The following is a 57,193-nucleotide window of genomic DNA, read 5'->3' as shown; positions in this document are numbered from 1 at the left end:
TTCGCGGAGTCGGTTGCCTCGCCGCCGTACATCAGCTCGAGCGACGCGGAGATCGGATTGGTGAACTCCGCCATCAATTCTCGCCCTCGATCCCACAGCGCAGGTTCCGCCTGGGATTCGACGAACATGATGCGTCCACGGCGCGGATCCCTGAATACGTAGGTGGTGAAGGCCTTCACCACGTGACGGATCAGGGCCGACGGTTCGGAAGGCGCCGCCTCGAGAGCGTCCAGAATAGTGTCGCGCGCCCCGAGAACGACCTCGTCGAGCACGGCGACCAGCAGTTCGTCACGATTGGCGAAGCTCTCGTAGAAGTACCGTTCGGTGAGCGCAGCCTCGCGGCAGGTCGCACGCATGGTCGCGGCGGCCGCACCCTCGGTGCCCATGATCTGCAGCCCGGCTTCGATCAGCTGTGCCCGGCGCGCGGCGCGGCGATCTTCTGGTTCCTGCCCACGCCACCTGCGCGGGCCGGTGCGCCGAGCCTCGGTATCCGTCATGTCCCCATGTTCTCACTGACCGGCAGTGCTCTCGACCTCAGGTTATCGCGGCGACCTCGGCAAGCGAACTGACATCGCACGATGTCAATCAATTCAATTCTGACATCAATCGCTGTTGACATCACTTGATGTCAGACTTACTCTTCGTTCAGTTGTTCACGCACCAATCAGGAGGCGTCACACATGGTCGACATCGACCCAACCTCGGGGCCATCGGCCGGTGACGAGGAAACTCGAACTCGCCGAACACGAGTCGTCGTCATCGGAGCCGGTTTCGGCGGCATCGGAACGGCTGTCCGCTTGAAGCAGTCCGGGATCGACGACTTCGTCGTTCTGGAACGTGCTGCGGAGCCCGGGGGGACCTGGCAGGTCAATACCTACCCCGGTGCACAGTGCGACATCCCGTCGATTCTGTACTCGTTCTCGTTTGCGCCCAATCCGAACTGGACGCGGCTGTATCCGCTACAGCCCGAGATCTACGACTATCTCCGGGATTGCGTCCGCCGCTTCGGACTGGCCGGTCATTTCCACTGCAACCAGGACGTGACAGAAGCTTCGTGGGACGAGCAAGCCCAGATCTGGCGGGTACACACTGCGGAAACCGTCTGGGAGGCACAGTTCCTGGTCGCGGCCACCGGCCCGTTCAGTGCCCCCGCCACACCCGACCTTCCCGGGCTCGAATCGTTTCGTGGTCAGATGTTCCACACCGCGGACTGGAACCACGACCACGACCTTCGCGGTGAGCGGATAGCCGTGGTCGGCACCGGCGCCTCTGCGGTGCAGATCATCCCCAGACTGCAACCGCTCGCGGACACGTTGACCGTGTTCCAACGGACACCGACGTGGATCCTGCCGCATCCGGATCAGCCGATGACCGGCTGGCCAAGCGCTCTCTTCGAGCGGCTGCCGCTCACCCAACGACTGGCACGCAAGGGACTCGACCTGCTTCAAGAAGCCCTGGTACCCGGATTCGTGTACAAGCCGTCACTTCTCAAAGGGCTGGCCGCACTCGGCCGAGCACACCTTCGCCGGCAGGTGCGGGACCCGGAGCTTCGCGCAAAGCTGCTCCCCCACTACGCATTCGGATGCAAGCGTCCGACGTTCTCGAACACCTACTATCCCGCGCTGGCGTCACCCAATGTGGAGGTGGTGACGGACGGAATCGTCGAGGTGCAGGAGCGCGGAGTTCTCACCGCGGACGGCGCCTTCCGGGAAGTCGACACCATAGTCATGGGAACCGGCTTTCGGATGGGAGACAACCCGTCTTTCGACATCATCCGAGGCCAGGACGGCCGCAGCCTCGCGCAGACGTGGAACGGCAGTGCCGAGGCCTTCCTCGGCACCGCTATCAGCGGTTTTCCGAACTTCTTCATGATCCTCGGCCCCAATTCCGTGGTCTACACCTCGCAGGTCGTCACGATCGAAGCCCAGGTCGAGTACATCGTGAGCTGCATTCTTCAAATGGACGAGCACGGCATCGGCAGCATCGACGTCCGCGCAGACGTGCAACGCGAGTTCGTACGCGCGACAGACCGCCGACTCGCCACCAGCGTGTGGAACGCCGGGGGGTGCAGTAGTTACTACCTCGTCGACGGCGGCCGCAACTACACCTTCTATCCCGGATTCAACCGATCATTCCGCGCCAGGACCAAACGAGCCGACCTCGCTCACTACGCGCAGGTACAACCCGTCTCGTCCGCAGCACTCACCACTGCTCGAGAAACCGTGAGGAGCCGATAATGCTCGGCATCAACGCCTTCCGAGGCACACCCGTCGTCGCACCGTCCGGCGCTCGCCGCTACACCGACGAAGCACATGCGATCGCCGCGCGGGACGTCGAATTCGACTGGGACGGCGTACCACTGCATTACGTGCCGAACGAACCGATGGTCACCCACGTCATCAACTTCATGCATCTCGTGTTACCCGAGGGAGAGCGGGCCATGTCCGCAACGCTCGCCGAAGCACTCCCGCTCATCGAGGACACCCGCCTGCACGAAGAGGTGGTGGGATTCGTCGGCCAGGAAGCAACACACGCGTCGTCGCACAAAGGTGCACGCGAGCATCTTGCGGACCTCGGCATGGACATGAAACCGATGTCACGCCGGATGGACTGGCTCGTGGACAAGATATTGGGCGACAAAGGATTGACCGGAAAAGCCAAGCACGCCTGGCTCTGTGAACGTCTCGGCTTGTTTGCCGCCATGGAGCACTACACGGCAGTGGTCGGGGAATGGCTGCTCACCGATCCCGCCCTCGAAGATGCCGGCATGCACCCGATGATGCTCGACATGGTGAAGTGGCACGGCGCCGAGGAAGTCGAACACCGCAACGTAGCCTTCGACGCCTACATGTACGTGGACGGCAGCTACGCCAGACGCGTTCGCACGGCGCTGCTGGCCAGCTTCACATTGTTCGTGCTGTTCATCGCCTCGATGAACTACCTGTTCCGACAGGACCCGTCCACGACGAAGGGCCGACTGTGGCCTCTCCAACTGATAAGCGCCACCCGTCGTGGCCTGGTACCCAACATGAAATTCCTGATCACCGAGATTCCTCCGTATCTGCGGCCGAGCTTCCATCCTTCCCAGATCGGGGACATGGACGTCGCCATGCGTTACCTCGCTCGCTCGCCTGCTGCCAATCGTTCTTCCGAAGCGAGCGCAGGATGAACAAGACGACTGCCGACAGTTCCCACGACGCACCCGACTTCACACCGACCCGGTCGTTGAGGTTTGCCGCGCAAGCCACCGGCGCTTACCGCCGAATCTTTGCAGCAAGTCCAGCAGCGCACATACTTTCGCGCCCCAGCCCGGTCCGCTACAGCGGGTTCGACATGACTCTGGACGTGAAGTCCGTCCGGTCAGAGTGCGACGACGTCCTGAGTGTCACCTTGACCCCGAGGGAAGGAATCACCCTTCCGTCGTGGATTCCCGGCGCCCACCTCGACATCTTTCTCCCCTCGGGAAGGCAACGACAGTATTCGCTGTGCGGCGACCCCGACGACTTGTCCTCGTATCGGATCGCCGTCCGGAGGATCGACGAGGGTGGGGGCGGCTCGCGCGAGATACACGAGTCGCTGAAACCCGGCATGGTTGTGGACGTCCGAGGGCCACGCAATGCATTTCCGTTTGTCGCTGCTCCGTCGTACCTCTTTGTTGCGGGCGGAATCGGGATCACTCCGCTACTTCCCATGGTGCAACGTTGTCACCGCCGCGGAATCCCTTGGCGTTTGGATTATCTCGGACGAACTCGGACGGCCATGCCATTTCTCGACGAGATCGAGGAATACTCCAGCGGCCGGGTAACCATCCGACCGGACGACGAGTTGGGCCCGACGGATATCGAAACACTGGTCGCTGCTGCGGATCCCGGTGCCGCGGTGTACACGTGCGGACCGGCGCCGCTGATGAACATGGTGCGCGCGGCGACCTTCGCCGGCAATCCGACCGGATCGGTGCACAGCGAGAGGTTCTCCCCACTCCCGGTAGTCGACGGCAAGGAGTTCACGGTGCATCTGGCGCGCACCGGTCTCACCGTCGATGTGGGCGAGTCCGAAAGTGCTTTGGCTGCGATACGACGTGCACTTCCCGGAGTCGCGTATTCCTGCCAACAGGGCTTCTGCGGTACGTGCAAGGTTCGGGTGCTCTCGGGGAGCGTCGATCATCGAGACACCTTGCTCACCGAATCCGAACGTACAGATTCGATGTTGACCTGTCGATCACGTTCCACCGGTGCATCTTTGGTGGTGGACCTGTGAGGGGAAAATTCTCTCTTGCGGCAGCCGACGCAGACTTCATCCGATCCGCGCCGCTGGTGATCACTCACCGGATCGAATCCGAAGCGACGTGCGAAAGCCTGTGGCAGACGTTGACCTCGGACGGAGCGCTCACGTCGTGGGCGCGCGGGATCACCGGAGCCGACTGGACCTCGGCCAGACCATTCGGCATCGGGACTACGCGAACCGTGCGCGCCGGCGCTTTTGCTGCACTGAACGAGAGATTCTTCCGCTGGGACGAGGGGCACCGAATGACGTTCTACGTGGAGTCGGCGTCACTGCCGGGGTTCAAACGCTTCGCCGAAGATCTGGTGCTGGAACCGACTTCGACTGGCAGCCGCCTCACCTGGACATTCGCTGTACAACCGCAGCCGTGGTTCGCCCCGATTCTGTCTCTGTCCCGACCGATCCTCGAACGCGTCACTCGCAGCTGGGCCGACGGCGCCGTCCACCACACACTTCAAGGAACTCCACGATGACGGTGACCGAGATCGACACGACCACACAGGCGTCCGACGACACGGTGACACAGGCAGTGCGCGACGCCCGAACTGCTTCCGAATGGTGGGCAGAACTGACATTCGAACAACGCGCTCGTCGACTGGATCGGTGGCGAGGAATCATCGCTCGTCGAGCATCCGAACTCGCCGACGTCGTGCACCGGGACATGGGCAAGCCGCACCCCGACGCGATGCTCGAAATCGCCATGGCACTCGAACATCTCGCGTGGGCGTCGAAGAATGCCCGAAAGGTATTGGGCAGGCGCAGCGTCCGCTCAAGTTTGTTGACGGTCAATCAGGCCGCCTCGGTGGAGTATCGACCTCTCGGGGTGGTCGGTGTGATCGGTCCGTGGAACTATCCGGTCTTCACCCCACTCGGTTCGCTCTCGTTCTCGCTGGCTGCAGGCAACGCCGTGGTCTACAAGCCGAGTGAGTTCGCGCCGGCAGTCGGGCAATGGTTGGTCCGAGCGTTTGCCGAGGTCGTCCCTGAACATCCTGTGCTGCAAGTTGTCACAGGCGACGGTTCGGTCGGCGCGGCACTGTGCCTGGCCGGTGTCGACAAGATCGGGTTCACCGGATCGACCGCGACGGGCAAGAAAGTCATGGCAGCGTGCGCCGGGACCCTCACACCGGTGTTGATGGAATGTGGCGGTAAGGACGCGCTCATCCTTGATGCCGACGGAAATGTTGGTGCCGCCGCGGATGCTGCGGTGTGGGGCGCCTTGTCCAACTCCGGTCAAACCTGTCTGGGCGTCGAGCGTGTATACGTGCACGAACAGGTATACGACGAGTTCATCGACAAGACAATCACTTTGGCTGCCCGAGTTCATGCCGGTCCGGGTGCCGAAGACAAGATCGGTCCGATCACCATGCCCGCGCAAGTGGCTGTAATCCGGCGCCACATCGACGACGCGATGTCGCGGGGTGGACGTGTCGTTCTCGGAGGGCTCGGCTCGATCTCCGGCCAGTACGTGCAACCGACCATCATGGTCGACGTCCCCGAAGACAGCCTCGCCGTCACGGAGGAAACTTTCGGCCCGACGATGACGATCACCAAGGTCGCCTCGATGGACGAGGCGGTGGAGTTGGTCAATGCGTCGCCATACGCATTGGGAGCAAGCGTGTTCGGCAAGGATGGAGCGGCTGTTGCCGATCGGCTCCGATCCGGAGGAGCGTCGGTGAACTCTTACGTGATGTATGCCGCGGTTCCCAACCTGCCACTGGGTGGGGTCGGAGCATCTGGTTTCGGACGCGTTCACGGCCCAGATGGTCTGAAGGAGTTCACCTATGCCCGGTCGATGACCAGGCAACGATTCCGTTCGCCCCTACCACTGACGACGTTTCGACGGACCGCCCGAATCGACTGGCTGGTCAAGGTTCTCATCCGCGCTCTACACGGAAGGCACTGAAGCAATGACGGGACGCATGTCCGCAATTGCGGGAACAGTCCGCGATCTGGGCATTCCACTGCCCGGACGCCGAATCGACTACGACGTTGCCGGAAAGGTCGTGCTGATCACCGGCGGAGGCGACGGTATCGGTTCCGCGCTGGCGCGCACTCTCCACCGGCGTGGGGCCACCGTGGCGCTGGTCGACGTCAACGAAAGTTCATTGGCAACGGCCGAGCGCTCATTCGAGTCACAGCGAGTCGTGACGGTGACGGCCGATGTCCGAGATCGGGACGGCATGACAGCAGCCGTGCAAACGATCATCGAGCAGCTGGGCAGAATCGACGTCGTGGTTGCCAACGCCGGAATCACCCCTCCCCCGGCAACATTGCGCCAGATCGATCCCGACGCCTTCGATCGTGTGCTCGACGTCAATCTCACCGGCGTCTTCAACACCGTGCATCCGACCATCGACGAGGTGATCCGCAACAGTGGGCACATCGTCGTCGTGTCATCGGCGGCGTCGTTCGCCCCCGGTTTGGGCGGCGCTTCGTACATGATCAGTAAGGCTGGGGTCGAAGCGCTCGGCCGGGCGCTGCGTCTCGAGGTTGCCGGCTACGGCGCCACTGCCGGCATCGCGTACTTCGGGATGGTGGATACACAACTTGCACGCGCCACACTCGACGACGACGAGATCGGGCGCAAACTCGACGCTCGACTACCCGGTCCCCTCCGTCATCGAATCTCCCCGGACCGTGCCGCCACGGTGATCGCAGACGCGATCGCGCGCCGCGCCGCGCGGACCCTTGCCCCCGCTGCCTGGGAACCCTGGGCGTGGGGACGCGGATTCATCAATGTCCTGGCCGACGGCTATCTGGCCAGGGACAAACAGGCACACGACCTGATCCGCGAACTCGAAGACAGAACCACCGCTGCGGCCCCGACGAATGTATCAGCCCTGACAAAGGCATCCAGGAGATCATCATGACCACGTTGTGTGCAGCCTTCCAGCGAGTGTCGGCGGTAGCGCCCGACGCGGTGGCCCTGCGAGACATCGGCGATGCGCGAACACTGACGTGGCGCGAGTACGCCGAACAGGTCCGCGAGGTTGCCGCGGGATTGGCCGGAATCGGCGTGGGACAAGGCGATACGGTTGCCTTGATGATGAGTAACCGCATCGAGTTCTATCCGATCGACGTCGGTGCCCAACATCTCGGCGCGACGTCCTTCTCCATCTACAACACGTCGGCACCCGAAGCCATCCGTTACATCCTCGCCAATTCCGGTGCACGGGTTCTCGTCTGCGAAGACCGGTACGTGGATACGGTCCGCCGCTCGGGCGCCACACTCGAGACGATCGTCGTCGTCGACGCGCAATCGCATGTCCACCAGCCCGGCACCGTGACCCTGGAGCAGATGAAGAATTCTGCCGCATCGGATTTCGATTTCGAGGGCACCTGGCGTGCGGTGAAACCGAACGACGTCGCCACGTTGATCTACACCTCCGGCACGACCGGCAACCCCAAGGGCGTCGAGACGACTCATGCATGCCTGTTGTTCGAAACCAACGCCGTAAGCGCTGTACTCCCCGTCGAATTCGGTGACCGCATCACCTCGTACATGCCATCGGCGCACATCGCCGATCGGCTCACCTGCCTGTACATGCAAATGGTGTTCGGCACCCAGATCACTGTCGTGCCGGATCCGAGCCAGGTAGCGGCCGCGCTTCCGGACTGTCGCCCCACGATCTGGGGCAGCGTCCCCCGTGTGTGGGAAAAGCTGAAAGTTGCAGTCGAATCGGCTGTCGCCAACGAACCGGACGACGCGCGGCGAGCGGCGTTGCAGTGGGCACTCGACGTCGGTCGCACTCGTCTCGCACACTTACGAGCCGGTGAAACAGTCCCCGCCGAACTGGAAGCGGACTACGCCCGAGCCGATACGATGGTCCTGTCCGCTCTGCGTGCGAAACTCGGCTTTGCCGAACTGAAGTGGGCCATCTCTGGCGCCGCACCGATTCCGCCGGACACGTTGGCATTCTTTGCAGCCCTGGGAGTTCCGATCTCGGAGATCTGGGGAATGTCCGAGCTGACATGCATCGCGAGCACCGCGCCGGCCGAGCCGACCAAGCTCGGAACGGTCGGAAAGTTACTCCCAGGCATGGAAATGCGCATCGAGGCGGACGGCGAGCTACTGGTTCGAGGCCCGTTGGTCATGAAGGGGTACCGCGGCGAACCGGCAAAAACGGCCGAAGCGATCAGTGCAGACGGGTGGCTCTCGACCGGAGATGTCGTCACCGCCGACGCGGACGGCTACCTCACGGTGATCGATCGCAAGAAGGAGCTGATCATCAACGCGTCGGGAAAGAACATGTCACCGGCCGCCATCGAGACGGCAGTGAAGACGTCGTCGTCGTTGATCGGTGAGGTCGTGACGATCGGAGACGGCCGAAAGTTCAACACAGCGTTGATCACACTCAGCGCCGACGCCGCGGTCGGAGCGGCACGCTCACTGGGACTTGCGGCCGAGGCCGCGGTACTCGCCAAGGACGCTCGGATCGTCGACGTCGTTGCAACTGCTGTCTCCGAGGGAAACTCGCGTCTGTCGAGGGCCGAGCAGATCAAGCGGTTTCACGTACTCACCACGTTCTGGGAGCCAGGCGGCGACGAGCTGACACCGACGATGAAGCTCAGGCGCAAGCCGATAGCCGAGAAGTACGCATCCGAAATTGCAGCCCTCTATGCGGATTCGGTCGTAGAGGACGTCTACGAGCCTGCGCCCTGCGCATAGATCAGCGTCTCGGTGGCCTTGACCACAAACGTAGCGGCCGATCCCGGAACCAGATCGAGTTCGGCCGCTGCGCTCGCCGTGATGTCGGCAGACAAGCCCGGCTGGCCGGCTTCGTCCTCGGCTCGCACTCGGACGACATCGCCTCGGTTTTCGATCTCCGCGATCGTGACCGCAAACGCGTTTCGTGGGCTGCCGTGCGGCGGATCCAGGTAGACCGACACTGCTCGCGGCTCGAAGACCGCCACGGCGGCACTGCCGGCCGGTAGGTCGGTCTCCGTCTGGCCCGCGATATCCACCCCGACCGGACTTCTGAGCACTCCGTCTCCGGCCATCGTGCCGCTGCGCAAGTTGATCCCGGCGATGCGTGCTGCGAATGCACTACGCGGGCGGGTCAGAACTGTTCGTACGTCACCACGTTCGACGACCCGGCCACCGTCCATGACGACAACCGTGTCGGCCAGCGCAAGTGCGTCCAGAGCGTCGTGCGTGACCAGTACGGCAGTGCGATCGCCGGTCCTGAGCACTCGGCGCAGTAACGACCGCAGCGCGGGGGCGGAGGCGACATCGAGCGCGGACATCGGTTCGTCGAGCAGAAGCAGTTCGGGTTCAGCAGCCAATGCCCTCGCCACTGCAATCCGTTGCGCTTGGCCGCCGGAGAGCTGTGAAGGCCTGCGGTCAGCCAAATCGCCGGCGTCGACTGCCTCCAGCCAATGGCGCGCGGACTCGGCGGAATCGCGACGCGACCGCCCTGCACTGCGCGGCGCGAACGCCACGTTCGCAGCCGCACTGAGATGGGGAAAGAGAAGTGCCTCTTGCGCGAGTAGGGCAGTGCCGCGCCGATGGGGTGCCAACACGACTCCCCTACGGGTATCGGTGAGAACGCGGGAATTGAGTTCGATCAATCCGCGCCGCGGATGATGCAGTCCGGCAACCGCCGCCAGTACCGTCGACTTGCCGGCGCCGTTCGGCCCGAGGATGGCGGTCACCTCGCCCGCCGCGACGTCGAACGTCGCAACGACGTCGCGCTCCGGAATCTCGATGTCGACGTGGAGGCCACTCACAACGAACCCGCCGATCCGCGTCCACGCACCGCAACCACGATGACCACCGCGACTACGACCAACACCAGCGAAAGCGCTACCGCTGCATCCGGATCGGTCTCGCGCTGGAGATAGATTTCCAGCGGCAGGGTACGCGTCACCCCTTGCAGACTCCCCGCGAAGGTCAGCGTCGCACCGAATTCCCCCAGCGCGCGAGCGAAAGCCAGAACTGCCCCTGACACCAGACCGGGAAGCACCAGAGGCAGAGTCACCCGGCGAAGCACGGTGGTCGGGCGGGCTCCGAGCGTCGAGGCAACGGCCTCGTATCTTGTACCCGCAGTGCGTAGTGCACCTTCGAGGCTGACGACGAGGAACGGTAGCGCAACAAACGTCTGCGCCAGGACCACCGCGGTTGTCGAGAATGCTATCTGGATGCCGAGCACTTCCAACTGCTCACCGATCAACCCTTTGCGCCCGAACGTGTACAGCAACGCGATACCGCCCACCACGGGCGGCAGAACCAGCGGGAGCAGAATCAACGATCGAAGAACGGACAGTCCCCGAAAATGACTGCGCGCCAATACCGCGGCCATCGGTACCCCGAACAGGATGCACAGCAGCGTGCTCATTGCCGCTGTCTTCAAACTCAGTTTCAACGCGGCAACCGACGATTCGGAAGTCACGAGTTCCCAGAACTGCGACCACTGCACGGTAGCCAGCATCGCCGCCAAGGGCGCGATGACAAACGCTCCGCCGATCAGCGCCGGAAGGTAAATCCATACCGGCAACCCGAGCGGAGCCCGGACTGCCGGTCTTAGGTGTGTCACGGGGCAGCGAATCCCGCGTCACTCAGAACTGCCAGGCCCTTGGGCCCCTTCACGAGATCGACGAATTTGGTTGCCGTTCCCGAATTCTTCGAATCCTTCAGCACCGCAATCTGGTACAGGTTGACCACCGTGGTGGCTTCCGGGAACGCGACCGTCTGCACCTTGTCACCCGCGGACTTCGCGTCGGTGACGTAGACGATGCCGGCATCGGCCTGCCCGGACGTCACCTTGTTGAGAACGTCCGTCACCGACGATTCCTCACTGACGGGCGAGAGGGTCTCACCTGTGGCCGTCTCGACCTTCTTCGTAGCCGCGCCGCACGGGACCTGCGGAGCGCAGATCACCAGTTGTGTCCCCTCCTTTTCCAGATCTGCGAAGGACGCGATGCCCTTCGGATTGCCAGGCGGTACAACGATCGTCAAGGTATTGCTCGCGAAATCCGAGGGCGACCCCGCGACGACACCGGCATCGGTGGCCTTGGTCATGTTGGCGGCGTCAGCCGAGGCGAACACGTCAGCCGGTGCGCCCTGGGTGATCTGGGCGACGAGATCCGAGGACCCGGCAAAGCTGAATGTGACCGATGAACCGGGGTTCTCGGACTCGAACTCCTTGCCGAGTTCGGTGAAGCTGTTCTTGAGTGACGCCGCCGCGAAGACGGTGATGCTTCCCGTGGCACTGTCACTGGAAGTGGTCGTGGTCGGAGCGGCCGACGACGTCTCCGACGACGAATTGTCGGAGGAACTACAACCGGTCACCAGGGCAAGCGAAAAGGCACCTGCTGCAACAAGTCCGACTACACGCTTCACGAATTTCCTCCAGTATGTTCAGAACTACGGCGTTTCCACGATGACCGTGGTGGCCTTCACGATTGCGACTCCGATACTCCCGACCTCGAGTCCGAGCTCCCGAACCGCGTCGGTACTCATCAACGAGACGACAGTGAAGGGCCCACACTGCATTTCGACCTGGGCCATCACCTTGTCGGTGACGACCTTGGTGACGAGGCCGGCGAACCGGTTGCGGGCCGAACTCGCACCCGTGAGCGGATCGGCCGGTGCGGGTCCGGCGTTGGACCGGGCGAAGCCCGCCAACTCGGCACCGTCGATGACCTTGCGGCCGGAGTCGTCCGTCGTCGCGGTGAGAAGCCCACCGTCGACCCACCGTCGAACGGTGTCGTCACTGACACCGAGCAGACCGGCAGCTTCGCGGATTCGAATGTTGGGCACCAGGTGATCGTAGGTCGCAAGTGCGGACCTAACAAGCCGAAATACTCCGCAGATGCGTGAACTAGTCAATCATGATCACGTATCTGCGGAGCATTGTCGATAGTTGCCGTAGACGAGTCAGCGCATCATTCTTCGGTCCAGGGCACGCGGCAGGAGTCGGTGCTGAACCCTTGCTCGGTGATCCCCAACGCCGAATACATCCGGGCGCGCATGTTTTCGAGCCCGATCTGATAGGTCAGTTCCACGACGCCCGCTCGCCCGAACCTGCGCTCGAGATCCGCGACCTGCTCGTCCGTCACCCCGTTCTCCCCGTGCGGGTCACCGGTCATGGCATCGGCGTAGGCGATCGCGGCCCGCTCGTCCTCGCTGTACTTCGGTGAATCCCGGTAATTCGCGATCCCTTTCAGCTTGTCGATGTCCAAACCGTCCAGGCGCGAGAGCATCGTCCCGAAGTCGACACACCACGAGCAGCCGACAGTCCAGGCGACGCGATAGACGGCCAGTTCACGAATGTTCGACGGCAGCACCTTCGACGCCTTCTGCACGGCCATCTCGTGACGGGCAGCCGCGACGAACAATTTCCGATGGTTGGCCAGGACGGCAAAGGGCTCGGGGACTTCGTCGTACTGCCTGGCGGCGAATTTGTATGCCACTTTGATCAACGGACTGGCTTCTGACGGTGTCACTGCTGGAATGCGAGTCATGGCAAGCCTCCGTATGTTCTGGGGCACCGGATTCGATGCTCTCTACAGAGTTGGACGATGGCGGCGATTCAAACGTGACAAGCACCGCGTCCGAGCGGATGTGAGGATGCGGTGTCAGCCGACTAAGCTGCAAAGATGCCTTCGACGCCCCGCAACCGCACCGTCTCGCGTCTGCAGCCGTTCGCATCCACGATCTTCGCCGAGATGACAGCGTTGGCCGCACTTCACGACGCGGTCAACCTCGGTCAGGGCTTTCCGGATACCGACGGTCCTGCGGCCATGCTCGAAGTAGCGCGCCGAGCCATCGCCGAAGGCGTCAATCAATACCCGCCCGGTCCGGGCATGCCCGTCTTGCGCCAAGCCATCGCGGAGGATCGGCGCATCCGCTACGGACTCGTCAGTGATCCCGACTCCGAAGTTCTGGTCACCGTCGGCGCCACCGAGGCGATCAGTGCTGCAATTCTCGGACTGGTCGAACCCGGCGAAGAAGTAGTGCTGATCGAGCCGTACTACGACTCCTACGCTGCATCCGTCGCATTGGCAGGCGCTGTGCGTCGGACTGTTCCGCTGGTCGCCGCGGGAGACGGATTCGCGGTCGATCTCGATGCATTGCGCGGCGCGATCACCGCCAAGACGAAGATGCTGATCGTCAACAGTCCTCACAACCCCACCGGCACCGTATTCACCGATCACGAACTTCGAGCGATCGCCGAACTCGCGTGCGAACGCGACCTGATCGTGTTGAGTGACGAGGTCTACGAGCACTTGGTCTTCGACGGCCTCACCCACACACCGATGGCGTCGCTCCCGGGCATGCGTGAGCGCACCGTCACTGTGTCCAGTGCCGCAAAGACTTTCAATGTCACCGGCTGGAAGACCGGCTGGGCGATCGGCCCCCGAGAACTCATCGACGGAGTCCGTGCCGCCAAGCAGTTCATGTCATTTGTTGCCGGTGCACCATTTCAACCGGCCGTTGCCTACGCGCTGACCAACGAACAGCCGTGGGTCGTCGAACTTCGACAGAGCTTGGAGGGCAAACGGAACGTACTCGGAAAAGCTCTGACCGAGGCCGGTTTCACGGTGCATTCCGGCGGCGGCACGTACTTCCTCCTTGCCGACATCAGACCGTTGGGTGAAACCGACGCGGGAGATTTCTGTCGCGCACTGCCCGAGCGTATCGGCGTCGCGGCCGTACCGGTCGACGTGTTCGCGGACAACCGCGACGATTGGAAGCACCTGGTGCGCTTCGCCTTCTGCAAGCAGGACCACATTCTTTCCGAAGCTGCACGCCGTCTCCACCTGCTCCAAGGAGCAGCGCACCCATGACAGCGCGGACCATCCCGACCGCATTCGTCCACCGCTACCTCGCGTTCTCGCCGGACAACGACGTCGATTTGTCTGGTGCACTGCGAGCTGCTGGGATCGACCTGGAGACATTGTCGGACGCTCGCGCGCGGCTGACCCCAACTCAGGTCACCACCTTCATTCAAACCACCTGGCAGATCACCGACGACGAATTGTTCGGCCTCGGATCCGCCCCGGTCCCCCGTGGCACTTTCCGATTGATCTGCCTGACGTTGATCCATTGCCCTGACCTCGGATCAGCGTTCGCTCGAATGTCCGACGTGATCCGTGCGCTACCGGCTCTGGCCCCACTGGCGATCGAAAAGGGCGAGGAAAGCACGCGGGTGAGCTTCGCAGTCCGAGCTCGCGAAGGCGTCGCCGAACCTGATGTCGCAGAACGTGTCACAACCGATTTTGTCCTGATCTTGCTGCACCGATTTTCCGCGTGGTTGATCGGAAAGCGCGTCCGACTTCGGGCAGTCGAATTTCCGTACTCGGCACCGGATGCGCGGTTGGCGCAGGACTACGACTACATCTTCGGAGCGCCGGTCACCTTCGGCGCGCAGCGAGCGGCACTGGAGTTCGACAACTCGGCCATGCGCGCACCGATCATCCAAACCGAGGAGACGTTGGAGGAGTACCTCCGAGAATCTCCGATTCAGCTCATGTCCGAACGCGACTACGACAGCACTGCGTCGGCGCAGGTGCGACGGGTCCTGGAACTCGGAGTGAAGGGGCGAACCTCCACGGCCGAGGAGATCGCCGAGATGCTCTCGATCAGCGTTCCCCATCTGCGTCGACTGCTGCGGCGTGACGGAACATCACTGAATCAACTACGCGAGGAAGTGCTCCGCGACGTAGCCATCGCTGGTTTGCGGCGCGGAGAATCCGTCGAAGTACTCTCAGCGCGATTGGGGTTCTCCGAGCCCAGCGCGTTCCGTCGGGCCTTCAAACGATGGACCGGCGACACTCCGAGTTCGTACCGCTAGCTGACGCAGAACTCGTTTCCTTCGGGATCGGTCATCGTGATCCACACGCTCGGCCCCTGCGCTCCCCGGTGCAGGATCGTCGCCCCCACCGTCTCGAGGTGCGCTGCGACATCCTCGCGCTTGTCGCCCACTCGTATGTCGAAATGGAGCCGGTTCTTCACCGTCTTCGATTCCGGAACCAGTTGGAACAGAACGCGGGGACGTTCGGGATGCTCCGGATCGCTGATGGCTGCACCTTCGCGCCAGACGAGAACTCCCTCGAAGGTCGTGGTGTCAGATTCCTTGGCGTGACCAGCAGCGACGAGGCCCCTGATGAAGTCTTCGTCGCTGGGCTCCGCTGCCCACCCGAGTGCTGCGGCCCACCACTTCGCCTGTTCGTGCGGGTGTGCCGAATCTACTGTGACTTGAAATTCGTATCCCATGTTCCGACGTTAACGCCGACCACCGACACCTAGTGAAGGTTCAGCCGAGCCCGGGCATCAGTCGACACTCTTGATGGTCTTCATGGTGATCAGCGATGTCACCCGCGAGACAGCCGGAAGCCCGCTGAGCTTGGTGACCATGAAGTTCTCGTACGTCGCGAGATCTTTCACCGCGACCCGAATGAAGTAGTCGGGAATTCCGAACAACCGCCGACATTCGATCACTTCGTCGAAGGCGGCGACCTGGGATTCGAAGTCCTCGATGGTCGCCTGGTCGTTGACTCCGATCTCGGCGGTGACAATCACCTGAAATCCTCGGCCAAGCGCTTCCTGACTGACGATCGCGCGGTACCCGGTGATGATTCCGTCGGCTTCGAGCTTTTTCACGCGGCGCAGGCAAGGGGACGGTGTCAGACCCACCAGATCCGCCAATTCCGTGTTCGTCAGACTCGAGTCCTGACGGAGGTGAAACAAAATTGCGTCATCCATGGCATCCATCGCACTATTATTGCGCACTGTTCAATATGTGGGCATTCTGAGCAATCGATCACCTCGATCTTTGTTATAGATTTGCGTCGTGATCGAACCAGCATCGTCGACGGCCGCGCCTGCCGTCGAACTCTCGCCGCGAACCCCGGCGTGGCGGCACGCCTTCCAACTGTCGCTGCCGGTCGGATTCGGCCTGCTCCCACTCGGGATAGCCCTGGGCGTTCTTGTGGTCCAACAGGGCCTCAACCCTTGGTGGGCAGTCGCTTTCACCTCGCTGATCTACGCCGGATCGCTGGAGTTTCTCGCCGTCGGAATGGTCGCGGCCATGACACCACTGCCGTACGTCGCGCTGACCGCACTGCTGGTCAACTTTCGACATGTGTTCTACGCCTTGAGTTTTCCGCTGGAAAAGATTCGCAACCCCTTCGCCCGCTTCTACAGCATGTTCGCGCTGACCGACGAGGCCTATGCGATGTCGGTAACTGCCGATCCCAAGGCACTCACCGGACGCGTCATCGTCTACTCCCAGCTGTACCTCCACGGCTACTGGATCGGTGGCGCGATCCTGGGCGCGACGGCAGGACAGTGGATTCCGGACTCGATAGTCGGTCTCGACTTCGCTCTGACCGCACTGTTCGTCGTCCTCTCGATCGAGGCAATTCGCGCACAAAACGGATTCGCGGTGCCGGTCGCTGCGGTCACCTGCGCTCTGGTCGCCCGGCTCGCAGCCCCGGATCACATGCTGCCAATTGCAATGGGCGCCTTCGTGCTCTTCCTGATCGGCCGCTTTGTCTACGACTCACGAAAGGCGAAGATCGATGCCTGACACCTCGTACATCTTTGCGGCGGTCGCAGTCATGGCCGTGGTCACCTTCGCGCTGCGCGCAATCCCCTTCGCCGCGCTCATGCCGCTGCGCTCCTCCGCCCTGGTCGGCTACCTCGGCATCTACATGCCGGCCGGCGTCATGCTGATCCTCGTGATGTATTCACTCAAAGGGGTGTCGATCACCGCCCCGTCCCACGGCCTCCCCGAACTGATTGCAGTGTGTGCCACAATCGCCACGCACCTGTGGCGAAAGAATGCCGTCCTGAGCATCGTTGTCGGAACGACGATCTACGTCGCGCTGGTCAATACCGTGTTTGCCTGAGCGTTTCCCATCCGGGAGCAAAGCAGTTTTACTCCCGGATGGGTGATTTGTAACCTCCAGGCGCTTATCTGAACAGTTGAACACTTATACGATTTCAGTAGGGTGGCCGCCGGCCGCGACTGAAAGATCGGTGAGGTTCGATGTCCACGACAATGACCACGACGGGCACCCGAATCGCCGGCGCTTGGCACAGTCTGGATCGAGGCCAGCGTCGAAGCATCATCGGAATGACCGTCACCGTCGTTGCACTCAACGTCGTCGGGTGGGCAGTTCTGCTCGGTCTGGTTGTCCCCGGCCACTACACGATCGAAGGCAGTGTCTTCGGCATCGGACTCGGTGTCACGGCGTACACGCTCGGCATGCGCCATGCTTTCGACGCCGATCACATCGCCGCCATCGACAACACCACTCGGAAGTTGGTGGCGGACGGCAAGAAACCGATGTCCGTCGGTTTCTGGTTTTCACTCGGGCACTCCACCATCGTCTTTGTTCTCGTCGCACTTCTGGCGTTGGGTGTGCGGCAACTTGCCACCAGCCTTTCCGACGACAACTCCGATCTGGAGAGGTGGACCGGCTTGTTCGGCACCACCATTTCCGGAACGTTCCTGATCTTGATCGGCCTCCTGAATCTTTTCTCTCTCATCGGGGTTCATCGGGTGTACACGAAGTACAAGGCCGGAACCTTCGACGAGGAGCAACTCGAGAAGGAACTCGACAGCCGCGGCGCCCTCAACAAGATCCTGGGCCCGGTGATGAAGATGGTTCGCAAGCCCTGGCACATGTACCCGGTCGGCCTACTGTTCGGACTGGGATTCGACACCGTCACCGAAGTGGGGCTGTTGGTGATCGCCGGCGGCGCGGCAGCGACAGGGCTCCCGTGGTATTCGATCCTCGTTCTACCGATACTCTTCTGCGCCGGGATGTCTCTGTTCGACTCGATCGACGGATCGTTCATGAACTTCGCTTACGGTTGGGCATTTGCCCAGCCGGTACGAAAGATCTACTACAACATGGTGATCACCGGACTCTCGGTGGCAGTGGCACTGCTGATCGGGACCCAGGAAATCATCTCGATCTTCACCGACAAACTCGACATTCACGACGGGATTCTCGGCGCCATCGGGAACTTGGATCTCGGCGCGATGGGCTTCATCATCGTCGGACTCTTCGTTGCCACCTGGATGATCGCCCTCCTCGTGTGGCGGTACGGCCGCATCGAAGAACGGTGGCAGGCACAATCCGTTGCCGCCGCACCTCGATCGACCGCTGAATAGTTTGGCAATCCGAGTCTTCTACGCACATTCAGTGCGTTTCCCACATTTATCGGAAGACGCGTCCCGCGGAGTTGGCGAGATGCAATAGTGGAGTTCGAACGGGGTGAGCCCCGGCTAGGAGAAAACGGTGCGGATACGTCATGCGGTAGTGGGTGTGGCAATCACGGGACTTGTTCTTGCAGTGGCAGGCTGCGGTAGCGGCGACGGCGAAGCTGCCGAAGGACCAGGGATCGCCGTGGCGGCGGGAACCAAGCAAGTTCCCGACCGGGTGACCGTGCATCGACCTGGCTTCATCGACACCAGCATTTCCCCGTTCGACGTGCCTGCATGGCCAGGGCCGCACCCCTCCGAATTCCTCGAGCCCAACCCGCCGTCGGGCGAGAGCGGTGAGATCGCCGGCGACCAAGCTGCGGCAACGTACGCGGCCTCGCTCGACAACCCCGGTGCACTATGGAATGTCGGTGGCACGGTGCAGTGGCTGGTTGTCGATCCGTTCCGTGAAGGTCTTCCACCGAGGTCTCCGCACTGACCGGATCCAACGATCGTTGCGAATTCAGTTCGGCGCCAATGCAGCACAGAACTCGCCGGGTTGATCGACATGCAACCGCAGCCCACCGATCGTGGTGGGACTGGCCTTCGAGAGCCGTTTCGGGAGCGTGACCGAGAGCGGCCGATCGAAGTCTATGTCCACGACAGTGCCGTCGGGCCCCGGCAGAACCAAGCGATCGTCGACAATCACATTTGCTGTCTCACCGAACCTTCGGACCATGCTCGCCCGCGAAATCCGTGATCGGTCCACCTCGACTCGAATGCCCGTGCCGGATCGAAACACTACCGTTCGAGCCGAGACGAGGTGCGGGTGCACGACGCGTCCGGCAAGCCAACCGCCAATCGCAATCAGCGACAACACCGTTGCAACGAGCAGCACGACGCGAAGCCACTGCCACGGCACCAGGAAGTGAATCGCTACGGCCTCGATCACACTCGCCGCAACAAATGCCACCGGTATCGACATTGTCCCCCTCGCGTAGCCGAAAGTCGCTGTATCACTGGAACCTCCGTCTCTCCGACCCGTCGAGAGCAACCACAGTGATCGGATCACGCCGTACCGCCTGACATGAGACGTGTTGCGACGCGCGCGACCACTTCACGTTGCGCTGGATCGGGCACCAGGTCCGCGATCCCAACCGAGAATCCCACACCTGCGGAGTCTCCGTCTGAGTACACATCGCCGAGCACCCCGTCCAGTGATTCCTCCAGTTCGTCCGACAAGTACGCGATCTCGTCTGCAACCTCGGCTACCTCGCGCCCAGACAGAGCGGCGAAACGACGGTACAGATCGACAATTCTCTTCCGGTCGCCCTCGTCGGACAGCAATCGCGCAGCCGTGGAGAACAGTTCGTGTGGCGCTGCTCCCGAGATCGCCACCAATTCCCACATGTCGCGTTCACGCTCGAACAGACGCCGAACCGAATCCGTCGGGGACGACGCGATCAACTCGTCGAACGCAGACAGCAACTCCACCGGAAGCGGCGAGACCACCCGGCCGGCGCCTCGCGCCGAGAGCATTTCCTGGAGGCGCACTCGCTGGTCTGCGAGGACGCGCTGTTTCCGGTCTATCTCCGCGATCAGGGAGGAAAGATCTTCGGCGAAGTCGTCCGGTTCTCGTGCATCGATCGGCTTCGGTTCGATCATCGCGGCAATGGATCCGAGTGGAATGCCGGCGGCGGAGAGCCAACGAATGCGCATCAGCCTGACCAGATCGGGAAGTTCGTAAGTTCTGTAACCGTTGGACAGTCGTCTCGGCTCGGCCAGCAGCCCCAGTCGGTGATAGTGCCGAACGGTCCGCGGAGTGGTGCCTGCCGCACTGGCCACGTCGCTGATTCGCATACGAACAGCATCAACTATGACGCTACGTCATAGTCAAGGCCGGCATGCCGGCCTTGAGGCCTAAGGTCCTGTTCTGCCTGCCAATAGTTTCGCAGACGAATTTCGCGGGTATTGATCACTTGCGGCGGCGATTTCCAGAGCGAGGGGTCAGCCGCGCAAGGTCTGCCCCCGGCTGTCACTCGCCGGGTGGCGGGCCGCCAAAACCAGCGGGCCGCCGAAAACAATCTGTGCCAGGCGATGATTTCGATGCAAACGACACGACTCGACACCATCCTGATTCTGATCGTCGGGACGGCAATCGGACTGAGCGTCTGGCTGGCCACGCAGGAACCATTCGCGTCGATCGGACTCGGAATCGCAACGGTGGTGATCTGCTGGATCTCTTGCTCGATGATCCACGGCTTCCCACACCGATCGACGAAGGACATGCGTCCGCGCGAGAACCAGGATCGCGAGTCACCGAAACGGCGCTGACGCCGTGTAGGGATGAGGCCGACCGTGGAGGCCCGGACACAGCGAAGTGAGTGGTTCACCTGTCGCAGGTGAACCACTCACTTCGGTCAGAGGATCACACCTCGTCAGGTCGCCAGGTCGCGACGGCCCAGATCACGGCGACGTCGAGGGCGATGATCACGATCGACCACAGCGGGTAGTACGGCATCCACAGGAAATTCGCCACGATCGAGAGCGCCGCGATCACGAAGGCCATGCCGCGGGCCCACGTCATGCCGACGAACAATCCCAGCGACACCGCGATGCCGATGATTCCGAGCACGATGTGGATCCAACCCCATGTCGTGACATCGAATTCGAAGGTGTAGTTGACTCCGACGATCAGCAGGTCGTTGTCTGCGAGAGCCGCGATGCCCTGGAGCAACGCGACGATTCCCGCGACGAAGAGCAGGCAGGCTGCCGCCACCGTGGTCCCGATGGCAAAGCCTTGTCGGACAGGATGGTTCGCATGAGATTGGTGCGGAGCAGTCATGACGTCCCCTTCTTCGGCGAAATAGCGTGAGAACAGTATTCAAAGGTTCACGCCGACGGACATCACCCAGCAAGGATGAACAGCCGTCCAGCACTGCAATCAAAATTCATGGGAACATATGTTCGATTTCGGTGTACGGTGGAGCCTATGACCGCCACGATGCAACCGTCTCTGTTCGACAACGGTGACCTCGGCGTTTCTTTGGCCGATCTCGACGGCACGGTGCAGCGACGTATTCTCACCGCCGGCGCATGGGTCGACCATCGCCCGGCCTGGCTGACCGGATCGGAGGCCGTGTTCGACAATCTGGAGGCTACGGTGCCGTGGCGTTCCGAACGGCGTCAGATGTACGACCGCGTTGTCGACGTCCCTCGTCTGGTGTGTTTCTACGCAGAGAATCAACCACTGCCGGACGCGCTTCTCACCGAAGCCAAAGACGCGCTGAGCAGTCACTACTTCGACGAACTCGGTGAACCATTCGCCACGTCGGGTCTGTGTTTCTATCGCGACGGTTCCGACAGCGTTGCCTGGCACGGGGACGACACGGGACGAAGTCGCACCGAGGACACGATGGTGGCCATCCTGTCTCTCGGTGCGGCTCGCCCGCTCCTATTGCGCCCTCGTGGGGGCGGCGAATCCATCCGCTTCAATCTCGGACACGGAGATCTACTCGTCATGGGCGGATCCTGCCAACGCACGTGGGAACACTGTGTCCCGAAGAGCGCGCGGGCCCTCGGGCCGAGAATCAGCGTTCAATTCCGCACTCGCGGAGTTAGATAGCGTCGCGGAGTTCGTCTCGCAGCGCCTTCCGATTGAGCTTGCCGACGGCCGTCTTCGGTATGGATTCTGCGAAAACAACCCGACGCGGCTTCTTGTACGACGCCAGTCGCTCGCCGACGTGCGCGACCAATGATCCTTGGAGCGCGTCATTTTCGACGGTCCCGTCCTCGAGTACCACCACAGCCGTGACCGCCTCCACCCACTTGGCGTCGGCGGTACCCACCACGGCGACCTCACGGACAGACGGATGCGTCAGGAGTGCGTCCTCGACTTCACGGGGGTAGACGTTGTATCCGCCGCTGATGATCATGTCCGAAGCTCGGTCCTTCAAGAACAAGAATCCTTCGGCGTCGAACTGACCGATGTCACGGGTGTGAACCCAGCCGTCTTCGGTGAAGGTGTCCGCATTCAGTTCCGGTGCATTGAAGTATCCGGCGATCGCCGATGGCGAGCGGATCACGATTTCACCCGGTTCTCCCTGGGGCACTTCGTTTCCCTCGCCGTCGAGCAGCCTGATCTCGACGTCGATGGCCGGCTGACCACAGGACAGCAGGCGATCTTCCGTGTGATCTTCGGGCCGTAAGACTGCAATACACAGCGGTGCCTCGGTCTGCCCGTAGTACTGGAGAAAACGGTGTTGCCCCCACGCCTGCATTGCACGTTCGATGGTGGCCAGCGGCATCGGCGACGCACCGTAGATCACGGATTTCAGACTCGAGATGTCTGCGCTCGCAAAATCAGGGCGTTCGAGGAGCATCTGAATCATCGTCGGCACCAGATTGATTGCCGTAGCCCGATGCTCGGTTATCGAGTCCAAGAAGGTCGACGGGTCGAATCCGGGAAGGATGACGGTCTTGCCGCCACGCAGCCAGAACGGAAGCACGAAGACACCGCTGGCATGAATCAGTGATGCCGCGTGCAGCATCGTATCGTCCTGAGTCGCCGGAAGCAGATTGAGCAGAACATTGCGGCAGATGCCGGCGTAGCTGCGCTGAGTGTGCTGCGCGGCCTTCAATGTTCCCGTGGTCCCGGAGGTGAACAGCGTCAGGATCACATCGTCGGGAGCTAACTCGACGTCCGGTGTGTCCGAAGGCATGCTCTGTGCTTGGTCGAGCAGCGAACGCTGCCGCGCCGAACCTGTTTCCAGCCCGATGAACGTACGTTCGGGGAACCTGGCGGACAGTTCAGCGGCGCGGACGGCGAGGTCACTACCGAAGACGACGTGCGAGGTGTCGGTGTCCTCGAGCATTCTCGCGTGCTCGTCGAGCGAGAGACGCGAGTTGAGCGGAACCCTGTTGATGCCGGCTTTGACACAGGCAAAATCGACGGGGACGCTGGCAAGAGAGTTGTTGACCAGCAATGCAACCCGTGCACCACGCCCGATACCGAGGGCGATGAATGTGTGCGCCAATCGGCTGCTGAGTTCGTCCACTTCCGTGAACGTCATCGATCGATCGCCGAAAACGACGGCTGTTCGCGATCCGTGCTGTCGCGCACCACGGGCGATCAGGTCTCTGGTTATGGGCATCATGGTTCAGTTTCCTCGTTCGAATTCGGGTTGTTCTCGAACCGGCCGTGCCGGCCGGCGCCCGCGGCGAACGCAGCAGCGCCGCGCACACCTTCAGCGATGACAATGGGATTTCCCGCGACGCCCTCGGCCCGCAGTGCTTCGGCAAGTGGTAGATCAAAAGATCGGTAGGCCGACGCGCGATCCGCGAGCATGCAGAGTTGAGGGAAAGCGGACAACTGGTGCGCAAGCTCCTTGGCTGCCTGGAGTGACTGCCCCACTGGAACAACACGATTGGCCAGTCCGAAGGCCAGCGCCTCCGGAGCGTCGACCGGGCGACCGGTCAAGATCATGTCGAGCGCTCGCCCCTGCCCGACGATTCGCGGCAGTCGCACGGTCCCACCATCGATGAGAGGAACTCCCCAGCGCCGGCAGAAGACTCCGAAGACGGAATCCTCCTCGCAGATCCTCAGGTCCGCGAGCAATGAAAGCTCGAGCCCTCCTGCAACCGCGTATCCGCTGACGGCGGCGATCAATGGCTTGGACAACACCAACCGACTCGGCCCCATCGGGCCGGTGCCGCCGCCTTCCGGATGCAACTCGTGCACGCGGGCGGGGTCGGAGACTGCGGTCAAATCCGCACCGGCACAAAATGTGCCGCCCGCGCCCCACAGAATCGCCACCTTCTGACTCTCGTCCGATTCGAACTCCAGGAAGGCATCACGCAACTGCGCCGCCATCGGCCCGTCCACCGCATTCTTGCGATCAGGGCGATTCATCACGATGACGGTGACGCCACCGTCACGCTCCACATAGACATCGCCACCTGGTCGATCGGAGTCGGTCACGATATTTCCTCACTGCTCGCGGATAAGGTTTCCCGGTACCCACCATGCCACTTGTAACAGAATTTGTCAGGAGTTGTTAAAAAGTTGTTACAAACTGATCGAGGAATGTCCGCAACCCGAGTTGTGCTGGACCTCGCAACGGCGAGTCCGGACACCGAGTTCAGCACTGCAGTGCTGACCCGGGCCGGCGAGATCGTCGGTGTCAGCGCATCGAGCGTTCGCGTGGCAACGGGCCGCCTGTGCCGCGAGAACAAACTGCGTCGCACCGCTCGTGGAACGTACGTCCTCAACCCGGACGGCATCCCCACCTACAGCGAGGTCGAGGGGTGGCGAACTCGTACCGATCGCATACGCCCCTGGGACGGCACGTGGATAGCCGTCGAGCACTCAGCGCTCAAACGAAGCGACCGCACTGCCGCCCGAAGACACGATCAGGCGCTGCGCCTGGCGGGCTACGAGGAGTGGAAGCCCACACTCGCCGTCCGCCCGAACAATCTGCTCGGCGGCACGGACAGCGCCCGCCGCACTCTCCGCCGACTCGGCGCCGCCCCCGAATCGGCTGTCATGGAAATCGCTCACCTTGCCCCCGAGGATGATTCGACAATCCGCACACTCTGGAACTCGGAAGCACTGTTGGTCGACATCGCCGAGGCCCGTGAAGCACTCACACAGGCGCAAACACGCCTGGCGACAATCAGTCGCGAGGAGGCTGCCCGTGAATCACTTGCCTTGGGCAGCGCGGTGATCGCGGTCATCGTGCGCAATCCGCTCCTTCCGGAAGAACTCGAACCGACGCAGCCACTGCGTGAACTGATCTCGCACATGCTCGAGTACCAGGACGCATCTCGCGAACTGTGGCAGTCACTGCTCCAGTTCTGATCGACTTCTTCCAGAAGGTAATTCAGTACGTTGCGCGGCCACCGCTGGCGTCGTACACAGCACCCGTCGAGTAACTCACCGCCGACGACGACAGCCAGGAGATCAGTTCGGCGATCTCGTCGGCCCGCCCCATCCGTGCCATCGGCGTCAAAGACTGCGAACGAGCGAGGATGGCCGGATCGGTGCCGGCATTCATAGGACTTTCCACGGCCGCGGGAGCAATCGCGTTGACCAGCACACCGGCGGTGGCGACCTCTTTGCCGAGCGACTTCGTCAGCGCGACGACTGCCGCTTTGGACGCGGAATATGCACTCTGATTCGGGTTTCCGTCCTTGGCAGCAATACTCGCGAGATTGACGACCCGCCCCCACCCGGACGCAACCATCCCCGGCACGAACGCCCGGCACATCAGGAATGTCCCTTCGACGTTGATGCGGAACGTACGCCGCCAAGCCGCGAGGTCGACGTCGACGAGTGGCGCTGATGGTCCTACGATTCCCGCACTGTTGATCAAGATGTCGACTCTGCCGAGTCTGGTTCGAAGCGCATCGACTGCTGTCGGATCACTCACGTCGAGTTGTTCGTCCGCACCCTCGGCAAGATCTGCTGTTACCACCCGAACTCCCTTCTCCGTCAACAGCTTTGCACTGGCGGCGCCGATTCCGCTCGCACCGCCGGTAACGAGCGCGGTGACACCCTCTGGGTAACCCTGCATCGCATTCACTCCTGAGTTTCTGTGCGCTACGCACTCTATTTATGTTGCAAACAGGCATAATTGCCGTCACACTGTGTAGAAATTCTGAATATATGGCGTTTGTTGTCAACGTCAAATACCTGGAGGCCTTGGCGATGGAAACCCGCTGGTTGCACGCGTTTGTCGCGGTTGCGGAAGAACTTCACTTCGGGCGGGCCGCATCACGGCTCCAGATGGCCCAGTCGCCGCTCAGCCAGATGATCCGAAAGCTCGAAAAGGACATCGGCGTCAAGTTGTTCGAACGAAGCACTCGCAGCGTCGCACTCACGTCCGGCGGACATGCCTTTCTCCCCCACGCCTATCGCGTCATCGAGAACATGGAGACGGCACGACACGCTACGCGTGCGTCGTCGGGAGGCGTCTACGGACGAGTCACGATCGGGTTCACCGGAGTGCTCAACTATCAAGCACTTCCGCCGCTCACCCGCGCGTTGCGTCAGCGCTATCCGGAAGTCGAACTGACACTCCTCGGCCGGATCATGACGCGCGACGCGGTCATTCAACTCGAGAGCGGCGCCCTCGACCTCGCCTTCGTCGGACTACCGGTGGAATCCGCATCACTGTCTACCCGGCTGATCCGACGGGAGGCGTTCGGCGCCGTACTTCCGATCGACCATCCCCTTGCCGAGAGGGACGCGATCGATCTCCGCGAATTGGCCGACGACGGATTCGTGACCACCCCGCTCTCGGCCGGCTCGGCCCTCCAGGAAACCGCGATGCGCGCCTGCATGAACGCAGACTTCAGGCCTCGCGTCGTCCAGGAGATCACCGATCCGTACATGATCCTCATGCTCGTTGCCGCCGGCGTCGGTGTAGCGCTGATGACGTCCGGCATGGCTGCTATCACCCCACCTGGCAGTGTGTTCGTCCCACTCACCGGCGAGCCGACGTTCATGAATCACGGAATTGCCTGGTCACCCCGGCATATGACCGATGCACTCGCCGTCGCACTGGAGACGTCCGAGGAGATTCTGCCGACGCCGGAGATTGAGACCAGAAACGTCATTATCTGAGACTCATTTAGTGTTGGACGCGCCATAGTCCTTCGTGGCACTGTCGTCTCAGCCGCCGAAAGGTGAGGGACGTCACCGATGCGTGGTGCATCACCAAACGTGCCGCCACGGCCGGCCCATCGGGACGAAAGGACTTCACATGGCACCACCGATCACCTCCACCGGTTCCACGCACTCCACCGAAGAGCATCCGAATTCGAACGCGCGCCGCGCCGCCGTTTCGGGCTTCCTCGGCAGCACCCTCGAGTACTACGACTTCTTCATCTACGGCTCCGCAGCTGCGCTCGTGTTCCCCAAGATCTTCTTTCCTGGCGGCGGCTCGACGGCAACGCTGCTCTCGATCAGCACCCTGGGCGTGGCCTACGTCGCCCGCCCACTCGGCGCAGTGCTGTGGGGACACCTCGGCGATCGGTACGGACGCAAGAACGCGCTTCTCGCCTGCCTGCTCCTCATGGGTGTTGCGACGGTCATCGTCGGTTGCCTGCCGACCTACGACCAGATCGGCATCGCCGCGCCGATCATTCTCGTCTTGCTTCGCCTTCTTCAAGGGCTCTCTGCCGGCGGTGAATCACCCGGCTCTTCGGCACTGACTCTCGAACACGCACCTGATCACCGTCGTTCGTTCTTCACCTCGTTCACCATGAGCGGGATCATGTTCGGCATCGTCGTCTCCAGCCTGGTATTCATCCCAGTGGCGAGCCTGCCCGACGAAGACCTCTACTCGTGGGGTTGGCGAGTTCCCTTCTGGCTCAGCATCATCGTGACCGTCGTTGCGCTGTGGCTACGTCGCGCCTTGGATGAGCCCGAGGTATTCGAAGAACTCAAGGAACAGGACGAGACGGCCGGAATTCCCGTCGTCGAGATGTTCCGCTCGCACTGGCGCACCGTAATCCGTATCAGCATGAGCTCGACCTTCGCGATGATCAACACCATCGTCAACGTCTTCGCCCTGGCGTACGCCGTCGAATCCGGCTTCGAACGCTCCACGATGCTGTGGGCCATCGCGACCGCCAATTTTGTTGCCGTACTGACTCAGCCGCTGTTCGGCATTCTCTCGGATCGCTACGGACGTAAGCCCATCTTCGTCGTCGGCGCCATCGGAGCCGGCTTGATGATCTTCGTCTTCTTCCATTCGATCGGAACCCAAAGCGTCCCCATGGTCTTCGCTTCGGGAATCGTCATGATCGGAATCTTCTACGCGATGCCCAACGGCACGTACCCGGCATACTTCCCGGAGCAGTTCCCCGCGAAGGTCCGATACACCGGAATGGCCGTCAGCCTCATGCTCGGACTCCTTGTAGCCGGCTTCACACCGGCTATCGCCCAGGCGATTTCGGCCGGAGACAAGAGCAACTGGACACCGGTTGCATGGATGTGCCTGGGCTTCGCCGTCATCTCCGCCATCGCGGCAATGACCGGACCGGAAACGTACCGCACGCCCACAGCAGAACTGGGCCAACCGAAGCCGAGCCTGCCGATCAAGCAGGACTCAGAGCTCACCAGCAACAACGCTTGACCGGACAGGCCCCTCGCGCTGAATTGCCGCGAGGGGCCGTCCCCACTTATGCAGGAGAATGTCATGACTACCGAATACACACCCCACCGTATCGGCCTTGTCGGGTCGGGTATCGCCACCTCACTCTCGCCCGCGTTGCACGCACACGAAGCAGCAGCACTCGGACTCGACGATTACAGCTACGAACTGATCGATCTCGAGAACCTGAACATCTCGGTCGAGAAAACCGGTGAGGTGGTGCGTGGCGCCGTCGCGGGCGATTTCACCGGACTGAACATCACCCACCCGTGCAAGCAGGTTGTCGTGGACGCGCTCGACGAGCTGTCCGGCAACGCGCGGTTGCTCGGTGCCGTCAACACGGTTGTGGTCGACAACGGCCGTTTGATCGGCCACAACACTGACCACAGCGGATTCCTCACAGCACTGCAGCGCGGTTTGCCCGACGCCGCCTTGGACCGAGTGGTGCTTGCCGGGGCAGGAGGGGCGGGTTCCGCTGTGGCATATGCACTCGCCGCCGCCGGCACCACGGATCTTCGCATCGCAGATATTGATCCCGATCGCGCTGCCGATGTGTGTTCCCGCGTCGCCTCGGCCTTCCCTGGCACGCGCACAACGGCTTTGGCGATCGGTGAGATCTCCGTCAACCTGACGACGTGCGACGGCGTCGTCAATGCGTCTCCGATCGGCATGGTGGGTCATCCCGGAACTCCCTTCGACCCCGCTGCGCTCCACTCCGGCTTGTGGGTTGCGGACATCGTTTATCGACCGATGCGCACCGAATTGCTCGACGCTGCAGCTGCTCTCGGATGCGCGGTTCTCGACGGTGGGCAGATGCTGGTGGCTCAAGCCTCTGACACCTTCACACTCCTGACCGGTGTCGAAGCCGATACGGATCGCATGCGCAGCCATCTGAGCGAGCTGCTCTCCGAGACGGCATGCGCATGAGCACAACCGAACACCTACTTTCTCGCGAAGTACCAGGAGCACTGATGAAGGTGACTGCGCCTTTCGCCGAACCTCTCGACATGGGCAGCGTCCGCCTCCGGAACCGGTTCGTGTCCGCCCCGATGGAACGCAACTACTGCGAAGTCGACGGCACCATGACGGACGAGTACATCGCATACCTCGCCCGCCGCGCCGAAGGTGGTGCTGCACTGATCTTCACCGAAGCGAGCTACGTGCGTGCCGACGGCAAGGGACGCATCCGGCAGATGGGCGTCGACGTCGACGAACGGATTCCCGGCATCAAGAAGATGGTCGACGCGATCCACGCACACGGCGCCCTCGTCGGAGTCGAACTCAACCACGGTGGACGCACGGCGCAGGGGTCGGTCAGTGGATTTGTTCCCGTTGCCCCGACACCGATTCCGTGTTTGGTTGTCGGCGGCGAAATGCCAGAACAACTCGACGGCGACGACATCGAGCACATCATCGAATGCTTCGGTGAGGCTGCGGCGCGCTGCCAGCAGGCCGGCGTCGACGTGATCTCCCTGCACGGTGGCCACGGGTACTTGATCCACCAGTTCCTCTCCCCTGCTTACAATCACCGCGACGACGAATGGGCCGACCCCACCTTGTTCGTCAACAAGGTCATCGCCTCCGTCCACGAGCATGCTCCGGGAATCACTCTGGGACTTCGATTCTCAGCCTTCGAGGGCATTGACGGCGGACTCGACGCCGAGACGACCCGCTCTCGCATCGACGCCATCGACACTGACCGACTCGATTTTCTCGACGTCTCGGCCGGCAACTACGAAGCGGGACAGTGGATCATCCAGCCCGGTGAATGGTCCCGCGGACTCCTCGCGCCGTACTCCGAGCAGTACCAGCGCGACTTCGACATCCCGGTGGGTGTGGCCGGACGCATCACGTCGCCGGAGATCGCCGCGCAGATCATCGAATCCGGTCAGGCGAACTTCGTCAGCATGGCCCGTACGTTGCACGCCGACCCGGACTTTCCGAATCGCGCTGTCGACGGTGGCCGCTACCGCCCCTGCATCGCCTGCAACTACTGCATCGACAGCCTGGCCGCCGGCCCCGTTCCCTGTTCCGTCAACCCGTGGGTCGGACGTGAACTGGATCAGCCCACGAAGCCGGCTGATGCCACCGTACGCGTCGCCGTCATCGGTGCCGGTCCGTCCGGAATGGCCGCTGCCCGCGACCTCGCACTTGCCGGTCATCGCGTCGACCTGTACGACGAACGACCCAGCCTCGGTGGCGACTTCGCTCTGGCATCGAAGCTGCACGAATATCCCGAATACGGGCGTATCGTGGACTGGTACCTCGCGGAACTGGCCGAACTCGGGGTGCAGTGCCACACTTCGACCAGAGCGGACGCAGCATTGCTCGCAAACAGTGACTTCGACGCGATCGTCCTTGCTGCCGGTGGGCACGGTCCCGTGACTGACCTTCCCGGCGCGCAGACCCGAACCGTCCGTGACGTGCGCGAGTTCCTGGTTTCCGGAGATCCGGCCCCCGAAGCAATCACCATTTTCGGCGCCGACCGCGAGGCTGCTGCCGTCGCAGACGATCTGCTCCAGAAGGGCACCCAGGTCGTCATGATCGGGCCGCAGGAAACCATCGCGCACGACGTCGGCCGGCGCGGCAAGATCGTACTGCTGCCGCGCCTGGCCGCAAGTGAGAACCTCACGACCTACCTGAGCTCGATCGTCACCAAAGTCGACGCCGATCGGGTCACGATCTCGACAGGCGGTGTACTGAGCGAAGTCGACGCCCCCGGCGAGCTGCTGATTTCACAGGGCGTCGAGCCGCGCTCGGAGCTTCTGGCCGAACTACGTTCACTGGCACCACGACTCGGGGTCCATACCGTCGGCGACGCGAGCGGTGACGGCGGATCCATCCATGCCGCACTCGTGACCGCAGCCGACGTTGCCGTCGCCATCACCGCCGCCGCTGCGGCCCGTCAGGAGGTTCACGCATGAGCGCACACACAGCCGCACCGGTGGCAACTGCGTTGCCACCCATCGGACTCGGAACCTGGCCACTGGTCGGTGCCGACGCCACGAAGTCGGTTCTCTCCGGCATCGAGGTCGGGTACCGCCTCATCGACACCGCCGCGATCTACGGCAACGAGGACGCCGTCGGCGTAGCGTTGGCGGAGTCTGCTCTACCGCGAGAAGAACTGTTTGTCACCACCAAACTTCGTGGAAACGACCAGGTTTCCGGTGACATCCGCGGAGCGCTCGAGCAGAGCCTGGAACGACTGGGACTGGATCAACTCGATCTGTTCCTGATCCACTGGCCGCTCCCGCGAATCGATCGTTACGTTGCGTCGTTCGAGGCGATGCTTGCCTGCCGCGACGCCGGACTGGTTCGGTACGTGGGTGTGTCGAACTTCCTCGAGCACCACGTGCGCCGCGTCGTCGCCGAAACCGGCGAGGCACCGGCAGTCAACCAGATTCAGATGGACCCGTCGCTCGCGCGAATTCCGGTGCGCCGCGCCAACGACGAACTCGGAATATTCACGCAGTCGTGGAGCCCGCTCGGCCGCGGGGATGTGCTCGACAACGCCGTTGTGAGTGAGATCGCCGGTCGAATGGGTTGCACCCCTGCGCAGGTGGTCCTTGCTTGGCATGTCGCGCAGGGTGTGGTTCCGGTCGCGCGATCAGCGAACCCGACGCGTCAGGCCGAGAACCTGGCAGCACTCGATGTGACCCTCTCCGGCGAGGACATCGAAGCACTGAACAGTCTCGACCGCGGCGAGTCTGCGGCGCGGGACGTCGAAGCAGAGGAACATTTCTGATGACATTGAAAGTCGGAATCGTCGGCTGCGGCAAGATCGCCGGCAACCATGCCCGAGCCCTGCAACAAGTCCCCGGCGTCGAGGTAATCGGCTGCTGCGATCCCGATCTCGGACGCGCCCAGGAGTTCGCGGCAGCGCACGGCATTCCCGCAGCCGTGAGTTCAGTGGAGCAACTTCTCGCCCTCGGACTCGACGCCTGCACCGTTTGCACGCCGCACCCGGTACATGAAGAGGTAGTCGTGGCCGCTGCCGAAGCGGGTGTACATGTGTTGTGCGAGAAACCCATCGCGGTCGATGTTGCTGCCGCCGACCGCATGATCGAGGCCGCCGACCGCGCCGGTATCACCTTCGGCGTCCTCTTCCAACGCCGCTTCTGGCCGGCCGTGCGTCGTATCCGGGACGCCATCGACGACGGTCGGATCGGACTGCCCACGCTCGGCGAGGCGTCGGTGATCCTGCACCGCCCATCGAGTTACTACTCGGCCGACGCGTGGCGCGGACGCTGGGACACCGACGGCGGTGGCGTGCTCATGACGCAGGCCGTGCACCAGATCGACATGCTGGCCTGGTTCATGGGCGAGGCTGTCTCGGTCAGCGGCTTCATCCGCACCCACACCCACGGTGAGCACATCGAGACCGAGGACAGTGCGTCGGCTGTGATCTCCTTTGCCTCGGGCGGCACCGCCACCGTCACCGCGACTACCGGTGCCAATCACAACCTGGGCAACCGCGTCTCGGTGATCGGGCGCACCGGTGCCATCGCCAGCGTCCTCGAGTTCCCTGAAGGGCACGAGGGTGTCAACGAAATCTGGACCGTGCCGGGCGAAGTGGAGTTCCAGTCGCGGTACTCCGCCGATATCGACGCCAATCTCGATGTGGGAGCGGTCAATGCGGCACTGACCGACTTCCACACCTTGCAGGTTCAGGACTTCGCCGACGCCGTCCTGACCGGGCGCGAACCCGCCGTCACCGGACGAGACGCCCGCGCGTCACTTGCCATCATCGCCGCAATCTACGAATCGTCACGAACGGGCAAGGTTGTCGAGCTGACATCGACACCGACCCTCGCAACAACTGCCAAGGAGCAGAAATGAGTAGCAGTACCCCCCTCACCTACGACGTGGTTGTCGTGGGCTCCGGCGCAGGCGGGCTTTCCACAGCAATTGCCGCAGCACATGGCGGCGCGTCGGTACTCGTTGTCGAGAAGGCCGACACCTGCGGCGGCGCAACGGCCTGGTCAGGCGGGTGGATGTGGACCCCGCGCAACATGTTTGCCATCGCCGACGGGGTTGTCGAGGATCGTTCGGCGCCGCGGACATATCTGGAGAACCGACTCGGCGACAACTTCGACGCTGCCAAGGTGGATGCACTCCTCGACGGCGCACCGGAGATGGTCGAGTTCTTCGAACGCAAGACTGCACTGAAGTTCGTTCCCGGAGCCAAGATCGCCGACATTCACGGCGACACACCGGGAGCCGGCACGGGTCATCGTTCCGTCGGACCGAAACCGGTGAGCTTGCGAAAGCTCGGACCCGACGTCGCGGCGCTGCTCCGTCGACAGTTGTACGAGACGTCATTCCTCGGAATGGGCATCATGGCCGGCCCCGACCTGCAGGCATTCCTGCACTCGACTCGATCGCCGAAAGCATTTGTGCACTGTGGCGTTCGCGTGACTAAGCACATGTTCGATCTCGCCACCAAGCGTCGTGGCCAGCAACTCGTCAACGGCACTGCGCTTGTCGGCATGATGCTTCGCTCAGCGCTCGATCTCGGCGTCGAGATTCGGGTGAAAACGTCGGCAACATCGCTGCGGACTGACGATGACGGTCGCGTTGTCGGTGTCCGCCTCGAAGGTCCGGATGGTGCGTACTCGGTAACTACCACGCGCGGCGTCGTACTGGCCACCGGCGGCTTCGCCCAGGACATCGACCGCCGACGTGAACTGTTCCCCCGTACCCCCACCGGAAACGAGCACTGGTCACTCACTCCGAAGACAACCACCGGCGACGGCATCACCCTCGGCGAATCCGTGGGTGGTCGCCTCGACCGCACTCTTGCCTCCCCCGTCGCGTACTGCCCCGTCTCCATCGTTCGCTACCGCAACGGCAAGGAAGGTGTGTTCCCGCACATCCTCGACCGCGGAAAGCCCGGTGTCATCGGAGTTCTCGCGAACGGCAAGCGTTTTGTCAACGAAGCACTCGGCTACCACGACTACACCCTCGCGATGGTCGAGCAGGTTCCCGAGAGCGAAGAAGTGTGCTCGTGGTTGATTGCCGATCAGCAGTATGTGCGCTATCTCCCTCTTGGCATGGCCAAGCCCCTGCCGATCCCGATCCAGCCGTACCTGCGCTCGGGATACCTGACACGGGGTCGCACTGTTCGCGAACTGGCGGAGAAAATCGGCGTTGATCCGACGCAGTTGGAAAAGACAATCGAGGCATTCAATGTCGGGGCCGTGGCCGGTGAAGACCCCGAGTTCGGTCGCGGCACAACACCGTTCAACCGGGGATCCGGCGATACCGCCAACCCCTGGCCGAACCCGTCGCTTGCACCCTTACAGAAGGGTCCGTACTACGCGGTGAAAGTGGTGCCAGGGAGTTTCGGGACCTTCGCCGGACTGGTGACGGACTCGTCGTCGCAGGTGCTCGACGACAACGACCGCCCCATCGAGGGATTGCTCGCCGTCGGCGTCGATCAGGCCAGCGTGATGGGCGGGCACTACCCGTCCGGCGGCATCAACCTCGGCCCGGCTATGACGTTCGGTTATCTGGCAGGTCGGGAACTGGCCGGAGCCAAGACAGTTGGAGCGCACGCATGACACTCTCACTCGGACTGGCAGCCCTCACAGTGCTCGATACCGCACCGATGCAGCACGTCGACTTGGCGGAAAAACACGGCTTCGACACCATCGGTATCCGTCTGATGCCCGCGGCACCGGGCACTACGGCGTACCCCCTGCACGAGGACAAGCAGGGGTTGAACGAATTGGTGCGTCGACTAGGCGATTCACCCGTTGAGGTATTCGACCTCGAAATCATCCGCCTTGCAGCCGACTTCGACTCCACCGACTACGTTCCGCTTCTCGAAGCGGGTGCACAGCTCGGAGCCAAAGCCGTTCTGGTGGGCGGCGACGACCGCGACCGCGCTCGGCTCACGGACTCCTATGCCCGCCTCGCTGAACTGTGCGCGAACTACGGCATCGTCGCCTCGCTCGAATTCATGCCGTGGACTGCGGTGCCCGATGCGCGTGCGGCCATCGAGATCGTCTCGGCGGCAGACGGTCCGGCTCGTAGTGTCCTGGTCGACGCACTCCACACCGACCGCTCGGCGACGACGCTGGAGGATCTTGCGTCCATCCCGCGCGAGTGGCTTCACTACGCCCAGATGTGCGACGGTTCGACCCCCGCTCCTACGGATGACGCAGAACTGATCCGTCACGCCCGCGAAGAGCGTCTGGTGCCCGGCACCGGCGGCATCGCCCTGGCCGACATCTGGTCGACATTGCCTGCCGGACTGCCGGTCAGCATCGAATTGCCCAACGAGCCGCTGCGCCGCGCCGTCGGCACGGACGCCTGGCTGAAGCGCCTGGTCGAGGCCACGCGAGCAGTGTTGGCCTAGCGGCCCTGTGCGCGTTTAGCGAGTCCAGGCACTCCCTAAACGCGCACGGGGGCGTCAGCCCCTCCGAGCCGCAACGGCCTGCGCCAGACGGTCCAACTGCGCTGCGGTGGTGGACCAGTCGATGCACGCGTCGGTGATCGACTGACCGTAGGTGAGCTCGTCCGCCTTACCCAAGGTCAGGTCCTGACGGCCGGCCTCGATGAAACTCTCCAACATGACGCCGGCGATTCCCTGCTCGCCCTCGGTCAGACGTCGGGCAATGTCGTCCAGCACGACGACCTGACGCTCGTGGTCCTTGCTGCTGTTACCGTGGCTCGCGTCGATGACCACGCGCTCGGGCAGGTTCGACTTACGCAGGCGAGCAAGGGTATCCGCGACGGTCTCGGCATCGTAGTTCGGTCCGTCGCTGCCGCCACGAAGAATCACATGGCAGTCCGGGTTGCCCGCGGTCCGAATCAAGGCAGCCTGGCCGTCGAGATCCGTTCCGGGGAACACATGGCTCGCCGCCGCAGCGCGGGTACCGTCGACGGCTACCTGCACATCACCTTCGGTGGAATTCTTGATGCCGACGGGCATGGACAGCGCGCTGCACAGCTGACGGTGAACCTGACTGGCGGCGGTCCGGGCGCCGATTGCACCGTAGCTGACCAGGTCGGCGATGTACTGCGGCATGATCGGATCAAGGAACTCGCAGCCGACAGGCAGGCCCAGACTCGACACGTCGAGAAGCAACTTGCGGCCGATACCGAGCCCGGTGTTGATGTCGAACGTGCCGTCGAGGTGGGGGTCGTTGAGCAGGCCCTTCCACCCGAGAGTGGTGCGCGGCTTTTCGAAGTAGACGCGCATGACGATGTGCAGATCGTCCCGCAGTTCTTCGGCCTTGGCGGCCAACCGGCGGGCGTAGTCCATCGCCGCTTCCGGATCGTGCACGGAGCACGGACCGACAACGACGATCAAACGATCGTCGTCACCGTTGAGGATGTTGATCGTGTCGGCCCGACCGGTGCGCACGGTTGCGGCCGCGACCTCGTCCGGAGCGTGCTGAGCACGAACAGTCGCCGGTGACACGAGCGGACTGATACTCACAGTGCGCTGATCGTCGAGGCTGTCCGAAGCTGCGGTGGTGTCGATGGTGACAGTCATGGGGTTTTCGGTTTCCTGTTCTCAGGCCGACCCCAGAGATGAAGAGAAACTCCAGCGAGCCGGTCTGTAGTCCGGCTCTTGGGTGGAGGTTGTCAGCGCGTGGTTACGCCGGCAGGCCCACCCGGGGCCGGCCTGCTAAACCAGAAATAGACGCGCTGCATGACGGCCACGATACCTCGAGTTCGGATCAGATGGGCGCGCCCCTCCACAACAAGCCGAATCCGAGGGGCGAGTCCCGTGGCACGAGTCCGTGAAGAATGGCCAAATCCGCTGAGCGGTTGGCGCTTTCGAGTAAGGCTCCGGCTGCGAAGTTCGAATACGTTGGTTAGGCACCTGCCAATGCCCGGAACATCAGATGGAGCTGCGCCTTCTCATGCCTGTGATCGAATCGACCAAAACCTTCCACCCGACGGTGTCCCCTTCTGCGACCGAAACCCCCTTGCAGTCGACAAAAGATGTGGACGACGAATTCACCCGTCTGATCGATTCCTTGACACGACGCGGGTTCCTGACCGGTGCGGCGGCGCTCGGTGCACTGGGCGCACTGTCTGCATGTTCGAGCGAATCCAGCGGCACCGAAGCCTCGGACGAGTGGGTCGACATCGTCGTCGCAGACCAGACCTACCGTCTCCCGCGGGACCCCAAGCGTGTCGTGGTGCTCGAAGCCCGAGGCGCCCTCGATTTTGCACTACTGGCCGAGTACCCGATCGTCGCGACCAATTGGGATCCGAAGTCTCAGCTCATGCAACAGGTACCCGCCGGCGCAGCTCGCCTCGGTGGGACGAACAACGAACCGAATGCCGAATCGATACTGAGCTACGACCCCGATCTGTTGGTTGTCGGGAAAGGCTGGTGGGATTACTACCAGGACAGGGGCCTGCTCGGCACTGACATCGCCCCGGTGCTCGTCGTTGACGAGGGCACGACGGGCTCGTCCTGGAAACAGGCCATGACCGCGCAGCTCACGGCGCTCGATCGCCGCGAAGTCGCCGAACGCGTCATCGCCCGATACAACGGAGAACTTGCTCAAGCGCGGGCCAAGATCGGTGGTCTCCTCGAAGGCAAGTCGATTGCGATCGCCGGTGCAGACAGCGGTCAGATCTGGCTGCAGAACAACACGTTCGCCGTGTCGGTTGCACAGGACCTCGGCCTGAACGTCTTGACTGACGCCGCCCATGCCGCACCCGATCGGAAGGATTCGACTTTCTACAGCCTCGAGGAGCTCGCGATCTTCGACCAGGCCGACTTCGTACTGCTACAGAACCCCGACGCCGTCGAAGCCGAGTCGCCCACGTGGAGACGAGTCCGCGCTGTCCAGGACGGACATGTCGGACAACTGCGATACGACCTCAACAACGGCCTCGCGCTGACTGCGATGGCCCTGGCCGCTGATATCGCCGAACAGGTACAGGTCATGCGCTGACATCCGTGCGGGCATTGGATCGGTACTGGAGTGACCCCACCACACCTGGTGGGGTCACTCACGCCTCCAAGCGGAATTCGCCTCGCACCTGGCGTACACCGTTGATCTGCACTTCGACGGCATGGTCGCCGGCGTAGTACTTCCGGGTACTGATCGGTTTGAAGGAATGCCTCTTCGCGATGCGGGCCGGCACCCCAGGCTCGAGCGTTCGTGTTGTCAGTTTGAAGACCTTCGGCGTCGTGGTCCCGTTGGCCTTCACGTGGTGGACGATGTAATCGATCACGACGGTGACGGACTCGCTGCCGTTGTTCGTGACGGCGAAGTCGAAGGTGAGTTCTCCACCCGCATCGACTATTTCACGGTCGATGACGAACCCTTCGACCACGACGTCGCTGGGCGGCGAGAACCCCAGAAGAGACAGAGCATCTGGGTCGCCGGCCTTGATCAACGTCCGCAATGCATGTTTGACGATTTTCAGTGTGTTGGAATCCGGCGTCTGTAACCAACGCTTCGCAGTCGACACGGCGAGCGCTGCGTCAGCACGACTGAGATCGTTGAGATGGTTTGCGACCGAGCGTCGTACATATTCCGAATCATCCCGATACAGCTCGTCGAGAATGGCGATTGTCGACTCGGGACGCGCCGTCAATTTTTTCACTCGTCTTCCCCAGGGCAAACGAGTACGAGTGCCTTCGGTCGCCAAGCGCCGGACGTGTTCGTCTTCATGGCCGGTCCAGGTGAGTGCGATCGCCAGCGAACGGTCAAGGTTCGTTTCGAGAAATGTGCGAATTGCGAATTCGGCCGTCAGACGCGACGTCAGCTCGGCAAGCAGAGCCATTCCCTCGTCGAAGTCCGACTCGGAGCCACTTCGTGTCGCCGTGACGGCGACGGCTTCGGTCACCGGCCAGATCATCCAACCAGTGAAGGTCTCCTCTGAAAGCGCACGGCGGATGATCTCGGCGAAGGCCGGAAGATCCTGAGGCAGTTCGGCAGTCATCGCGTCCCGCACAACGCGGGTACGTTCGCCGAGACTCATACCGTCGAATTCGGATGTACTACCCCGAACGAGGGCGAGGCGTGTGTGACCGGAGGCTCGCTCGAGACAGCCTGCCAGATCGGCGACGACGGATTTCCCGAGCAGTTCGTCAGCGGTGGGCATCAGGGGCACACCGTGAGAGCGGAAATCCGATCACCGTCGAGAGTGAAATGGTGATGTAACTGGACGGGGCTTCCGGGAAAATCACCCTCGACCTTCACCGACACGACAACGGCCGAGCCTGGGGTGTTGACCGACTCGATCTTCTGGGTGAAGGTGAACGCCGTCGACACGGCGGACTTCCACGCCACGATTTCTTCGATCCCGACATACGTCCGGCCGTCGTCACGCACCACGGCGTCTTCGGTGAACACGTCACGGACGTCTCCGCCGTCGAAATACGCGCTCGCTGCGCCTGGCACCTTCGCTGAGTCGATCATTCGCGAAGAGTACTGCTGGGGTCCGACAGGTTCGGCGAACTCACTGCGCGAGCGGACGCCTCCAACTGAATCTCCATCAACAGCCTCGTCGAGGGCTCGGACAGGTCGGTATCTGTTATCTCCTCGACCCTTTTGATCCGATACCTGAGTGTGTTCGGGTGAATGCGAAGCTGCTCGGACGCGCGTCGGACATCGCCCGAATGCGCGAGGTAAACGGAGACGCTTTCACGCATGTTCGACCCGTTACGCCTGTCGTAGACGTCGAGCGCGTCGATTCTCGGATCGTGCAGTTGCTCGTCGGCCGCAATCGCGTCCATGATTTCGCCCAGCAGCACCGGAGTGCGCGAGTCCGCGAGGGTGGTCACACGAACATCCCCCGACGTTCCGTCCAAGACTCGATCCACTTCGGCCCGAGCCTGGGCCACCTCCGCAAGCGTCGAAACCGGCGACGAGACTGCGGCCCGTAAACCCGAGGGCGACACCTTATCCAAACGCGCGACAACTTCACGGGTCCACGAGACTGTGGATTTCACGGATTGGGTTCGCGGAAACAGCACATAGATCCGGGCGCCGAATGCACTCACCAGCGATTCACGGTGAAAGGCACTGGCGTGCAGGCGCAACGACGACATGAGCTCACCCGAAGCCGACAACACGCTGCCCCCGACACTCGCCACACCGATCACCATCGCGGGTCCGGACATCGGGATGGACAACGAGGCCGCTAGAGAAGGAACATCGACGCCGCCGCCGCGAACCCCGAGCAAGCGCTGAACCTGTATCGCCTCGTTACTCGGCGCGTCTCGGATGCGCGAAATCAGCCGAGCTGCAATGGCCGCTGCACCGCGGAGCACTCTCTCGGCATCGCCGGCGATGGGAAGCGGGCCTTCCTGAACCCAGATCGTGCCGAGCAGATCAGAACTGAAACCGCTCTCCCCCTTGACGTTCTCGGAAATTCTGCGAATGGGAACCACCAACCGTCGCCTGATCGCGAGGTCTTCGTGCGCAGGCACCTCCACTACGTCGTCACTTCGCCGCAAGCTTTCGAAGACGCCCCACTCCTGCAGCTTCCGGAGGTATTCCCGAGGTCCTTCACGGCCGAGGATCGATTGCCGGCGGAGCTCGTCCGCAGCATCCCCTGATGCCGAATAAGCCATGACGTGGGAACGCTCGTCCTCGATGCTGACCATCCCCCGGGTGAGTGACGCGACGTTCTGCGCCAGCTCGAACAAGTCTGTGTCACTGCCGAATACAACGTCCTCGGAATCTTGACGGGATACCGAATGATCGAGCACGCCCCGGATCGTGGTGAACAATCGATCCCAACGAGCGTCCGGATGGACTGCTATCAAGGCGATCCCGGCGCGCTGTGCCGCCGCGCGCACCGACGTGTCCGAGGCCTCCTTCGACATGACGGCCCGAGGCGCTGATCCCTTCTGATCGACGCGGTTCAGCCAGGCCGCCAATTCTGCTGCGCCGATACCGACAGCGAGCCAGAGCTCAGAGGATTCGACGTCTGCGGTTCCGGGGCGTGTGAGGTCCCCGACCTCCGCGAACACCACGGAGTCGACGAAGACGTCATCACCTGACGGCGCGAAGACGAGCTCGACAAAGGCTCCGCCCAGCGCCCGAAGGACCGCGTCGAGCCTGACCTCACGGATAGCCACGTACCACCCACTTTCCGGACCGTTCCAACGCCTCAATTTCGAGAATAGTGCATTTTCCTGCGGAAATGGTTCAGCCGATCGAACAAACAGCGTCCGAGAAGTTTGGCCGATCAGCGGATTACTCGCCGACTCCTTTCGGCTTGACTGATGACGACACGACAACTGCCCCACCCATCAGTCTGCCGAAGGATCGTCATGGACGCCGTCACCAATGTCCCCCACCCCTCCAACGAGCCGGTCAACAATTACGGGCCGGGAAGCCCGGAACGATCACGCCTACGCACCAAACTGACCGAACTGGCCGAGGCACCCACCGACATCCGACAGGTCATCGGGGGCGTCCACCGAACTGCGGAGGGCAAGCGGGAGAACGTAGTTCAACCACACCGTCACAGCTCGGTCATCGGATCATTTGCGGGCGCAACGCACTCGGATGTTCGTGATGCCATCGACGCCGCTACACTCGCCGCCCCGGCCTGGCGCGACCTCTCGTTCGACGATCGAGCTGCGGTCTTCCTCCGCGCCGCCGATCTACTCTCCGGCCCGTGGCGCGAAACCATCGCCGCCGCAACAATGCTCGGTCAGTCGAAGACCGCATATCAGGCCGAGATCGATGCCCCGTGCGAACTGATCGATTTCTGGCGTTTCAACGTCGCGTTCGCTCGTCAGATACTCGCCGACCAACCCGTTTCCGCTCCGGGAGTGTGGAATCGCGTCGAATATCGACCACTCGAAGGTTTTGTCTACGCGATCACTCCCTTCAATTTCACCGCCATCGCCGGAAATCTCCCTACCGCACCTGCCCTGATGGGCAACACCGTGATCTGGAAGCCGTCACCGACGCAGGCCGTCGCGGCATACCTCACGATGCAACTACTCGAAGCCGCCGGCCTCCCGCCCGGGGTGATCAATCTTGTTCTCGGCGACGGACCCACGGTGTCCGAAGTCGCGCTGGCCGACCCCCGCCTGGCGGGCATCCACTTCACCGGATCGACCGCAACGTTCCAGCGTTTGTGGCGTGAGGTCGGAGCCAACATCTCGAACTACCGGACGTATCCGCGTCTCGTCGGCGAAACCGGCGGCAAAGATTTTGTACTCGCACACAGTTCAGCAGACCCCGACGTACTCACGACGGCATTGATCCGCGGGGCCTTCGACTATCAGGGACAGAAATGCTCGGCCGCGTCACGGGCATTCGTCCCGAAATCGGTGTGGGCCAAGATGGGCGACACGTTCATCGACACAGTGTCGTCACTGAAGTACGGCGACGTCACCGACCTGACGAACTTCGGCGGCGCCGTCATCGACCAGCGTTCCTTCGACCGCAATGCCGCCGCGATCGACCGAGCCAAGTCGACCGGCAGCCTCACCATCGCAGCAGGCGGCGACTACGACGACCGCGAAGGATTCTTCATCTCGCCGACGGTCCTGCTCGGTGACGACCCCAGTGACGAGGCCTTCAGCACCGAGTACTTCGGCCCCATACTCTCCCTGCACGTCTACGACGACTCCGCACCGAATGCGTACGCCGACATCCTCGCTCGTATCGACAGCGGATCCGCGTACGCCCTGACCGGTGCCGTGATCGCCACCGACCGTGCAGCCGTCGATCAAGCTCACCACGGTCTGCGGTTCGCCGCCGGAAACTTCTACGTCAACGACAAGCCGACGGGCGCGGTAGTCGGACAACAGCCCTTCGGCGGTGCGCGGGCTTCCGGTACCAACGACAAGGCCGGTTCGTCGCAGAATCTGCTCCGTTGGGCGTCGACACGCACCGTCAAGGAAACCTTCGTTCCTCCCACCGATCATCGCTACCCCCACCAGGACGTCGATCGAGCCGAGAGCGAGAACCGTTGATGAGTGCCGTCTCGCTGAGCAACCCGCTGCGCCCGGTACTCCTCGCGGCGGCACGCTCGTCGCGGCTGGAGAAGACAGTCTCCGGGATGACCGTGACTCGCAAGCTGGTAGACAGGTTCGTCGCCGGGGACGCGGAACCCGCAGCGGTGTCAGCCGTACGCGACATCCTCACCAGTGGCCGGTTCGTGACGGTCGACTACCTCGGCGAGGACACTACCGATCCAGCTCAGGCAACAGCTACCGTCGACGCCTATCTCTCCCTTCTCCGCTCGTACGCAACGCTTTCCGAAGCGGCTGGGACGCAACACACCCAAGAGGTTTCGCTCAAGCTCTCAGCGTTAGGGCAGTCACTTCCCGGTGACGGCGAGAAGATCGCCCTGGCGAACGCTCACCGAATCGTCACAGCGGCAGACGAAGTGGGCGCGTGGGTCACCGTCGATGCGGAGGATCACACCACCACCGACTCGACACTGTCCATCGTCGAAGAGTTGCGCCGCGACTTCCCGACGCTCGGCACGGTCCTGCAGGCGTATCTGCACCGCACCGAGGCCGACTGCCGGCACTTCTCCGGATCAGGTTCACGAATTCGGTTGTGCAAGGGTGCATACAAAGAACCGGCCGACGTTGCGTTCCAAAAGCCCGGCGAAGTCGACGCGTCGTACCTGCGTTGCCTGAAGGTCTTGATGGAAGGTGACGGGTACCCGATGGTCGCCTCCCACGATCCCACCATGATCGACGCCGCCCTCGAACTCGCCACATTGACCGAACGGACAGCCGAGGATTTCGAGTTTCAGATGCTCTACGGCATCCGCGACGGCGAACAACGCAGATTGGTAGCCGAAGGCAATCACCTGCGGGTCTACGTTCCCTACGGCAGCCAGTGGTACGGCTACTTCATGCGTCGCCTGGCGGAACGGCCGGCCAACCTCATGTTCTTCATGCGCTCACTCGCCTCCAACAACTAGGTGCTGGAAACCGGTGGCAGCGGTGGCAACTCGAGGTTCTCACGGAAGGTACCCCCGACGTAATCTGTTCCCACGATTCTGCGCTTGCGTAGTTCCGGTAGCAGTCCGTTCGTGACGAAATCGCGTGTACGCGGATCGGCAAGGTCACCGAGCGTAATGACGTCGAGTACGCCCGCGTCGTATCGTTCCTCGATCGCGTCCGCGAGCTGTTCCGGGGTGCCCGCCGCTGCCCAGTGGCCGGTGTCCTTGGACGCGATGATCAACTCACGCAGAGTCTTTCCTTGTGATGCGAGCTTGCCGAAGATCTCGACCCGGCCCCGTCGTCGATTCACCGACGACGGGTCCGGCAACAACGACTCCGGGATCGGCCGGTCCAGCGGCAATTCCGAGAAATCCACGTCACCGCCGAACATGTCGGCAAGCCTCGTGCGACCGGCGTCGAAGTCCGTCGATTCCTCGGCTTCTCTGACCAATCGTTCGACTTCGGTTTCGGTAGCGCCGTACGTTGCGTGGAACGAGCTGAAAATCAGTGGCAGTTCGTCCCCACGCCCCAACTCTGCCGCCCGGGCGCGGATCGTCTTCGTGTAGGTGACCGCGTCCTCGAAGGTTGCGAGAGAAGTGAATACGACCTCCGCGAAGCGAGCACCCAGTTCGATACCTCCGGCAGATTGGCCGGCCTGGAATTGGACCGGACGACGCTGCGGCAGGGAGGGGATGTTCAGCGGCCCCTGCACCGTGAAGTACTTGCCTCGATGCTCGATGGGGACCACCCTCGACGGATCGAGCACCGCTGAGCCCTCTCCCCGGGTCAGGGCGCCGGGCTTCCAACTGTCGAAGAGCGCGTTGACCACCTCGAGCGATTCGGCCGCTCGGGCGTACCGCTCCTCCGGACTCGGCAGGTCCAGGTCGCTGTAGTTCTCTTCTCCGAGTGAGGAAGTGACGGCATTCCATGCGGCTCGACCATTGCTGACGTGGTCCAGGGTGCCGAACAACCGTGCCAGGTTGAAAGGGTGATGAAACGTCGTCGTGACGGTGGCGATCAGCCCCACATGGGTGGTGACCGCACTCAGCGCGGCAAGGAAGATCAACGGCTCCTGCGCGCCGATCGCGCCCTGCGCGCCGAAACTCAGCAGGTCGGCGGCAAACAGTCCGTCGATCTTGTTCGCCTCGGCCGTCTTTGCGACGTCGATCGCGGACGTTACCGTCGAAGTCGTCGGATCGATCGCGGCGTCGTAGATACTCACCGCCCCGCTGACACCGGTCACCGTCTTGAGTGGACGCCTACGATCGGCCACCGACCATCCTCCTGGCTTCGCGAAATCTGTTCCGAATTCACAACGCTAGACCGATCCTGGCTCCCGACAAGGTATTCACTCAGCCTGGTTCTATCCCTCCGAACACCGCTTGGTCACGCCCCGGATTTACGGGCACGATAGGCGGCGACGTGCGCCCTGTTCCCACAGTTTCCGGTGTCGCAGTATCGCTTCGAACGATTGCGCGACAAATCCACGAAGACCGCTTCGCAGTCCGGGGCCTCGCACCATCGCAACCGCGAGAATTCGTCGGTTCGGATCAGATCGAGCACACCCATCGCCGCTTCTGCGGCCATCCGGTCCACCAGTGGCGAATCGTCAGCGGTGACGTGCAGATGCCAGCCGAGGTCGTCGTGCCTGGTGAGCCGCGGCCTCGCGCCCGATTCGAGCAGCAGTGTGTTCACCACCTCGACGGCGTCGTCCACTCCCGCGGCTTCCCAGAACTTTCGCAGTCGTGGACGCAGCGCACGAACCGCCGTCAATTCCTCCCGCGTGCCGTCCCGCCTGCCGGTCCAATGATCCGCGTCGAGAAACCGTGTCAGCTCCCCTTGATCCGGAAGCAGTTCAGCCCCGCCGCGGGCCGTGTTGACCAACGACGCGGCGAAGACGAGCGCCGATTCCGTGTCACCAGCAAAATGCACTTTGACTCCTGAGCTCTATCAACCTAATGTCAGCATCGTAATCGCTTTTACTCCTGACGGGTGACGACGTGAACTCTCGCAACGGCTTGATCTTCGCTCTGCTGTCCGCGGCAACGTTCGGCGTCTCGGGCCCGTTCGCGAAGTCTCTCATCGAATCGGGGTGGTCCCCCGGCGGCGCAGTGTTCGCGCGCGTTGCCGGCGGCGCACTGGTGATGATGGTGATCGCCGTAGCCACCCAATGGCCTCGCCTACGACAGGTGAGCGCCCACACGCGAACGGTACTGCTGTACGGGGTGTTCGCGATCTCGGGCGTTCAACTGTGCTTCTTCAATGCCGTGCAACATCTTTCGGTCGGCGTCGCATTGCTTCTCGAGTACCTTGCACCGATCATCGTCATCGGGTGGGTGTGGATAACCAAGGGCGCGCGTCCGAGCGTGCAGACGCTTCTCGGTGCGGCGGTTGCCATGATCGGCGCCGCCGTGGTGATCGACGTCTTCGGATCGGCAGAGATCAGTGCCGTCGGAGTCGCCTGGGGACTGGCCGCCGCGGCATGCCTTGCAGTCTATTTCGTCATTTCCGAACGTGCGGACGGTGATCTCCATCCTGTTGTGCTCGCGGCATCGGGGCTCACGGTCAGTGCAATGGTCATCGGCGCGCTCGGACTCGTCGGCGTCCTCCCACTCCAGTTCTCGGCCTCGAACGCCGTCGTGGCAGACCATTCGGTGAACGTATGGCTGCCGGTGGTGGTCCTGGTCCTGGTCAGCACTGTCATTGCCTATCTCACCGGCATCGCCGCAATCACGCTGCTGGGGCCGACAATCGGATCTCTCGTAGCGCTGACCGAAGTGCTGTGCGCGGTCCTCGCCGCGTGGATCCTGGTCGGGGAATCCGTCACTGCACTCCAAGCTGTGGGTGGCGCAGCAATCATCGCGGGGTTGGTCCTCGCGCGCCTCGGCCAGGTTGCACCGAAACAGATACCGGCCGACCCGATGACAAATGTCATGGCAGAAGAATGACGGACGGACGAGGGATTACGACCTCGAAGCGAGCAGATTCTATGTATGACCTCAGCACAGGCACGGCATTCACCACAGGCACTGCACACACTCACTGAAGGATCGGCACACGACGCCGTCCGGTTGACCGGACTTCGCAAGAGTTTCGGAACCGTCGACGCCGTCAAGGGTATCGACCTGAGCATCCGCCCCGGCGAGATCGTCGCGTTCCTCGGCCCGAACGGCGCAGGCAAGACGACAACCATCGACATGATCCTCGGCCTGTCCCGGCCGACGTCGGGCGACGTGAGCGTCTTCGGAATGTCACCGCGATCGGCGATCGCCCGCGGACTCGTCTCCGCAGTCATGCAGACCGGCGGACTACTGAAAGAGCTGACGGTTGCCGAGACGGTGCAGCTGACCGCCAGCCTGTACGCCCAATCCCGTCCGGTCGACGAAGTGCTGGGGAGAGCCGGAATCCTCGACATCTCCGATCGCCTGGTCAGCAAATGCTCAGGCGGACAACAACAGCGGTTGCGATTTGCGATGGCGTTGCTGTCGAACCCGCAATTGCTCATTCTCGACGAGCCCACCACCGGCATGGACGTCGAAGGGCGTCGGGACTTTTGGTCCGCCATCCGCGCCGACGCAGATCACGGTCGCACTGTGCTTTTTGCGACGCACTACCTCGAAGAGGCCGATGTCTACGCCGACCGCATCATCCTGGTCAGGCAAGGCACCGTGGTCGCAGACGGGACCACCGCCGAGGTCAAGGCGATGGCGTCCGGACGCACCCTGCGCGCGACTGTTCCAGGCATCACCGACGAACTCCTGCGAGCCATACCGAACTCCGACGCCGTCGAGGTGCGCGGTGAGTCACTGCTCGTGCACTCGGGTGACACCGATGCCGTTGCACGGTTCCTGTTGACCAATACCCAGGCTCGCGATCTCGAAATCGTCTCGCGTGGCCTCGAAGACGCATTCATCGCACTCACGTCGAACAACTCCGAAGGACAGAAGTGATGACCACTGCAACCGAAGCGAACACCTACGGAGCCGAGCGAACCGTCGTACCTCTCGGCGGATTCAACACGACGCTACTGCGACTGGAATTTCGTCGCCTGACTCGCAATCGGCGCACGATGATCTTCACGCTCGTCATGCCGGTTGTCTTCTTCCTCGTCTTCGGGCTCGGTCAAGGCGACGACGACCACGGGATCGGGCACGGCAATGTCGCCGCGTACATCATGATCAGCATGGCCCTGTACGGCGCGATGCTTGCCACCACCAGTGGCGGAGCGATGGTCTCGATCGAACGAGCGTCGGGATGGAGCCGTCAACTTCGGCTGACTCCCCTGACCCCGGTCGCCTACATCGCCGTCAAACTGATCATGGCGATGCTGCTCGGTCTCGTCTCGATCCTTGTCGTCTACGTCGTCGGCGCGTTCACCTCGGCGCAGATGGACGGATCACTCTGGTTCACAACGGCATTGATCGCCTGGTTGGGATCGTCGATCTTCGCGGCCTTCGGCCTGTTCATGGGGTATCTACTCCCCAGTGAGAACGTCATGCAGTTGCTCGGACCGGGACTGGCTCTGCTCGCCTTCGGCGGCGGACTCTTCGTGCCGCTCACCGACGGTTCCGTATGGGCGACCATCGCACAGTTCACCCCGATGTTCGGCATCAACGCCCTCGCCCACGCACCGTTGACGGGCAATAGCATTCACTGGACCTGGATCGTCAATATCCTGGTGTGGTTCGCCATCTTCGCCGGCGGAGCGATCTGGCGGTTCCAACGAGATACGGAGCGTGTGTAGTTGTCGCAAACGACTGACCGAGAAGATTCCGTCGCGCTCCCGCGGCGGAATCGTTTCGGCGTTCTCTTCGCGGCGGTCTGGATGGTATTTCTCGGCGGGCCGCTGATCGAGGGATGGAATCTGCGCGACGAACTGCGCGGCTGGACAGGGATTCTCGCGACGGTCGCCTTCGGTGCGCTCTATCTCTACACGTTCGCCACAACGCAGCAGCGGCGTCGAATGACAATGACTCGGCCGACGATTCGCGAAGCTGCACTGGCTTTGGCCGCCTTGACCGCGTTGGCCGCCGTGATGATCGTCAGCGTCGGGCCGACTGGTTTGGCAGCCGCACCGTATCTCGCGGTGACAGCGGTGACGCTGCTGCCGACCGTCGCGGGCGGCATTCTCGCCTTGGTGTTCGCGGCCTCCGTGGAGATAGTCAGCCTCTCGTCCGGGTGGGGGAACTACTCCGGACTCTCGCTCGGAGTCTGCGCGGCCGCATTCGCGACCTGGGGCATCATGTCCCTGATCAGCCGCAACTTCGCCATGCTCCATGAACGCGAAGAGCAGGAGCAGCGGGCAATCATGGAGGAGCGAACGAGGATGGCGCGCGATCTGCACGACATCCTCGGACACTCGCTGACCGTCATCACGATCAAAGCCGAACTGGCCAATCGCCTACTCGATGTCGATATCGAACGTGCGCGCAACGAACTCGACGACCTCGAAAGACTTTCGCGTGACGCGTTGGCAGACGTGCGCTCGGCCGTCGAAGGATTTCGTGGGATTTCTCTTCCCGTCGAAATAGCCCGAGCACGAGAGGCATTGCGTGCGGCTGGTATCGAGGACGAGGTGCCGAGCAGTACCGACATGGTTCCCACGCGTCTTCGCGAACTCTTCGCATGGACGATCCGTGAGGGCGTCACCAACGTCGTTCGACACAGCGGTGCGACCCACTGCCGGATCACGGTCGACGAAAAAAGTGCGTCGGTCGTCGACGACGGGCAAGGGGCCGGGTCGACGTCTTCCGGCAACGGTCTGATCGGATTACGCGAGCGCGCCGGAGCGTCGGGCGCACGAGTGATCATCACTCATCCCCAGCCGCAGGGGTTTGCACTTCAGGTAGTCGAACAGGAGACAGAGTGAACAGCCAGGGCGATCGAGCAACCATACGGCTGCTCTTGGCGGACGACCAGGCGCTCGTGCGAGGAGCGTTGGCCGCACTACTCGATCTGGAATCCGACCTCTCCGTGGTGGCCGAGGTCGGTCGCGGCGACGAGGTTGTGGCCGCTGTTCTCGAACACCGCCCGGATGTCGCGCTTCTGGACGTCGAGATGCCCGGCATGGACGGAATCGCCGCGACGGCGGCCCTTCGCGAGGCAGCACCCGACACCCGAGTCCTGATCGTCACCACGTTCGGACGTCCCGGATTTCTTCGCAAAGCCCTGCACGCCGGGGCCGGCGGGTTCGTCGTCAAGGACACACCCGCCAGGCAGTTGGCCGACGCAGTCAGGCGTGTCCACGCCGGACTGCGCGTCGTCGATCCCACCCTTGCGGCCGACAGCCTCGTCAGCGGCGAGTCGCCCCTGACGGAGCGTGAGACCCAAGTACTGCGCGCCGCTCACGACGGCGCACCCGTGGCAGCCATCGCAGGGGCGCTCTTCTTGTCCGCAGGGACAGTTCGAAATCATCTGTCATCCGCGATGGGCAAGACAGGTGCGTCGACGCGCGCGGAAGCCGTCAGAATCGCCGAGTCGAACGGCTGGCTCTGATCCGCATGGCCGGAATCCACTTCCCCGGCAAATAGTTCGCCGTTCGATTCTTGACGGCGATTTGTCCAGATCACTCAAAGTAGGGACCTTCTACCCTAGGGATTTTCCCTGCAAACAACCCCCTTCGCGAGAATCCAAAACAGCTAATCGTTCGATAACTGGCTATGATGCAGTTAATTGAATCGACGGAGCCTGTGCGTAACGGGGGAAGGGACGTCTCATGTCGAACCAGTTCAACGATCGCTTGAACTCGCTGTTCGAGACTGCCGACTTTCACGTCACCAACGCGATGGTCGTTCGCGGCATGACCGAGTTCGGCTGCCGCATCTCGACGCCGTACCTGTCCCAACTGCGCACCGGCGTCCGAACCAACCCGTCACCCGAAGTGGTTGCCGCCCTCGCCCACTTCTTCAACGTCCATCCGGACTACTTCTACGCCCCGTCCGATCAAACTCCGCCCGCGATCTCGGGCGGCGAGGCGGACCTCTCTCTCCTCGAGCAGCTGCACAACGTGCGCCTGCGAAACCTCACCTCTCGCGTCGTCGATCTATCGCCGTCTTCGCAGGATCTGCTTGTCGAAATGGCGGAGAATCTACGTTCCTCCGAGAATCTTCCGCGCGTACCACCGGACTCGAATTCCTACATGTCACGCGCGTAGCGCCCTTCGCCGACTCTCCTTGACTGCTCAGGGAGGGTTGGCCTTATGCTGGTCGATGCAGCTGGTTCGCCCGGCGCGGTCATGAGGAGCCCCGAAGACCGTTCCCGGCGTCGAAGCCCCGTCAGCGCAAGCTGTCGGAGTGAGAGGGAACCCGGTGAAAATCCGGGACTGTCCCGCAGCGGTAAGCAGGAACGACCGCCGTTTATGTGCACTGGGCATCCGCCTGGGAAGCGACGGCCAGTAGGTTCGATCCAACTCGATCGAGTGCCCGCGAGTCCGAAGACCTGCCGACTGTGTCGGGCACGCCGTGCCCGACGGTCCACCGCCTCGTGGAATGGGCGTGTAGATCTCCATCGGACCTCGTGTGCGGTGCGGGCAGTACTGTCCGCCGAAACTCGAGGTCTCGTGAGGTGTACCCGTCTGCCGGCAGTGGCCATCAATGCATTGGCAATCTGGAGAAACTCCGTGACAACAACATTCACTTCGACCGTGCTGGGCTCACCGCGCATCGGTCCTCATCGAGAACTCAAGCGGGCAACCGAAAGCTACTGGGCAGGGCGCATCGACGCCGACGCCCTGCAGGCTGTCGCCCGTGACCTCCGTCGGCAGGGCTTGGCCGACCTCCGTGACCTGGGCCTCGACTCCGTCCCGGTCAATACCTTCTCCTTCTACGACCAGATGCTCGACACCGCAGTTCTTCTCGGCGCGCTGCCCGACCGCGTCGCGTCGGTCGCCGATCCGTTGGACCGCTACTTTGCCGCTGCCCGTGGGACGGACACCATCGCGCCACTCGAAATGACGAAGTGGTTCGACACCAACTACCACTACCTGGTGCCGGAGATTTCACCGTCCACCACGTTCGCACTCGACCCGTCCAAAGTCTTGTCCGAACTGGCAGAAGCACTTTCCGACGGCATTGCAGCCCGCCCGGTCGTCATCGGACCGGTCACCTTCCTGCTGCTCTCGAAGGCTGTCGGCACAGACGAGCCGCTGCTCTCGCGGCTCGACGAACTACTCCCCCTCTACGCGGATCTACTCGGTCGGCTCGCGAAGGCCGGTGCGAGCTGGGTTCAGTTCGACGAACCCGCCCTCGTGGGCGATCGCACCGATGAGGAAATCGAAGCGGCACGCGCTGCGTACGAACAGCTTTCAGCGCTGTCCAAGCGGCCGTCGATCCTGTTGGCGTCGTACTTCGGTTCGCTGCGTGACGCGTTGCCCGCGCTTGCGTCCACCGGCGTCGAAGGATTTGCCGTCGACCTGGTGGCCGGTCAGGATTCGATCGGCTCCGTACCTGAACTCGCCCGCAAACTAATCGTCGCCGGAGTGGTCGACGGACGAAACATCTGGCGGTCCGATCTGGACTCGGCACTGAGCACTTTGGGTGCCTTGCTCGGCAGCGTGGACACGCTTGCCGTCTCCACGTCGTGCTCCCTGCTGCACGTTCCGTACACACTCGACGCTGAGTCCGATGTCGACAAGGCCCTGCGCTCGTGGCTCGCGTTCGGCACCGAGAAGGTCAAGGAAGTAGTAACTCTCGCAACCGCTCTCACACAGGGCCGAGAGTCGGTGGAGGACGAGTTCGCTCTGGCACGAGCGGCCGCGTCGACCCGCAAGGACGATCGCAGACTCAATGATGCGAGTGTTCGAGGCCGTCTGGACGCGGTGCTGAACTCGGCGACCGGTCGCGCGCCCGCCGCCGAACGTCGCGCTGCCCAGGACGAGCTGCTTTCTCTGCCGCCGCTGCCCACGACGACCATCGGTTCGTACCCGCAAACCTCGAAGATCCGCATCGCTCGCGCAGCGCTGCGCAAGGGCGAGATCGACGAAGCCGAGTACGTCAACCGTATGCGCGCCGAAATTGCCGAAGTTGTTGCGCTCCAGGAAAAGCTGGACCTGGACGTGCTTGTGCACGGTGAGCCGGAACGCAACGACATGGTCCAGTACTTCGCGGAGCAGTTGGACGGATTCTTCGCCACCGCCAACGGCTGGGTCCAGTCGTACGGCACCCGCTGCGTGCGTCCGCCGATTCTGTACGGCGACGTCTCGCGCCCGAAGCAGATGACCGTCGACTGGATCACGTACGCACAGTCCCTGACCGACAAGCCGGTCAAGGGCATGCTCACCGGACCAGTCACCATTCTGGCCTGGTCGTTCGTCCGCGACGACCAACCCCTCGCCGACTCGGCAAATCAAGTCGCACTGGCCATTCGAGACGAGACCGTCGACCTGCAGGCCGCCGGAATCGGAATCATCCAGGTCGACGAACCGGCTCTGCGAGAACTACTCCCACTGCGTGCCGAGGATCAGCGCGCCTACCTGGACTGGTCGGTCGGCGCCTTCCGGTTGGCCACCTCGGGCGTCGCGGATTCCACCGCGATCCACACGCACCTGTGCTACTCCGAGTTCGGAGCGGTGATCGGCGCCATCGCCGGCCTCGACGCGGACGTCACGTCCATCGAGGCAGCACGCTCACACATGGAGGTCCTCGACGATCTCAGTTCGGTCGGGTTCGACCTCGGCGTCGGCCCCGGTGTCTACGACATCCACTCGCCGCGGGTGCCGAGCGTCGACGAAATTGCCGAATCACTGCGTGAGGCACTCAAAGCTGTTCCGGTCGAGCGGTTGTGGGTCAATCCGGACTGCGGATTGAAGACACGGGGGCCGATCGAGGTCGAAGCGTCGCTTCGTAACCTCGTCGAGGCCGCGAAGGTGGTACGAGCGGAGCTTTAGGGGCAAAGCCCCGGTGCGCCTTTTTGGTAGTGGGCACTACCAAAAAGGCGCACGGGGGTCAGCTCAACCACGTGTTGCCGAAGAGCAGAATCCCGTCCGCACTCGGCGTCACTCCGTGCACGTTCTCGCGCCACGGGATGAAAACCTTGCCGGAGTTGACCACGGCCATCGGCGCCGTCTCGTTGACCACGGTTTGAATATCGTCGATGACGGCTCGCCGCTCATCCTCGCCCGACGCTGTTTGCAGCTTGCCGAGCAACTCGTCCATCCGAGCGTTCTTGTAGCCGAGAATGTTCGACGGCGATTCGCTGAACAGGTTGCCGTACATACGCACGAACGGTGACTCTTCCAGCACGTTGAACGCGAAGTAGGACACGTCGTAGTCATGCTTCGCGTACAGCATGGAAATCAGATCGTTGATGCTGGTTGCGTAGGTGATGTCGACCGTGAAACCCACTGCCTGCAAGAGCGACTGAAACGTCAGTGCGCTGCGCTGCGTCGCCGGATCGTTCATACCGACGTACGTCAGTTTTCCGTCGTAACCGTCGGCCTTCGCCTCGGCGAGATACTTCTTGGCCGCCTCGGGGTCGAAGCCGTTCCCGGCCACCGATCCGTGCCACTGCGACCACGACGCGAACATGTCGGTGCCGGGTTCGCCGAAGCCGCCCTGAACTCGCTCGTTGAACGTAGTCGGGTCCACCGCAGCGACAATCGCCTTACGCACGCGCTCGTCCTTCGCTGCCCGATCGTCGCGCTGATTGATTGCCAGAACGCCGGCCATGCTGGCCGAGTACACAAATCCGGGATCACCGGCTTCGAAAGCCTCGTGTATGAAATCGGGAGACTTCAGATAGGCGACCTGAATTCCGTCGGTGTGCAATCCCTCGAGTTTGCTCTTCTCGTTGACGATTGCCGGAAAGCGCAACTTCTCGAGGTACGGTGCCCCGTCCCAGTACGTCGGACGGGCAGCGAGCACCAATTCGTCCTGGGAGGCGAACTTCTCGACGGTGAACGGACCTGCCCCGATCGGGGTGAACGTGCCGGTAGCCATCGACGAGGGCGCGACGATCATGCCGGGACCGGTGGTGAACATGATCGGGAACTCGTCCCACGGCTGCGCCAATGTGAAGACGACCGTACTCGGATCCGGTGAATTCGTCTCGCGCACAGTGGTCTTCCACACCAGCGCGTGAGTTCCCTTCTTCTGCAGATAGTGATCGATACTCCACAGGACTGCCGCACTGTCCATCGGAGTGCCGTCGCTGAAGGTGACGCCGTCGCGCAATTTCAGTGTCCACACCGTGTTGTCGCCGTTGGCCGACAAAGACTGCGCCAAGTGGGGAACGTATTCGCCCGCCGCCGTATCGAAGCGCATCAGAAGGTCGTAGATGGCCGCCATTTCGCTACCACCGGTAGCGCCGCCGTCCTGACGGTCAGCCGGATCGAGACTGCTGATCCCGTTGTAGGTGGCAAACGACACGGTGCCACCCGAGCGCGGCTCTCCCCCGTTGTTCTGGTCACCGACAACTCCGACCGTCACGTCCGATGCATCCGTGGTCGTACCTTGGCTGCTACCGGCGCACCCGGTCACCACCAGTGTCGCCGACGCCAGGACAACCATCCAGATTCGAGAGCGAGCTCGGTACGAGCGCTTCATTGCGACTCACTTTCACAGTTCACGGACACGTCGATCCTTGGATCGGACATCCCGGCAGTTTTGTAAGTGAATTCTAGGTAAGGACGCTCCCTGCGTCTTCGTTTTCACAAAGCTGCAGCGATGATTCGCATTCACAGCGACAGAAACAAGAACTGAATTCTAGAGTGACACCGTTCAGCGAAGTACCAGTCCGATGACGTCTTCGACGTTCCGCTGGGCCTCTGCGAATCCGATCCGGCCACTGGTCCACAGTGCAAGGGCCGTCAACATCGTGCCGCCCATTGCCACGGCCGCAACCCGCGCCGTCTCGGCCGGAATACCGTCCATCAATTCGAACAGCATTCTCCGATGGGCAGCCGCGCGCTGATCCAACGACTCGATCACGAACTGATCCGAGGACGAATGGAGTTCGATCTCGAGTCGAGCGAAGTGAGGCCTACGCTCGAATGCCTTCATCTCGCGGCGATGAAGTGCCAGAACCCGTTCGTACGCATTGCTCTCTTCGCCGCCTGTTCGCGACTCCTCAGGACGACGAGCCGATTCGAGCCCGCTCCACGCCGTCATCGCCGCAGCAAGAAGTTGCTGTTTGGTCGGAAAGTAGCGATAGAGAGTGCCTAGCGCCACGCCTGAACGCTCCGACACTTCTTTCATCTGGATTCGATCCGACGGCATCGCTGCAAGCATCTCGACCACCGCCGTGGTCAATCGTCGTCTCCGCTCGAGTTGCCCCACCGACATGAGGTCGGTATCCAGGGGAAACTCGTCGCTGCGCACAGTCACGCGCGTCACGATAGTTCAGAACCTCGACCGCAGTGCCAGGTTGCGAAGTTTCATCAGAACCCCGAGATCTAGTACATAGATTAATCACCTGCCGATCGCGCTAGGGTTAGTCCATGAATGACCGGACAACCGATGACCAGTCAACCGTCGGCGAACTCAATTTCTGGTCGTTCATCGAACTGGCCAACAAAAAGCTGGCCACCGAACACGGCTTTCGCGATCAGCTCGCCACCGAGGTTCTCCTGACGCTCAACCGAGCCTCCAACGTCGTCACGTACGATCTCGAGTCGTCGATCCACCGCCCTCGAGGCTGGTCATGGTCCTCCTTCCGACTGTTGTTCGTCACCTGGCTGG

The 57,193-nt window shown here is 62.5% G+C and carries 57 protein-coding genes and 1 riboswitch (2 of these 58 running past the window's edge); of the genes, 35 read left to right on the top strand and 22 right to left on the bottom strand.

All coding sequences use genetic code 11. From position 1 onward, the window contains the following. Positions 1-497: the 5' portion of a TetR/AcrR family transcriptional regulator gene (locus EEB12_RS22195; protein WP_046379073.1), read on the bottom strand. It extends 160 nt beyond the left edge of the window; 497 of the gene's 657 nt are visible here — the first part of the coding sequence; the start codon lies at positions 495-497; its stop codon lies off the left edge, out of view. A 183-nt stretch (positions 498-680) separates the two neighbouring features. Here EEB12_RS22195 and EEB12_RS22190 point away from each other — a divergent pair, with 183 nt between their 5' ends. From EEB12_RS22190 to fadD11, 7 genes are read left to right on the top strand one after another with little or no spacing between them, the layout of a single operon-like run. Then, positions 681-2,237 (top strand): flavin-containing monooxygenase, encoded by a 1,557-nt coding sequence (locus EEB12_RS22190; protein ID WP_141488516.1) that lies wholly within the window; start codon positions 681-683, stop codon positions 2,235-2,237. Further along, positions 2,237-3,169: a metal-dependent hydrolase gene (locus tag EEB12_RS22185; protein ID WP_019744962.1), complete on the top strand. Its 933-nt coding sequence runs from the start codon at positions 2,237-2,239 to the stop codon at positions 3,167-3,169. The genes EEB12_RS22190 and EEB12_RS22185 overlap by 1 nt, the downstream gene beginning before the upstream one ends. Next, positions 3,166-4,257 (top strand): PDR/VanB family oxidoreductase, encoded by a 1,092-nt coding sequence (locus tag EEB12_RS22180; RefSeq protein ID WP_019744963.1) that lies wholly within the window; start codon positions 3,166-3,168, stop codon positions 4,255-4,257. Before EEB12_RS22185 ends, EEB12_RS22180 begins: the two co-directional genes overlap by 4 nt. Then, positions 4,254-4,754, top strand: coding sequence for an SRPBCC family protein (locus tag EEB12_RS22175; RefSeq protein WP_141488515.1), 501 nt, complete (start codon positions 4,254-4,256; stop codon positions 4,752-4,754). Before EEB12_RS22180 ends, EEB12_RS22175 begins: the two co-directional genes overlap by 4 nt. Then, positions 4,751-6,184, top strand: a complete 1,434-nt coding sequence (locus EEB12_RS22170) for an aldehyde dehydrogenase family protein (RefSeq protein WP_141488514.1) — start codon at positions 4,751-4,753, stop codon at positions 6,182-6,184. Before EEB12_RS22175 ends, EEB12_RS22170 begins: the two co-directional genes overlap by 4 nt. Positions 6,185-6,188: 4 nt before the next feature. Next, on the top strand, positions 6,189-7,151 hold the full coding sequence (locus EEB12_RS22165; RefSeq protein ID WP_031330876.1) for an SDR family oxidoreductase: 963 nt from the start codon (positions 6,189-6,191) through the stop codon (positions 7,149-7,151). After that, the gene (gene fadD11 / locus EEB12_RS22160; protein WP_141488513.1) at positions 7,148-8,950 is read left to right on the top strand and encodes a fatty acid--CoA ligase FadD11; all 1,803 of its coding nucleotides are present in this window, start codon (positions 7,148-7,150) and stop codon (positions 8,948-8,950) included. The genes EEB12_RS22165 and fadD11 overlap by 4 nt, the downstream gene beginning before the upstream one ends. Here the strand turns inward: fadD11 and EEB12_RS22155 are convergent. From EEB12_RS22155 to EEB12_RS22135, 5 genes are all read right to left on the bottom strand, one after another. Next, the gene (locus tag EEB12_RS22155; protein ID WP_141488512.1) at positions 8,926-10,011 is read right to left on the bottom strand and encodes a sulfate/molybdate ABC transporter ATP-binding protein; all 1,086 of its coding nucleotides are present in this window, start codon (positions 10,009-10,011) and stop codon (positions 8,926-8,928) included. The genes fadD11 and EEB12_RS22155 overlap by 25 nt on opposite strands. Then, the gene (locus tag EEB12_RS22150) at positions 10,008-10,817 is read right to left on the bottom strand and encodes an ABC transporter permease (protein ID WP_020970514.1); all 810 of its coding nucleotides are present in this window, start codon (positions 10,815-10,817) and stop codon (positions 10,008-10,010) included. The genes EEB12_RS22155 and EEB12_RS22150 overlap by 4 nt, the downstream gene beginning before the upstream one ends. Beyond that, on the bottom strand, positions 10,814-11,623 hold the full coding sequence (gene modA / locus EEB12_RS22145) for a molybdate ABC transporter substrate-binding protein (RefSeq protein ID WP_141488511.1): 810 nt from the start codon (positions 11,621-11,623) through the stop codon (positions 10,814-10,816). Before modA ends, EEB12_RS22150 begins: the two co-directional genes overlap by 4 nt. A 24-nt stretch (positions 11,624-11,647) precedes the next feature. After that, positions 11,648-12,043, bottom strand: a complete 396-nt coding sequence (locus EEB12_RS22140) for a molybdopterin-binding protein (RefSeq protein WP_003940157.1) — start codon at positions 12,041-12,043, stop codon at positions 11,648-11,650. A gap of 125 nt (positions 12,044-12,168) precedes the next feature. Next, entirely contained in the window at positions 12,169-12,747 is a 579-nt protein-coding gene (locus EEB12_RS22135; protein ID WP_141488510.1) for a carboxymuconolactone decarboxylase family protein, read from the bottom strand. A gap of 135 nt (positions 12,748-12,882) precedes the next feature. Here EEB12_RS22135 and EEB12_RS22130 point away from each other — a divergent pair, with 135 nt between their 5' ends. Next, a complete protein-coding gene (locus tag EEB12_RS22130) occupies positions 12,883-14,073 on the top strand; it encodes a pyridoxal phosphate-dependent aminotransferase (protein ID WP_141488509.1) in 1,191 nt (396 codons plus the stop codon). Beyond that, positions 14,070-15,080: an AraC family transcriptional regulator gene (locus EEB12_RS22125; protein ID WP_019744973.1), complete on the top strand. Its 1,011-nt coding sequence runs from the start codon at positions 14,070-14,072 to the stop codon at positions 15,078-15,080. The genes EEB12_RS22130 and EEB12_RS22125 overlap by 4 nt, the downstream gene beginning before the upstream one ends. Here EEB12_RS22125 and EEB12_RS22120 read toward each other — a convergent pair. Both EEB12_RS22120 and EEB12_RS22115 read right to left on the bottom strand, forming a co-directional pair. Next, the gene (locus EEB12_RS22120) at positions 15,077-15,502 is read right to left on the bottom strand and encodes a VOC family protein (RefSeq protein ID WP_003940409.1); all 426 of its coding nucleotides are present in this window, start codon (positions 15,500-15,502) and stop codon (positions 15,077-15,079) included. The two genes, EEB12_RS22125 and EEB12_RS22120, sit on opposite strands and share 4 nt — an antisense overlap. Positions 15,503-15,559: 57 nt before the next feature. After that, complete coding sequence (locus EEB12_RS22115; protein WP_020970517.1) at positions 15,560-16,000, bottom strand: Lrp/AsnC family transcriptional regulator; 441 nt, start codon at positions 15,998-16,000, stop codon at positions 15,560-15,562. A gap of 79 nt (positions 16,001-16,079) precedes the next feature. Between EEB12_RS22115 and EEB12_RS22110 the strand changes: the two genes are divergently transcribed. The 4 genes from EEB12_RS22110 (at position 16,080) to EEB12_RS22095 (ending at position 18,942) form a co-directional block, all read left to right on the top strand. Continuing rightward, positions 16,080-16,817 (top strand): AzlC family ABC transporter permease, encoded by a 738-nt coding sequence (locus EEB12_RS22110; RefSeq protein WP_020970518.1) that lies wholly within the window; start codon positions 16,080-16,082, stop codon positions 16,815-16,817. After that, positions 16,810-17,139, top strand: coding sequence for a branched-chain amino acid transporter permease (locus tag EEB12_RS22105; RefSeq protein WP_141488508.1), 330 nt, complete (start codon positions 16,810-16,812; stop codon positions 17,137-17,139). Before EEB12_RS22110 ends, EEB12_RS22105 begins: the two co-directional genes overlap by 8 nt. Before the next feature lie 140 nt (positions 17,140-17,279). Continuing rightward, entirely contained in the window at positions 17,280-18,413 is a 1,134-nt protein-coding gene (locus EEB12_RS22100) for a HoxN/HupN/NixA family nickel/cobalt transporter (protein ID WP_141488507.1), read from the top strand. 127 nt (positions 18,414-18,540) lie between these two features. Beyond that, positions 18,541-18,942: a hypothetical protein gene (locus EEB12_RS22095; protein WP_021345310.1), complete on the top strand. Its 402-nt coding sequence runs from the start codon at positions 18,541-18,543 to the stop codon at positions 18,940-18,942. A 24-nt stretch (positions 18,943-18,966) separates the two neighbouring features. On the opposite strand, the gene EEB12_RS22090 is transcribed toward EEB12_RS22095, so the two are convergent. Beyond that, positions 18,967-19,428, bottom strand: a complete 462-nt coding sequence (locus EEB12_RS22090; RefSeq protein WP_029256051.1) for a hypothetical protein — start codon at positions 19,426-19,428, stop codon at positions 18,967-18,969. Positions 19,429-19,511: 83 nt separating this feature from the next. Next, the gene (locus EEB12_RS22085; protein ID WP_024487274.1) at positions 19,512-20,303 is read right to left on the bottom strand and encodes a MerR family transcriptional regulator; all 792 of its coding nucleotides are present in this window, start codon (positions 20,301-20,303) and stop codon (positions 19,512-19,514) included. A gap of 246 nt (positions 20,304-20,549) precedes the next feature. Between EEB12_RS22085 and EEB12_RS22080 the strand changes: the two genes are divergently transcribed. After that, on the top strand, positions 20,550-20,777 hold the full coding sequence (locus EEB12_RS22080) for a hypothetical protein (RefSeq protein ID WP_020970523.1): 228 nt from the start codon (positions 20,550-20,552) through the stop codon (positions 20,775-20,777). Between the two features lie 94 nt (positions 20,778-20,871). Here the strand turns inward: EEB12_RS22080 and EEB12_RS22075 are convergent, their stop codons facing one another. After that, a complete protein-coding gene (locus EEB12_RS22075) occupies positions 20,872-21,288 on the bottom strand; it encodes a hypothetical protein (protein ID WP_003940106.1) in 417 nt (138 codons plus the stop codon). 147 nt (positions 21,289-21,435) lie between these two features. Between EEB12_RS22075 and EEB12_RS22070 the strand changes: the two genes are divergently transcribed. Further along, positions 21,436-22,068, top strand: coding sequence for an alpha-ketoglutarate-dependent dioxygenase AlkB (locus EEB12_RS22070; RefSeq protein ID WP_029256052.1), 633 nt, complete (start codon positions 21,436-21,438; stop codon positions 22,066-22,068). Here the strand turns inward: EEB12_RS22070 and EEB12_RS22065 are convergent. After that, positions 22,061-23,599 (bottom strand): AMP-binding protein, encoded by a 1,539-nt coding sequence (locus EEB12_RS22065; RefSeq protein ID WP_133727966.1) that lies wholly within the window; start codon positions 23,597-23,599, stop codon positions 22,061-22,063. The genes EEB12_RS22070 and EEB12_RS22065 overlap by 8 nt on opposite strands. Then, a complete protein-coding gene (locus EEB12_RS22060; RefSeq protein ID WP_019744984.1) occupies positions 23,596-24,423 on the bottom strand; it encodes a crotonase/enoyl-CoA hydratase family protein in 828 nt (275 codons plus the stop codon). Before EEB12_RS22060 ends, EEB12_RS22065 begins: the two co-directional genes overlap by 4 nt. A gap of 105 nt (positions 24,424-24,528) precedes the next feature. Between EEB12_RS22060 and EEB12_RS22055 the strand changes: the two genes are divergently transcribed. Beyond that, on the top strand, positions 24,529-25,302 hold the full coding sequence (locus EEB12_RS22055; RefSeq protein WP_019744985.1) for a hypothetical protein: 774 nt from the start codon (positions 24,529-24,531) through the stop codon (positions 25,300-25,302). A 22-nt stretch (positions 25,303-25,324) separates the two neighbouring features. Here EEB12_RS22055 and EEB12_RS22050 read toward each other — a convergent pair whose 3' ends face one another. Continuing rightward, on the bottom strand, positions 25,325-26,017 hold the full coding sequence (locus EEB12_RS22050) for an SDR family NAD(P)-dependent oxidoreductase (protein WP_029536923.1): 693 nt from the start codon (positions 26,015-26,017) through the stop codon (positions 25,325-25,327). Positions 26,018-26,151: 134 nt separating this feature from the next. On the opposite strand from EEB12_RS22050, the gene EEB12_RS22045 reads away from it, so the two are divergent. The 8 genes from EEB12_RS22045 to EEB12_RS22010 all read left to right on the top strand — a co-directional run bounded on the left by EEB12_RS22045 (position 26,152) and on the right by EEB12_RS22010 (position 35,966). Next, the gene (locus EEB12_RS22045; RefSeq protein ID WP_046380017.1) at positions 26,152-27,069 is read left to right on the top strand and encodes a LysR family transcriptional regulator; all 918 of its coding nucleotides are present in this window, start codon (positions 26,152-26,154) and stop codon (positions 27,067-27,069) included. A 139-nt stretch (positions 27,070-27,208) separates the two neighbouring features. Further along, the gene (locus EEB12_RS22040) at positions 27,209-28,585 is read left to right on the top strand and encodes an MFS transporter (protein ID WP_021345319.1); all 1,377 of its coding nucleotides are present in this window, start codon (positions 27,209-27,211) and stop codon (positions 28,583-28,585) included. Positions 28,586-28,648: 63 nt separating this feature from the next. Beyond that, entirely contained in the window at positions 28,649-29,530 is an 882-nt protein-coding gene (locus tag EEB12_RS22035; protein WP_141488506.1) for a shikimate dehydrogenase, read from the top strand. 44 nt (positions 29,531-29,574) lie between these two features. Beyond that, positions 29,575-31,527, top strand: coding sequence for an FAD-dependent oxidoreductase (locus EEB12_RS22030; RefSeq protein ID WP_181447536.1), 1,953 nt, complete (start codon positions 29,575-29,577; stop codon positions 31,525-31,527). Then, positions 31,524-32,348, top strand: a complete 825-nt coding sequence (locus EEB12_RS22025; RefSeq protein WP_141488504.1) for an aldo/keto reductase — start codon at positions 31,524-31,526, stop codon at positions 32,346-32,348. Before EEB12_RS22030 ends, EEB12_RS22025 begins: the two co-directional genes overlap by 4 nt. After that, complete coding sequence (locus tag EEB12_RS22020; RefSeq protein ID WP_045068926.1) at positions 32,348-33,442, top strand: Gfo/Idh/MocA family protein; 1,095 nt, start codon at positions 32,348-32,350, stop codon at positions 33,440-33,442. The genes EEB12_RS22025 and EEB12_RS22020 overlap by 1 nt, the downstream gene beginning before the upstream one ends. Beyond that, positions 33,439-35,166: an FAD-dependent oxidoreductase gene (locus EEB12_RS22015; RefSeq protein WP_141488503.1), complete on the top strand. Its 1,728-nt coding sequence runs from the start codon at positions 33,439-33,441 to the stop codon at positions 35,164-35,166. The genes EEB12_RS22020 and EEB12_RS22015 overlap by 4 nt, the downstream gene beginning before the upstream one ends. Further along, on the top strand, positions 35,163-35,966 hold the full coding sequence (locus tag EEB12_RS22010; protein WP_141488502.1) for a sugar phosphate isomerase/epimerase family protein: 804 nt from the start codon (positions 35,163-35,165) through the stop codon (positions 35,964-35,966). Before EEB12_RS22015 ends, EEB12_RS22010 begins: the two co-directional genes overlap by 4 nt. A 54-nt stretch (positions 35,967-36,020) precedes the next feature. Here EEB12_RS22010 and EEB12_RS22005 read toward each other — a convergent pair whose 3' ends face one another. Next, on the bottom strand, positions 36,021-37,109 hold the full coding sequence (locus EEB12_RS22005; protein ID WP_020908849.1) for a 3-deoxy-7-phosphoheptulonate synthase: 1,089 nt from the start codon (positions 37,107-37,109) through the stop codon (positions 36,021-36,023). A gap of 373 nt (positions 37,110-37,482) precedes the next feature. Here EEB12_RS22005 and EEB12_RS22000 point away from each other — a divergent pair, with 373 nt between their 5' ends. Continuing rightward, positions 37,483-38,532 (top strand): ABC transporter substrate-binding protein, encoded by a 1,050-nt coding sequence (locus EEB12_RS22000; RefSeq protein WP_060938271.1) that lies wholly within the window; start codon positions 37,483-37,485, stop codon positions 38,530-38,532. A gap of 58 nt (positions 38,533-38,590) precedes the next feature. Here EEB12_RS22000 and EEB12_RS21995 read toward each other — a convergent pair whose 3' ends face one another. Genes EEB12_RS21995 through EEB12_RS21985 form a run of 3 tightly spaced genes read right to left on the bottom strand, consistent with a single transcriptional unit; the run spans position 38,591 to position 41,675 of the window. Next, complete coding sequence (locus EEB12_RS21995) at positions 38,591-39,691, bottom strand: hypothetical protein (protein ID WP_060938270.1); 1,101 nt, start codon at positions 39,689-39,691, stop codon at positions 38,591-38,593. Next, complete coding sequence (locus EEB12_RS21990) at positions 39,691-40,008, bottom strand: nuclear transport factor 2 family protein (protein ID WP_060938133.1); 318 nt, start codon at positions 40,006-40,008, stop codon at positions 39,691-39,693. Before EEB12_RS21990 ends, EEB12_RS21995 begins: the two co-directional genes overlap by 1 nt. Then, complete coding sequence (locus EEB12_RS21985; RefSeq protein WP_141488501.1) at positions 40,005-41,675, bottom strand: PucR family transcriptional regulator; 1,671 nt, start codon at positions 41,673-41,675, stop codon at positions 40,005-40,007. Before EEB12_RS21985 ends, EEB12_RS21990 begins: the two co-directional genes overlap by 4 nt. 195 nt (positions 41,676-41,870) lie before the next feature. Here EEB12_RS21985 and pruA point away from each other — a divergent pair, with 195 nt between their 5' ends. Then, on the top strand, positions 41,871-43,532 hold the full coding sequence (gene pruA, locus EEB12_RS21980) for an L-glutamate gamma-semialdehyde dehydrogenase (protein WP_141488500.1): 1,662 nt from the start codon (positions 41,871-41,873) through the stop codon (positions 43,530-43,532). After that, positions 43,532-44,497, top strand: a complete 966-nt coding sequence (locus tag EEB12_RS21975; protein ID WP_141488499.1) for a proline dehydrogenase family protein — start codon at positions 43,532-43,534, stop codon at positions 44,495-44,497. Before pruA ends, EEB12_RS21975 begins: the two co-directional genes overlap by 1 nt. Here EEB12_RS21975 and EEB12_RS21970 read toward each other — a convergent pair. Together EEB12_RS21970 and EEB12_RS21965 are read right to left on the bottom strand one after the other, a co-directional pair. Next, positions 44,494-45,792: an NtaA/DmoA family FMN-dependent monooxygenase gene (locus tag EEB12_RS21970; RefSeq protein ID WP_029256067.1), complete on the bottom strand. Its 1,299-nt coding sequence runs from the start codon at positions 45,790-45,792 to the stop codon at positions 44,494-44,496. The genes EEB12_RS21975 and EEB12_RS21970 overlap by 4 nt on opposite strands. A 113-nt stretch (positions 45,793-45,905) precedes the next feature. Then, entirely contained in the window at positions 45,906-46,451 is a 546-nt protein-coding gene (locus EEB12_RS21965; RefSeq protein ID WP_019745002.1) for a CGNR zinc finger domain-containing protein, read from the bottom strand. Between the two features lie 68 nt (positions 46,452-46,519). Here EEB12_RS21965 and EEB12_RS21960 point away from each other — a divergent pair, with 68 nt between their 5' ends. The 7 genes from EEB12_RS21960 to metE all read left to right on the top strand — a co-directional run bounded on the left by EEB12_RS21960 (position 46,520) and on the right by metE (position 54,402). Beyond that, positions 46,520-47,467 (top strand): EamA family transporter, encoded by a 948-nt coding sequence (locus EEB12_RS21960; protein ID WP_019745003.1) that lies wholly within the window; start codon positions 46,520-46,522, stop codon positions 47,465-47,467. Positions 47,468-47,512: 45 nt separating this feature from the next. Next, a complete protein-coding gene (locus EEB12_RS21955; protein ID WP_019745004.1) occupies positions 47,513-48,469 on the top strand; it encodes an ABC transporter ATP-binding protein in 957 nt (318 codons plus the stop codon). After that, entirely contained in the window at positions 48,469-49,263 is a 795-nt protein-coding gene (locus tag EEB12_RS21950) for an ABC transporter permease (RefSeq protein ID WP_019745005.1), read from the top strand. Before EEB12_RS21955 ends, EEB12_RS21950 begins: the two co-directional genes overlap by 1 nt. Continuing rightward, positions 49,264-50,388, top strand: coding sequence for a sensor histidine kinase (locus EEB12_RS21945; RefSeq protein ID WP_019745006.1), 1,125 nt, complete (start codon positions 49,264-49,266; stop codon positions 50,386-50,388). It begins immediately after the preceding gene. Beyond that, on the top strand, positions 50,385-51,014 hold the full coding sequence (locus EEB12_RS21940) for a response regulator transcription factor (protein WP_019745007.1): 630 nt from the start codon (positions 50,385-50,387) through the stop codon (positions 51,012-51,014). Before EEB12_RS21945 ends, EEB12_RS21940 begins: the two co-directional genes overlap by 4 nt. Before the next feature lie 220 nt (positions 51,015-51,234). Beyond that, on the top strand, positions 51,235-51,672 hold the full coding sequence (locus EEB12_RS21935) for a helix-turn-helix domain-containing protein (RefSeq protein WP_019745008.1): 438 nt from the start codon (positions 51,235-51,237) through the stop codon (positions 51,670-51,672). Positions 51,673-51,777: 105 nt separating this feature from the next. After that, positions 51,778-51,979, top strand: a riboswitch (cobalamin riboswitch). A 158-nt stretch (positions 51,980-52,137) separates the two neighbouring features. Then, positions 52,138-54,402 carry a 5-methyltetrahydropteroyltriglutamate--homocysteine S-methyltransferase gene (gene metE / locus EEB12_RS21930; RefSeq protein WP_070796077.1) on the top strand — a complete coding sequence of 755 codons (2,265 nt, stop codon included), beginning with the start codon at positions 52,138-52,140 and terminating at the stop codon, positions 54,400-54,402. A gap of 58 nt (positions 54,403-54,460) precedes the next feature. Here the strand turns inward: metE and EEB12_RS21925 are convergent, their stop codons facing one another. Further along, positions 54,461-56,059 (bottom strand): ABC transporter substrate-binding protein, encoded by a 1,599-nt coding sequence (locus EEB12_RS21925; RefSeq protein WP_141488498.1) that lies wholly within the window; start codon positions 56,057-56,059, stop codon positions 54,461-54,463. 174 nt (positions 56,060-56,233) lie between these two features. Next, positions 56,234-56,848 (bottom strand): TetR/AcrR family transcriptional regulator, encoded by a 615-nt coding sequence (locus EEB12_RS21920; RefSeq protein ID WP_041815189.1) that lies wholly within the window; start codon positions 56,846-56,848, stop codon positions 56,234-56,236. A gap of 104 nt (positions 56,849-56,952) precedes the next feature. Here EEB12_RS21920 and EEB12_RS21915 point away from each other — a divergent pair, with 104 nt between their 5' ends. Continuing rightward, positions 56,953-57,193: the 5' portion of a MarR family winged helix-turn-helix transcriptional regulator gene (locus tag EEB12_RS21915; protein WP_141488497.1), read on the top strand. It continues 311 nt past the right edge of the window; only the first 241 of its 552 coding nucleotides appear in the window; the start codon lies at positions 56,953-56,955; its stop codon lies off the right edge, out of view.

This window comes from Rhodococcus sp. WS1 (assembly GCF_003797745.1).
In the GTDB taxonomy this organism is placed as follows: Bacteria; Actinomycetota; Actinomycetes; order Mycobacteriales; family Mycobacteriaceae; genus Rhodococcus_F; species Rhodococcus_F erythropolis.
This window is presented reverse-complemented; position numbering and strand designations above follow the sequence as displayed.

Excerpts from the sequence above, each read along its gene's own strand:
- EEB12_RS22190 (WP_141488516.1), top strand. The coding sequence starts at position 681 with ATGGTCGACATCGACCCAACCTCGGGGCCATCGGCCGGTGACGAGGAA.
- EEB12_RS22185 (WP_019744962.1), top strand. The coding sequence starts at position 2,237 with ATGCTCGGCATCAACGCCTTCCGAGGCACACCCGTCGTCGCACCGTCC.
- EEB12_RS22180 (WP_019744963.1), top strand. The coding sequence starts at position 3,166 with ATGAACAAGACGACTGCCGACAGTTCCCACGACGCACCCGACTTCACA.
- EEB12_RS22170 (WP_141488514.1), top strand. The coding sequence starts at position 4,751 with ATGACGGTGACCGAGATCGACACGACCACACAGGCGTCCGACGACACG.
- EEB12_RS22165 (WP_031330876.1), top strand. The coding sequence starts at position 6,189 with ATGACGGGACGCATGTCCGCAATTGCGGGAACAGTCCGCGATCTGGGC.
- fadD11 (WP_141488513.1), top strand. The coding sequence starts at position 7,148 with ATGACCACGTTGTGTGCAGCCTTCCAGCGAGTGTCGGCGGTAGCGCCC.
- EEB12_RS22135 (WP_141488510.1), bottom strand. The coding sequence starts at position 12,747 with ATGACTCGCATTCCAGCAGTGACACCGTCAGAAGCCAGTCCGTTGATC.
- EEB12_RS22130 (WP_141488509.1), top strand. The coding sequence starts at position 12,883 with ATGCCTTCGACGCCCCGCAACCGCACCGTCTCGCGTCTGCAGCCGTTC.
- EEB12_RS22125 (WP_019744973.1), top strand. The coding sequence starts at position 14,070 with ATGACAGCGCGGACCATCCCGACCGCATTCGTCCACCGCTACCTCGCG.
- EEB12_RS22120 (WP_003940409.1), bottom strand. The coding sequence starts at position 15,502 with ATGGGATACGAATTTCAAGTCACAGTAGATTCGGCACACCCGCACGAA.
- EEB12_RS22115 (WP_020970517.1), bottom strand. The coding sequence starts at position 16,000 with ATGGATGCCATGGATGACGCAATTTTGTTTCACCTCCGTCAGGACTCG.
- EEB12_RS22105 (WP_141488508.1), top strand. The coding sequence starts at position 16,810 with ATGCCTGACACCTCGTACATCTTTGCGGCGGTCGCAGTCATGGCCGTG.
- EEB12_RS22100 (WP_141488507.1), top strand. The coding sequence starts at position 17,280 with ATGTCCACGACAATGACCACGACGGGCACCCGAATCGCCGGCGCTTGG.
- EEB12_RS22090 (WP_029256051.1), bottom strand. The coding sequence starts at position 19,428 with ATGTCGATACCGGTGGCATTTGTTGCGGCGAGTGTGATCGAGGCCGTA.
- EEB12_RS22085 (WP_024487274.1), bottom strand. The coding sequence starts at position 20,303 with ATGCGAATCAGCGACGTGGCCAGTGCGGCAGGCACCACTCCGCGGACC.
- EEB12_RS22080 (WP_020970523.1), top strand. The coding sequence starts at position 20,550 with ATGCAAACGACACGACTCGACACCATCCTGATTCTGATCGTCGGGACG.
- EEB12_RS22075 (WP_003940106.1), bottom strand. The coding sequence starts at position 21,288 with ATGACTGCTCCGCACCAATCTCATGCGAACCATCCTGTCCGACAAGGC.
- EEB12_RS22070 (WP_029256052.1), top strand. The coding sequence starts at position 21,436 with ATGACCGCCACGATGCAACCGTCTCTGTTCGACAACGGTGACCTCGGC.
- EEB12_RS22065 (WP_133727966.1), bottom strand. The coding sequence starts at position 23,599 with ATGATGCCCATAACCAGAGACCTGATCGCCCGTGGTGCGCGACAGCAC.
- EEB12_RS22055 (WP_019744985.1), top strand. The coding sequence starts at position 24,529 with ATGTCCGCAACCCGAGTTGTGCTGGACCTCGCAACGGCGAGTCCGGAC.
- EEB12_RS22050 (WP_029536923.1), bottom strand. The coding sequence starts at position 26,017 with ATGCAGGGTTACCCAGAGGGTGTCACCGCGCTCGTTACCGGCGGTGCG.
- EEB12_RS22045 (WP_046380017.1), top strand. The coding sequence starts at position 26,152 with ATGGAAACCCGCTGGTTGCACGCGTTTGTCGCGGTTGCGGAAGAACTT.
- EEB12_RS22040 (WP_021345319.1), top strand. The coding sequence starts at position 27,209 with ATGGCACCACCGATCACCTCCACCGGTTCCACGCACTCCACCGAAGAG.
- EEB12_RS22035 (WP_141488506.1), top strand. The coding sequence starts at position 28,649 with ATGACTACCGAATACACACCCCACCGTATCGGCCTTGTCGGGTCGGGT.
- EEB12_RS22030 (WP_181447536.1), top strand. The coding sequence starts at position 29,575 with ATGAAGGTGACTGCGCCTTTCGCCGAACCTCTCGACATGGGCAGCGTC.
- EEB12_RS22025 (WP_141488504.1), top strand. The coding sequence starts at position 31,524 with ATGAGCGCACACACAGCCGCACCGGTGGCAACTGCGTTGCCACCCATC.
- EEB12_RS22020 (WP_045068926.1), top strand. The coding sequence starts at position 32,348 with ATGACATTGAAAGTCGGAATCGTCGGCTGCGGCAAGATCGCCGGCAAC.
- EEB12_RS22015 (WP_141488503.1), top strand. The coding sequence starts at position 33,439 with ATGAGTAGCAGTACCCCCCTCACCTACGACGTGGTTGTCGTGGGCTCC.
- EEB12_RS22010 (WP_141488502.1), top strand. The coding sequence starts at position 35,163 with ATGACACTCTCACTCGGACTGGCAGCCCTCACAGTGCTCGATACCGCA.
- EEB12_RS22005 (WP_020908849.1), bottom strand. The coding sequence starts at position 37,109 with ATGACTGTCACCATCGACACCACCGCAGCTTCGGACAGCCTCGACGAT.
- EEB12_RS22000 (WP_060938271.1), top strand. The coding sequence starts at position 37,483 with ATGCCTGTGATCGAATCGACCAAAACCTTCCACCCGACGGTGTCCCCT.
- EEB12_RS21995 (WP_060938270.1), bottom strand. The coding sequence starts at position 39,691 with ATGCCCACCGCTGACGAACTGCTCGGGAAATCCGTCGTCGCCGATCTG.
- EEB12_RS21990 (WP_060938133.1), bottom strand. The coding sequence starts at position 40,008 with ATGATCGACTCAGCGAAGGTGCCAGGCGCAGCGAGCGCGTATTTCGAC.
- pruA (WP_141488500.1), top strand. The coding sequence starts at position 41,871 with ATGGACGCCGTCACCAATGTCCCCCACCCCTCCAACGAGCCGGTCAAC.
- EEB12_RS21975 (WP_141488499.1), top strand. The coding sequence starts at position 43,532 with ATGAGTGCCGTCTCGCTGAGCAACCCGCTGCGCCCGGTACTCCTCGCG.
- EEB12_RS21955 (WP_019745004.1), top strand. The coding sequence starts at position 47,513 with ATGACCTCAGCACAGGCACGGCATTCACCACAGGCACTGCACACACTC.
- EEB12_RS21950 (WP_019745005.1), top strand. The coding sequence starts at position 48,469 with ATGACCACTGCAACCGAAGCGAACACCTACGGAGCCGAGCGAACCGTC.
- EEB12_RS21935 (WP_019745008.1), top strand. The coding sequence starts at position 51,235 with ATGTCGAACCAGTTCAACGATCGCTTGAACTCGCTGTTCGAGACTGCC.
- EEB12_RS21925 (WP_141488498.1), bottom strand. The coding sequence starts at position 56,059 with ATGAAGCGCTCGTACCGAGCTCGCTCTCGAATCTGGATGGTTGTCCTG.